We start from the raw sequence: 57671 nt of genomic DNA on the forward strand, positions 1-57671 counted from the left end.
CATCCTTGAAGGGTACGAGCTAGCCAAGTCTCTTGAACTCTAAGATGTGATCAAGAGACAGGCATAACGCTGGCTTTTGATTACTGGTATTTGATAGTACTAGCTGCTTAAGTCGTCAAAAAACTTCTTTACACCATCAAAAAATCCGGTCGCTTTGGGCCGATGGGTTTTGCCGCCCATCGATTCTTCCAGCTCTTCTAATAGCTCTTTTTGCCGCGCATTAAGTTTGACCGGTGTTTCCACCACAACCTTGCACAGTAAGTCGCCCACAGCGCCACCGCGAACTGATTTAACGCCCTTGCCGCGCATCCGGAACATACGACCCGTTTGCGTTTCTTCGGTGATCTTCAGTTTCACGCGACCATCGAGTGTCGGTACTTCGATTTCGCCACCCAGTGCTGCTTGGGTAAAGCTAATGGGTACTTCGCAATACAAGTTGTTGCCATCGCGAACAAAAATAGGATGTTCCGCAACATGGACCTGAACATACAAATCACCAGCTGGCGCACCAGTTTCACCGGCTTCGCCCTCGCCAGCAAGGCGAATACGATCGCCACTATCAACACCGGCAGGGATTGAAACGGACAGCGTTTTGGTGGTTTGCTTGCGACCTTGACCATGACAGTCACCACAAGGGTCTTTGATGATCTTTCCGCTACCTTTACAGGTCGGACAGGTTTGTTGAACCGCAAAGAACCCCTGGCGCATCTGCACTTGACCAGAGCCATGGCAGGTGCCACAGGTTTCGGGCTTCGTGCCTTTCTTAGCACCAGTGCCATCACAGGTATTACAGTGCTCCCAACTTGGGATCTTGATTTCTTTCTTAACGCCTTTGACCGCTTCTTCGAGCGTCAGCTCCATGTTGTAGCGTAGGTCAGCACCACGTTGTGGTCCGCGACGACGGCCACCGCCGCCACCAAAGATATCGCCAAAAACATCGCCAAAGATATCGCCGAAATCGGCACCGCCAGCCCCACCAAAGCCGCCTTGACCTTGCTCAAAAGCAGCGTGACCATATTGGTCATAAGCGCCTTTTTTCTGCGAATCAGACAGTACTTCGTAAGCTTCTTTTAGCTCTTTGAATTTCTCTTCTGCGGCGGCATCACCGGCATTGCGGTCAGGGTGATACTTCATCGCCAGCCGCTTGTAGGCTTTTTTAATGTCACGGTCTGAGGCATCCCGCCCCACACCCAGCACTTCGTAATAATCTCGTTTTGACATGTTTTGCTACAGCCTTCTGTAAAAACACCAACGCGGGCGCTTGCTTCCACAAACGCCCGCGCGAATCAGTTATCGAAAGAGTGGACGCTTATTTCTTATCGTCTTTTACTTCTTCGAATTCTGCATCAACCACATCATCTTGTGGCTGCGCTTGCTCCTGCTGAGGCTCAGCGCCGGCGCCTGCTGCACCTTGTTGCGCTTGCGCTTTAGCTTGAGCGATTTCCATCAGCTTGCTAGAGGCTTCCATCAATGCTTGGGTCTTGGCATCGATGTCGTCCTTACTACCAGATTTGGCTGCGGTCTCAAGTTCAGCAACGGCAGATTCGATCTTTTCTTTGTCTTCTGCAGGTAAATCATCACCGGCTTCTTCGACTTGCTTGCGGGTACCGTGAACCAATGCATCTGCTTGGTTACGAGCTTGCGCTAGCTCTTCAAACTTCTTGTCTTCTTCGGCGTTTGCTTCCGCATCGCGAACCATTTGGTCGATTTCATCATCGCTCAAACCTGAAGATGACTTAATGGTGATCTTCTGCTCTTGACCGGTGTTCTTGTCTTTAGCCGACACATGGAGAATACCGTCCGCATCCAAGTCAAACGTCACTTCGATTTGTGGCATGCCACGTGGTGCAGGCTGAATACCTTCCAAGTTGAACTGGCCTAGCGACTTGTTCAAGCTCGCTTGCTTACGCTCACCTTGCAGCACATGAATGGTCACTGCTGCTTGGTTGTCTTCCGCAGTCGAGAAAGTTTGGCTTTCTTTCGTTGGAATAGTGGTGTTTTTGTTGATGACAGACGTCATCACACCGCCCATGGTCTCAATACCCAAGCTCAATGGCGTAACGTCTAACAGCAGAACGTCTTTAACGTCGCCAGCAAGAACACCACCTTGAACCGATGCACCCATGGCAACAGCTTCATCAGGGTTGACATCTTTACGTGGCTCTTTGCCGAAGAACTCAGTAACCGCAGTTTGAACTGCTGGCATACGGGTTTGACCACCCACCAAGATAACGTCGTTAACTTCGCTAACAGAAAGGTCAGCATCAGCTAGGGCGATCTTCAACGGCTCAAGTGAACGCTTGACCAAATCTTCAACCAAAGATTCCAACTTCGCACGAGTCAACTTGATCGCCATGTGCTTAGGACCTGACGCATCTGCAGTGATGTAAGGCAGGTTGACTTCAGTGTTTTGAGCAGAAGAAAGTTCGATCTTAGCTTTTTCACCAGCTTCTTTTAGACGCTGCATCGCTAATGGATCGTTGCGCAGATCAACACCCTGCTCTTTCTTGAATTCGTCAACCAAGTAGTTGATGACGCGGTTATCGAAGTCTTCACCACCCAAGTGGGTGTCACCGTTGGTAGCCAGTACTTCAAAGGTGTGCTCACCGTCGACTTCATCGATTTCGATGATTGAGATATCGAACGTACCACCACCCAAGTCGTATACTGCGATGATGTTATCGCCTTGCTTCTTGTCCATGCCGTAGGCAAGTGCAGCAGCAGTTGGCTCATTGATGATGCGCTTCACTTCCAAACCAGCGATGCGGCCTGCATCTTTGGTCGCTTGACGCTGAGAATCATTGAAGTATGCAGGCACAGTAATAACCGCACCAGTCACTTCTTCACCGAGGAAGTCTTCAGCAGTCTTTTTCATCTTCTTCAAGACTTCTGCTGAAACCTGTGGTGCTGCCATTTTCTCATCGCGAACTTGAACCCAAGCATCGCCGTTGTCAGCTTTAACAATTTTGTACGGCATGATGTCGATATCACGCTGTACTTCTTTGTCTTCATAACGACGACCGATCAAACGCTTAATCGCGAACAAGGTGTTAGTTGGGTTGGTAACGGCCTGACGTTTTGCAGCCTGACCAACCAATACTTCACCTTCTTCGGTGTAGCCGATAATGGATGGGGTTGTACGGTCGCCTTCAGCGTTCTCAATGACGCGAGGCTTGTCGCCGTCTAATACAGCGACACATGAGTTAGTTGTACCGAGGTCGATGCCAATGATCTTGCCCATAGTGGTCAATCTCCAAAAACTGGTTTACTTCACTTTGTCTGTTGACTGATAAATAGGGGCAAGCAATTTCTTTTCAAGCGGAGTGATAAAAAAAAGTGACATTTTTTTGATGGATTTACCTCAAAGCCTAATCAATTGGGCCTAAATAGCGAAAGCGCTCAATTACTTCACCGTCAATTTCAACGGTTTCAAAAAACATGTCATAAGGCCTCACCCAGAGTTTTTGATCACCATACAACGGCCGATACAGCACCATTGTCTCTTCGGTTTCACTATGAGTTACCAGATCCAGCACATGATACTCGTTGCCCTTGTAGTGCTGATACTTTCCGCGTTTGATATTCAGTTCAGTCATTGTTGTGCTCCTCTGCCGTGCGCAATGCCTGCAGTTATACTCGATTCGAATCAACGTGCAATGGCATTTTTTATCCCCTAAGTATTACTCGATTCGGTAACACTGCGAATAAAACCGGCGGCCACTATGAGCAAATTAAAACTACTGCTATTCTTAATTTCCAAGACCAAGGAGGGGCTATGCATCTGTCCAATAAAATGCTCGACACCATGGATGCTTTCATGTTGCTGAGCGTGGTCAACATGAAGCTTAGAAATGAGTACAGCAATTTAACCACCCTATGCAACGCCTGCGATATTGATTGCAACGCGTTACAACAAAAACTGCACTCAATCGACATGGAATACTACCCGGATAGTAATCAATTCCGCTGAATGAGCGTCTTATCTGGCCTCGGCTCAGGGCTCAAAACCAATCATTTCAAACACAGCGTCTTCTCCGGTAATAAAATCGTCACTGGCTAGCCTGTTTTGCCATTGTTGGCTGATGTAAGACGAGTTTTGTAACCGGCTATCGGTATTATACCAGAATGGATCATTTACCCACATTGGTTGTATTGACCAATCCGCATTGATGTAAGCAAACGCCTTAATCAGATCGGGGTGAGCTTCAATATGAGCAAATAAGTGATCAAAGTAATCGTGCCACACAGCTTCGCCCGATGCCTCAGTAATCTTATGGTCATGCAAACAAGATTCGGCAATCATCACAGGTTTTCCTGTTTGCCGCGCAAAGGTCAAGCCTCCAGCATTGGCTGGTGGCGCAGTAGCAGCGTCAAAAAACGAATAGCCAACCCAGTCAACATAGCCATCACCGGGATAGAAGTTTTGCCACTCAGCTAAGTCAGTAAATACAGATGCAGCTGAAAACACAAAACTGATATTGCTCAAGCCAGCTTCTTTAAACGCAGTAACGATTCGCTGAAAGGCCTGAACATAGCTTTCAGCACTGACACCAGCATCACGATATTGATACTCAAATTCATAGCCAGGCCGAATGAAAAACGGGATCTCAGGATGTTGACCAACAAACGCCACCACTTCGTCAATTAAGTAATCTCGACTGCCACTGGCGATACTGGCAACCATACTTGGGGAGCCATACCAGATTGACAAATGGACGATAGTATTGGACCAGTCTATTGCTGGGCTATCGAGGTAACACTGTAAACATGAAGGGCCAGCGATTTCGTTGTTGATGGCATGGAGCCCGGCGATGGCATAACCATCCGGCACGTTCTGTTGCGGACTATTGCTATCATCTGCAAGGGCGATATAGCTGGTAATGCCTGCCGGTTTTGGTAGCGCCAAATCGAGATAACCATGCCACTGCTGGTGTGGCTCGATATTGTTACGATTGCCTCCGACCGATTCATTGTCCTGGCCAATGAGAAACAAAACATGACCGTCGGCAGGCTCAAACAACGACGATCTGACAACGGGCTCAGGAGCTAACGGAGGTAACGGCGTTGATGAACTATCTGAGCGACTTCCTCCACCGCCACTGCCACAGCTAACCGTCGTTACAATCAGCATCGCCCATAATCCAGTACTTATCACCTGATTACTTTTCATCACACACTCCCTCGCCGCACAAAACAGAAAAATGTTAACGATAACAAATACCGATAAGTTAACATCAAACGAATATAAAGGATGTGAAATCAATCAGATAATGGAGCGCTGTATCCCCATCTTTGACTAGGCATAAAAAAGCCACCCATTGGGTGGCTCAATCAAACTCAGTTCAAAGGTATGGTGAATTACGCGCCTTTGCTCACCATCACCATGGCCGCTCGAATCAAGCGACCATTAAGGCTGTAACCCTTTTGCATCACTGCCATCACGGTGTTTGGTGCAAGTTCAGCATTCTCTTGCATCGACATTGCTTGATGCAGCTCTGGGTTAAACGTTTCGCCCTGCGGATCGATGACCTCAACGCCAAACTTAGAAACACCGTCAACAAAGCTCTTCAGTGTCATTTCAACGCCTTCGATCATCGGTGCCAATGCCTCTTGCGAACGATCCGCCATCAACAGCGCGCGCTCCATATTATCCATCACAGGCAGTAGCTCATTGACGAATTTTTCTAGCGCGAATTTGTGCGCTTTATCGACGTCCATCGCTGCGCGGCGGCGAATATTATCAACTTCCGCTGCGGCTCGAACCACAGAGTCTTGCTGTTGCGCAATCGTTGCTTTAGCTGCTGCCAGCTCTTTCTCAAGGGCTACCAGGCGATCTTCCGCAGTCTCGACTTCGACTTGTTCCGCTTGTTCTGCGGTTTGGGTTTCAGCAGTTTCAGCTTCATTCGCTTGTTCTAGCTCAACTTGCTCTTCTTCAGGCTTGTTGGTTTGCTCTTGATCAGCCATTACAACTCCAGAGGGTAAATCAGGTTAAATCGTCAGTTGGGCTAATTATGGGGATTGCTTTTCGTGTTTCAAGCATTGGATTCAAATCGATCACAACTAGTGGCCTAGCCTTGGCCTTTATTCAGCGCCATTGACAGCATTTTAGCGGTGACATCAACCATCGGAATAACCTTGCTGTAGTCCATCCGCATCGGCCCAATGACTGCCAACGCGCCAACGACCTCACCATCCACTTGATACGGTGAACTAACTACCGAGCATGACGATAAAAAGTCGATACCGCTCTCTTTGCCGATAAACAGCTGGACGCCATCGCTATCAAGACAAGAATCAATCAAAGTGAGTAAATCACCGGCTTGCAGCACGCCATCGAACACACTTCGGATCTGGGTAATATCGCTGGCAATCGCCGGATCTAATAAATGTTCTTCCCCTGCAACGTGCCATCGCTTAGAACTCTGCTGTTGATCGGCTAAGGCTAAAGCTTGTTGACCAACGGCAATGGCAGCCTCTTCAACATCTAACCATTGATTCAAGTGTGACTGGATTTCATTCAACGAATGGTTGGGCAACAACTGATTCAATTGCTGAGTCATCCGACGTAAACACTCGGGTGTTAACTCTTGGTTCAATTGCAAAATGCGATTATGAACCGAACCATCTTCCGAAACCAACACAGCCAAGACACGACCGGCGCCAAGAGCCACTAACTCAATTTGCATCAGCTTGGCGGCCCCAGCTTTGGGTAGAACGACAAAACCGGTTAGTTGTGTCAGCTCCGCTAACATGTCACTGGCGCTGCGACACAATTGCTGAGTCGGCATTGATAAATCCAGTTGATTTTGAATGGGCACCTGCCACTGTTCAGCGTTGCGTACCGACAACATAGTGTCGACAAACAAGCGCAAGCCATCTTCAGTCGGAATTCTTCCGGCTGATGTATGTGGAGACATCAGGTAGCCCATGGTCTCAAGCTTGGACATGACATTGCGAACCGTGGCAGAACTGGCATTAATCGCACCGCACGACGTCAAAGCCTTTGAGCCAACTGGCGTGCCACAACGAATAAACTCTTCGATTAATCGCTGAAGAACTTCCTGCGCTCGATTATTGAGTTGAGTCATAACGCCAACACCATCAAAAACATCTCTGTTTGATATGCGAATAACATGACATAATTTCAAGCCTGTCTTGAACTTGTTCGATCACTATCAGCATTTTATTGTGATCAACGGCAGCAATACGAACACCTAAGTAGCGGAACTGTTATGACAACCTCGGTATTCAACAAAGTTGCGATTATTGGCAAACCTGATCATCAAGGAGCCAATGAAACGGTGCTCGCTCTACTTGAGCTCATGGCGCGTATTGACCAAGCGGTCGTTATTGAGGAGCGGCTTGCTAAATCGATCGGTTGTGAATCGCCAACGGCACCACTGAACGAACTCGGTGAACAAGCTGATTTAGCCATTGTTGTTGGTGGCGACGGCAATATGCTTGGCGCTGCACGGGTTTTATCGCGATATAACGTCGCAGTGATTGGGGTGAATCGCGGCAACTTAGGATTTCTCACCGACTTAAGTCCGGATAGCTTTGAACAACCATTACTTGATGTGCTGCAGGGCAACTATCAAACCGAATATCGTTTTCTGCTGAATACCGAGGTGTATCGTCACGGTCAGCTTAAAAGCGCAAACACAGCGGTCAATGAGGCGGTGCTTCACCCGGGTAAAATTGCCCATATGATTGCCTTTGAAGTGGCGGTTGATGATGACTTTGTATTTCAACAACGCGCCGATGGCCTAATCGTCTCAACCCCAACTGGCTCTACTGCTTACTCGCTCTCTGGCGGCGGCCCGATCCTGACCCAAGATTTAGACGCAATGTGCTTGCTGCCGATGTTTCCCCATACCCTCAGCGCTCGGCCAATCGTGATCAAAGCCGACAGCGAAGTAAAACTCAGAGTACTTGATGAAAACGACGACGATTTGATGATTAGTTGCGATGGTCATGTGACCTTAGCAGTGATGCCAGGTGATGAGATCATCATTCGTAAAGCCAATCATCGGCTGCGCTTGGTGCACCCGCCTTGTTACAACTACTACGAAGTACTGCGCTCGAAACTCGGTTGGGCAAGCAAACTTTTCTAGCACAAATTTCGATCAAAGCACTTGCATAACCAGCAAAACACTGTATAAATAAACACACCCATACAGTATTTATACAGTGTTATTATGTTGCAGCAATTAACCATTCAAAACTTTGCCGTCGTTTCGTCGCTCACGCTTGATTGGAAATCGGGCATGACCACCATTACCGGAGAAACTGGAGCCGGTAAATCAATAGCCCTCGATGCATTAAGCCTCTGTATGGGCAGCAGAGCAGAAGCCAGTATGGTTCGCACTGGTGCCGCCAAGACTGATATTTCTGCCAGTTTTGATCTGACCCAAATGCCCGAAGCCAGTCTTTGGCTGCAACAACAAGATCTCGCTGGTGATGAAACTGGCGAGTGCATTATCCGCCGGACCATCACCAAGGATGGCCGCTCGCGGGGTTATATCAATGGCTACCCAGTGCCAGCTCATCAGTTAAAAAGCCTGGGTTCGATGCTGATTAACATCCATGGTCAGCATGCTCATCTGGACTTACTCAAAACCGAACGGCAGCAAGATTTGCTTGATCGATTCGCCGGTAATGACTCTTTGCTCGCCCAAGTCGCCAGCTCATTTCGCCATTGGCAACAAAGCCAGAAAGCCTACGAACAAGCCAAATCCGCGCAGCAGGCAAGCCATGATCGCTTGCAGTTGTTGCGATATCAGGTTTCCGAACTCGATGAGTTTAACCCCAATGATGGAGAATTCGAGCAACTCGAGTTGGAGTTCAAGAGACTGTCAAATGCTGTTGAATTGATGGCGAGTTGCCACACAGGACAACAAATTCTATCCGAGTCTGAGCAAGACAATGTACTGTCGATGCTACACCAAGTGCAGCAGCAGTTAACTCGGGCAAGCGAGACTGACGCTCACCTGAGTCCAACATTAGCGTTATTGGCAGAAGCCCGAATTCAGCTAGAAGAAGCTGCCAGTGAACTGGAGCACTACGCGGGCACATTAGAAAGTGATCCGCAACGCCTGAATGAAGTAGAGCAGCGGCTTGAGCAATGGCTTAACCTCGCTCGCAAACATCAAATCCAACCAGAGCAATTGGTGCAATGCCATCAGCTGCTTGCGGAAGAGCTAGGACAACTCGATAACCCCGAGCAGCAGCTTGAGCAACTCGAACAAACAATGCAGCAAGCAGAACAAGAGTACTTTGCCGTCGCTCAGCAACTTTCCAATGCCAGAACGGAGGCGGGCCAGCGCCTGAGCCTTGCGATTGTAGCGGAAGTCCAGCAAATGAACATGCCACACACTCAAATCGAGTTTGCCATCGCGCCAGCCAAACCCTCTGCACTTGGTTCTGATGCTATCCAACTGTTGGTCAGCACTAACCCAGGGCAATCACCAGGCGAATTAGCCAAAGTTGCATCAGGCGGTGAATTGTCGCGTATTGGCCTTGCCATTCAGGTAGTTACTCATGCCACCCAATCAACCCCCACGCTGGTATTTGATGAGGTGGATGTTGGTATTAGCGGCCCGACAGCCTCTGTCGTCGGACGAATGCTTCGAAGCCTCGGCAACAAGAGCCAAGTTGTTTGCGTCACTCATTTGCCACAAGTAGCTGCTAATGGTCATCAGCAACTGTTTGTCGACAAACTCATCGAGCAAAGCTCTACCGAAACGCGAGTGACGCTGCTAGATAAGAAATCACGGGTCAAAGAGCTAGCACGATTGCTTGGCGGTGAGCAAATCACCGCGCGTACCCTAGCGAATGCGCAAGAGTTATTGCTCGAAGCTTAACCAATCACTATGCCATTGTTGGCAATGTGATAAGAATGCTAAAGCGGTAGTGTACTAGGCGACATCAACTCGGTATGATGCTCGCCATCTTAAAGTTAATCTAATGTCGTTACTTCGAATGTTAAAAGCCGCCTTTATTGCTCTTAGTTTGCTAACGCTGTCGGGCTGTTCTTATTTCAGCAACCTTGTCTACAAAATCGATATCCCCCAGGGAAACTATATTGATGAACGGCAAGTCGAGAAATTGCGTGTTGGCATGAATAAGGATCAAGTGCTCTTCGTATTGGGCACCCCTATGGCTAATAACGCCTTCGATCCCAACACTTGGAGTTATGTTTACCGTTTCAAAAGTGGTCGTGATGGCTCCGTTATCGAACGACGCCTTGTTGCCAAATTTGACGACACTGATCATTTAACCGAAGTGACTGGCGACTACGAATTACATGAAAACTTCCACATCCCGGTTGAAGAAGATATCCCAGAGTTCCAACAAGGTGTTGAGGCGGCTGCCGAAACAGCGACCACCGAAACTGTTGACGAGCCAGTAAAACACAATGGCCCAGAGGTTTGGGCAATTAAAGTTGGTGAGTTTGGCAATCCTCAGAACGTCAAACGCCTGCAGTTCCAGCTAGAGCAAGCTGGTTATGAGGTGAACTTGCGCCCAGTTGAAGCTGAGCCAGGTGAGGTTGTGTCAGTGTTCGCCGAAATTGCTCACAGCAAAGAGGCGCTAGAAGAAAAGCTGGAAGTCATTGCCGATCTGACTAAGACCAAGCCAATCATCGTTAAGCTGCCACCAGCATAAGCTTAGTCATCGTTATCGCTGGCGCGGCGAGGATTGACTCGTCCGCCAGTGACTTTATCCGCCCGCCCTTCTTCCTTTGCTTTCGCTGCTCGGCGTTTTCTAACTTCTTTTGGATCCGCAATTAAAGCACGATAGATTTCAATCCGATCACCTTCTTTTAGCGGTGCTGAGAGCTTGCAAGCACGGCTCCAGATGCCAACCTTGTTGACCTTGTCGAAATCAATTTCCGGATGCATATCCAATACGCCAGATTGCTCAATCGCTTGCTCAACCGTGGTGTCGGCGGCAACAGCCAAACTCAATAGCGTTTGTTTAAGCGGCAATGCATAAGCAATTTCAATATTGATTTCAGCACTCACCGTAAACCTCCTGAGCACGACTAACAAACGCTTGCACCATGTTGCTGGCGAGTTGGTGGAATATTTTATTGAAGGCCGCACCAAGCAAACCGCTGGAAAACTCAAAGTCGAGCTTCAAACTCACTCGGCAGGCATCTTCAGCCAACTCGGTAAATTCCCAAAGGCCCTGTAACTTTTTGAATGGCCCCTCAACCAACTCCATATGAATAGCCTGTGGTGCCACGAGTGCATTATGGGTAGTAAACCACTTGCTAATTCCACCTTTAGCTACTTTTAGCGAAGCCTTCATGTGCTCAGATGAGCTATCGATTAATTTGCTCTCGGCACAACCAGGCAAAAATTCGGGATACGATGCAACATCATTTACCAAATCAAACATCTGTTGCGCACTGAAACCAACTAGTGCAAATCGATCAACTTTCGCCACGAACTTACTCTCAGATTAAAATTTTTCAGAGTGTACCACAGCCCGTTTCGCAGATTGAACGTTGCGGCCATAGCTTTCATTCTTGCCGTGAGTATAATGGCCCGCCTATGGCTAAGAAAAAATCTAAAGACAAAAGCGGTTCCAACACCATTGCGCTGAATAAACGCGCTCGTCACGATTACTTTATCGAAAAGGAATTCGAGGCCGGGCTGGAACTGCAAGGCTGGGAAGTGAAATCGCTGCGCCAAGGCAAAGCGAACATTGCCGAGTCTTACATTACGGTGAAAAATGGCGAATGCTTTATGTTTGGTTCGTCCATCCTTCCATTAACAGCAGCATCAACGCACGTTATCAGCGAGCCCACTCGGACACGTAGACTATTGTTGAATCGACGTGAAATCGATCATTTGGTTGGTGCCATTGAGCGGGAAGGCAAAACCATTGTGCCTTTGTCGCTTTATTGGAAGGGACCTTGGGTCAAGATCAAAATTGGCACCGCCAAAGGTAAAAAACTTCATGACAAGCGCGACGACGCCAAAGACAAAGATTGGCAGCGGCAAAAAGCGCGTGTGATGAAGAAAGGTTAATTACTGTTCAAACAAACTCTCGGCGCTATCAATAGCCTAATAAGCTCTGATACAATGCGCCGATACCAGAGATTTACAACTCTTTCGGGGCCGATTTTGGATTCGACGGGGATGACAAAGTCTTAGGTGCATGTCGTGGGGCGGTTGGCCACGTAAAAAGCCGCAAACTAATAGTCGCAAACGACGAAAACTACGCTCTAGCAGCTTAATAACCTGCTAGCGCCTATCTGCCCTAGCTTCCGCTTGTAAGACGGGGAGTTCAGATAGTCAAACCCAAACAAGATCGTGTGGACGCCGTGCCTGTCGGCTGAAGCATTAAAACTAATACAGGATAGTCTGTCCGTGGCGTGTCCGTCCGCAGCGTACCGGCGAATGTAATGACTGGACTAAACATGTAGGACCGAGGATGGCGCATTCACGGACGGGGGTTCAACTCCCCCCGGCTCCACCACTTAAAGAAAGGCTAAGTCGCGAAAAAACCAACGATTTAGCCTTTTTTTTGCCCCTACACTACCCACTGAATCCCCCTCAAATTCGCACGCACATCGCACGCAAATTCAAGACGGTTTTTGGGATGATAGTTTTAAGCTTAGATTTGCCGATCATGGGCTGCGACTAATAGCGCCTTGAATTACGATTCAAATATCTCAACTTTTATGGTCAGTGGCCGTGCGCATGAGCTCCTATGTCGAGCAGAGCTACCTGTGCATCTCCCCGGTGCACCGTGACACAAACTTTGCTATGGTGCCTTGCATGCAAACCAAGGAATGGCTTGCCGCCAACAATGACAGGAGTCCTGCCCAATGCGCCTTAAAGGTACCCTCGCCCAATGGGATGAAGACAAAGCCTATGGCTTTATCACCCCAACATCGGGTGACACTCAGATCTTCGTTCACAAATCTGCCTTTACCAACCACCACCGCACACCGAAAGTGCGTGATGTGATCACCTTTACCCTGAGCACCGATAAACAAGGTCGCCCCTGTGCAACCGCCGCCTACTTTGCAGGCGAAGCGAAAGCACCGGCAACTAAACAGAGAGCTGCGTCACCATCCGACCGACGACACTTGCCGATGGTTTTGGCAAGTTGCTGGTTGGTTGGCCTCACGATCGCAGGGGCTCTGGGCAAGCTGCCAATGTCACTCGTTTATGGAGCCGTGGTTTTGAGTGCATTTACCTTTATCGCCTATGCCTGGGATAAGGCCAAAGCAAAGCGCAATGCCTGGCGCACACCGGAAAACACATTACATGCCCTTGCGGTGTTAGGTGGTTGGCCTGGCGCCGCCTTTGCGCAAGAGCTGTTGCGCCACAAGTCGCAAAAGCGATCGTTTCGACTGGTGTTTTGGCTGACCGTGACATGTCACATAGTGGGCATGTGGTGGTTATTGTCCGAGCATGGCGCATCTACCTTGTCACTGCTGCATTAGCGACATTAGGGAGCATTAAGTTGATAGGTATAGCGGCCTTACTCGTTATCCTGCTTTCACCAGTAACATTCGCTGCGCAACAATACACTGAATCGGCTTGTTTATTGCTCAAACAGCAGGTGCAAAGTGACAAGCAACGACACGGCAGTGAATCAACGCGCTATCGAAAAAGCCAGGCCAGTTACGATGCCCACTGCCAGAGTCCGGTGCCAGTGAATACCAACTCGAGCCTTCTGACCGCAGCAAAGCAAACGCAACCAACGTCCTATCGTAAGAGCCTGAGTACTTCGCGTCATCACCCTGCTTCGCTCAACAAAAAGCAGAGCTCGCCGATAACGTTGATGACACCGTCAATGCCAACACAAGCCAATATCGCCCCAACGGAGCCAATCACACTCAGCGCTTTAGCTTTGTATTTTGTTGGCGTCATGGTGTTGCTCATACTGGCGCCAGCAATCCTGCGGCGAAAATTGCCAGCCATCAAAGGATGGCTCGGCGAAGCCCTAGTGAAACGCGCTCTTGCCAAACACCTTCCCCCAGAGCGTTACACCATCCTGCATGATGTCACCCTGCCCCTCGAAGATGGCGGAACCACGCAAATCGATCACATCGTCTTTTCACCCTATGGGATATTCGTGATTGAAACTAAGAACATGGCAGGCAGGATCTATGGCAACCAACACCAAAGCATGTGGACTCAAAGAATTGGTGGCCAATCGTTCCGATTTCAAAACCCTTTACGTCAAAACTATAAGCACACAAAAGCCCTCGCGATGCTACTTAATGTCGCACATGAACAATTTCGATCGGTCATCGTCTTCACAGATGCGGCACAATTGAAAACCAAAATGCCGAGCAACGTTGGTAAACCTGCGGCCATGGCACTTTATATCAAGTCATTTTCTGAAAGAATCATCGACACAGACGAGGTCAAACATATCGCACAACACTTGAATCATGTGCGACTCGAGCGTTCAGCTAAAACCAACAGAGCTCATATTAACTACTTAGAAAAAACGCGAAACTAGGCAAACCTACAACCGATAGTTCACAAAGGGAGTTATGGGAATTCACCAACCGAACTATAACCACCTGTTTAGTGAGTTTATTTTATAATCGCCATTTACAATGATCAGTACAAAGATTCGTATTATCATCTTCGGCGGGTCCAATAGGAGAAATAGCTGGCAGTTCTTTTGCCGCTAAATATGGCAATCGTAAACAAGAACTGGGATTATCCATCAGCACCCAAAGTAGTTTACCCAGTGCATAGACGGACGCTCGTTTCGCCATTAACAAGGAATACTATGAAGAATCGCATTATCATTTGTGGCTATCCGAAAAGCGGAAATACTTGGTTAACGCGTTTGACCGCCGAGATATTGAACTGCCCAGTGGCTGGCTTTTGGTGTGAACCCTTCAACAAGGAAGAATCAATCGAGGGTGAAAACCGCTCTTCGACTTATCAATGCTTTAAAGCGCACCATAACAAAGAACAACTGGAGCACACGCTAGCACTCTACGGCAACGGAACTGAGAAAGTTATCTATATCTACAGAGATCCAAGAGCGGTAGTTGTCTCTGGCACTCATTATTTTAAGTACAAGGTCAAATACCCTCGCCTATACTCGTTCATGTGTAGCCTGCCCTTGGGGCGAAAAGTATACAACCGCATCTGGCATCAGCGGTCATACAAAATGAGGGAAATGACCCGCGGAATCGTCGAAGGCACTAAGCATGGCTCATGGATGAAGTACCCATGGAAAGACCACATCCTCGACTATCAGCAGCGTCCCAATACGCTCGTACTGAGCTATGAGTCGATGCGACAAGATCCACTGTCTGCCGCCCAATCCATTTGCGATTTTTTAGGTGAGCCGAGATCCGACGCGGAACTAAAACAAGCAATCGACAATCAGAGTTTTGACGCCAAAAAGCGTCAATTCGAAAAACAAGGGCGTCATAAAAATGCTCAGTTCATGCGCAAAGGCTCAGCCAATGCATGGACGACAGAGCTCGCTCCAAAGCATCGCAAATACCTCGAGGATAACCTCGGTGATTTTATGGCTGAGCTCGGCTATAAAACCGACTAACACAGTCGTTTGCGACTCCCTCCGTTCATATCACAGGCGACGACTGCCCAGACAGATTAAAATTTAGCCAAATCTTAGATGTTGACTATGCTGATCGATCATGCCGTCAAACATAGTCAACAGCCAGATTAGTTGTTGGCGTTGCATATGGCTCAAACGCCACTCTCGATTCTGAGATTCATGGAGGATTTTAGATGAGCACTGTCGTCTGTACCGAACCATTGAATGTGCGCACCCTACCGGGAATCAACAGTCAAATTTTGGGTGTCTTGGAGCAAGGTCGAGCCCTCACCACCAGCGGCGAGAATAAGGATTGGTATGAGGTCGAGTTTCAAGGCTCTGTTGGTTACATCTACGGTGGCTATCTGGCACCAATCGAGCAGTTTGCCGAGACGTTAGCGGTAGTTTCTGCATCGGCACTCAATGTCCGTGCTCAGCCAAATGCAGTAGGCGCTCGGCTGGGCGTCGTTCGTCGCAATAGCGTGGTAAAAGTCCAAGCCGTTCTCAACGGTTGGTTGGAAATTGAGTTCAATCAGGGGATTGGTTATGTCAGCCAGCGATATGCCACGCTGTATGGAGCCCTCCCCGGTTTCACCGCCTCGGTTGATGCCAATTTGCTCAACTTACGGGCCGCGCCATCTCTTCAATCCGCGATTGTCGGCCAAGTGCCAAGTGGTACCAAACTAAATATCGATTGTGTCATTGGCGCCTGGTGCCAGCTTGTAGTGAATGGTCAAAAGGCCTATACCCCAGTTCGTTACGTGCGAGAAACGCGACAGCCAGATGAACAAGTTGAAACACTAGAAGCCGAGGACGATGACCAACTGACGATTGATAAGCCTACACCTAACGAGCCGCTAAACCTCGTCGTGGCTCCGCTCAATAAACTGCCAGAGACCGGCACTTCCAATCAGCGAAATGTGGCTCGAACTTGGAATAATTTTGGCGCATTACTACAGCGCTTAAGCCAAGAAAAACAAATAGATGTAGCTTGTGCAGTTGCGGTGCTCTGTGTCGAGAGTTCAGGCAAAGGCTTTGAGTATGACAATCAAAATCGCATGATTATCCGTTTTGAGAATCACAAGTTTTACCGCTATTGGGGTAAGCAGCACCAAGCCAAATTTGATCAACATTTTAAATACACCAAAGGCAAAGCTTGGACCGGCCACCAATGGCGAGCAAATCCAGACCATCAATGGCAAAGCTTCCACGGCAATCAGGCCAAAGAATGGCAAACCTTTCTGTTTGCTCTATCCATCGATAAAGAAGCCGCGATGCTTTCCATTAGCATGGGAGCACCACAAATCATGGGCTTCAACTATCGCCAAATCGGCTATGACAATGTCGAACAAATGTTTGATGCTTTCTCTGAAGATATGGAATCTCAGATCAGAGGATTCTTCAATTTCTTCTCTTCGGCCATGCTCAAGCAACTGCAACAACTCGATTTTGTGGCTTTTGCCAAGGGCTACAACGGTGACGGCCAAAAACAAAAATACGGTCAGTGGATCCGCAACCACTACGACGCTTTTAAGCGCCTACATGACCAAACGCTGACAACCAACGCTAACAACAGGAGGCTAGCGTGAGCATACTTTCATTTATCAGCAGTATCTTCGAACCTGCGGTCAAATTGATTGATGATTTGCATACCAGTGACGAAGAAAAGCTGCAGATGCAGCGAGAGATTAAAAAGGTTGAAAACGAGCTGCTCACCAAAGTGATCGATTACGAGCAACAGTTGCTGGCAAGTAAAACCAAAATTATTACCGCCGAGGCAACCGGCCAATCGGCGCTGCAGCGAAACTGGCGCCCGATCACCATGCTGACATTTTTAGCACTGGTGGTGTTTGATAGTTTTGGCTGGCTGCCCAATCCATTAGCAGAAGAAGCTTGGGTGCTGCTGCAAATTGGCTTGGGGGGGTATGTGGCAGGCCGATCAGCGGAAAAAATTACCCAGCAATATATGAAAGGTCGGTCACCAGACAACACTGGCGACAGCTCAGCGAAAGGTTAATTGCTCCTCCTAGAAACAAAAAAGCCACCCGGTAGCGGATGGCTTTTGCGTTTCAATGGGCTGAAACCAAACGATTAGTCGCGGAGCAATGACTGAATCTGGCCCAGTGAACACAGGTGGATGTAGATCAAGCCGAGGAAGCCAGTTTTGTTCAGCTGCAATACTTGCTCATCGGACAGCTGCTTGAACTTCTCTTCATCAACGATGTTGATGCCAGTTACTTCTTGCTTGGTGCCATCTTTGCGTTGAATGTTCAGGTTAGATGCTTGTAGCAGATCGAGCTCTGTCAGTTTGGCAATGAAGGCTTCTGTAGCTGCGTCTTGTTGGATCAGGTTCTCGATAGAACCAATGATGCCTTCGAAGTACTCACTGCGCTCACCGGTTTCAGTGAACAGCGGCAAACCTTCAGTTTCAGAAACGCGAGCATCATCTTGGTTCAAACAGATCACAGGCTTCTCATCATTGCTGATGAAGAACGGACCACGGGCCATGTTGTGCGGTAAGTAGGTAGCATTCCACTTGCCATCAACAACAAATTTGTTCTCATTTGGAGCAATGGAGAACATAGCAACAACTTTGTATTTCTTGGACTCTGGCTCTTGAATGAAAACGATAGGGAAGCAGCAAGCAGCACGAGAAAACTCATGAACGACCAAAGGTGACATGTGGCGCTTGGCGAACACATTAAAATCGGTCAAAGGCTTAATTTTGGTGTTGGCGTGCTGTTGTGCGGTAATCGGTGCGATATTTACTGCCACGACGAAGAATCCTATAAAATGCATTAACTAATGTAGAGGCCGCATGCTAACAAGTTTTACTAGAACTGCCAGCGCTGGCGACCGAAAACTGTGAGCAACACAGCTGAATCTACAATCCTTTTGGCCGGTTATTTTTCAGTAACGAATGAAATAGTGCCGACCCTAGGCGTAATCTGCGCTGAACTAGGGGTCGGTGTCAATCACCGCATAGCAAAGGCAATCACTTTTTGCGATCACCGGATTGGATGTGATCATGAAAAATTTCAGTCCAATACGGTTCATTAGATGATGCTCTCGAACTTCAAACAGCTCATTGGTTCTATTTCGTCCTGCCGAGTCTGTGGCAACGATGCAATTCAAACCGGCGGTCTTCAAATGAGCCATCACAGTCCCGGGCTGCAAACGACCAAAATTGAAATGTTCGACGTCTGGCGGCAAAGTGATATCAGCCTCGTGACAAGGCTGTTCGGCATAAGCTATGTGAGCATCTGCCGTTAAGGTAATCCGGATAGGATCGCTCAATACTTCCATATTCCAATCGTGCGGCGGCTCTTCGAGAACTTGATTGTCACTAGCGAAGCGCTTCAACCCCTCCCATGCTACTCGAGCGGATTGCGGATCGATGGCGCCACCGCATTCAATGGTGACAATTGGCCGATGCTCAGAGGTCAGCTCCATTAAAGCCCCCAGCCGAGTCTCGGTCAGTAGCAAGCGCTCAGTGAACAAAGACGCCAGAGCAATGTGTTTCGGACAAGCTGAAAAGCTCACGGCAAAGCTCGGCCCCGAGCCGGAGGTATTGTGGACATCAAGTACCGCTTCGGGCTCAATTTCGGTCATCAAGGTCAGCAGCTGCTCAGCGATTTTTCCTGGAACATCATCAAATGGCCCGTAAAAGCAACGATTCAAGTCTCTAAGTTCTGCAAAATGGCGCACACTAAAATGCGGGTCATGGCGAGCCGCTTCCACTGCGCCAATGAAAAAGTAGCAATTAACCGCGGGCTGCTGAGCCGATTGTAACCAGCGTTGTATCGCTGTTAACCCTGACGGTTCATTGCCATGCAATAAGGTCACAAATAGCCTGTTTCTGGTGGTGTCGCGGCCTTGCTGCACAATCAAGGTCGGTTGCTGTAATTGCTGTAAAAAGCTATCGACACAAGCCGCGATATCATCTGGCTTGGGGTTATGCCATACCCACATCGGCTTAGTGTTGTTCATAACGAGGTACTCCACTCTGCTACCGGTGTGTTACTGGCACTGAGTTCAATGTAGCGTCGCAGCATCAATTGCAACGCTTGCTGCCGCTCACAATCACGTTCCAATTGCTGGGCCAAGTTTATCTGCCACACTGCGCCGGTCTGTTTGAGCGCTATGCGCTGTTCAATAACGCCTAAGTAGTGATCGGCTTCTGACTCGTTAATACCTCGGAGTAACAACCCTCGCCGAGCAATAGGCAACATCTGCTCAAGCAAATTATCGACAGGCACTTCACCGAGACCTTCACCGGCACGATCTGGCCAGACAAAGTTTGCTGCTAGACCATGCTTGGCAGCGCGATAAAAATTATGTACCACATAGTTGAATGGCAGCTTCATGGTCAGATCTTGTATCGACTCAACTAGGCCTTCGGCCAAACCAATGGTCAACGCAATGTTAGCGAGCATATCTTTTGCAGTGGGGCCTGCGGGCAGTGAGCGCAGCTCTATCCGTAAATGGCCGCCGTCAACCGGATCATAAATGGCTCGGTTCCAACTCCATATCGTGCCATGGTGCAACCTGAGTTCTGCTAGTTGTGGCGCATTGTCCAAATCAAGTAATTGCCCACTTTCGGTCGTCACCAAGGGCAGCAACGGCTTGTGAAGATGAACCGACTCGGCAAACAGTTGATAGGCGCCACCTTGCAGCCATCCCTGCCCCAACGTCACGCGCGAAGGCTGTTGCCAATCATGAAGCCCCGGCGCTCTGGGATCGGTCGATTGCTTAAAGAGCGCAATTCGGGTTTCATGCCACAGTTGGCGTTGCAACAAATAAGCTGAGTTCCCAGCCACGGCCAATGCGAGGGGCGTAACCAACTGTATGGCGTTGTAAACATCGTTAAAACGATCTGGCGCCACGCGATAGTGAAACTGAAATGAGGTATTAGCTCCTTCCAGAGTCAGATCATTACGCGACATCTTTAATTGTTCGGCACCATTAATGTTGATTTGAAATGGCCCACCACGAACTTGACAAATATTCTTGGTCAAGGCGTGATAGCGGGGCCGATCGGACATCGCACACATGCCCAAGTGATGCTCTTCTAAGGTTGGCAAAATACCGATAATGGCCATTGTTGCGTCAATGGAAGCGGCTAATTGTCGCAACTGCTCAGTTTTATCGATAACCTGCTGTTCAATCCGTTGAAAGGGTGAGCCAGTAAATAACACCGGCGGCAAGTTGAATTCGAGATTGAATTGATTCAATTCTTCAGTCAATTCTGCATCATTGGCGACGGCTAAAAGTTGTTCACTGCAGCATTTTGGTTGTAACTTGTCATCGAGCAGGTAAAATTCCAACTCGGCACCGGCGCTACATGGTCCTTGCCCCCAGTTTGGCTGCTCTAACAACGCGCGTAAGTCAACTAACTGAGACTCAAGCATCAACGAGAACGCTTGATAGTCCTTTGATGTAAATGATTGCTGCGCAAAGTGCTGTCCCACAGGGCTTTGTCCAAGCATCCTCAGTTAGGCTAAGTGTATGTGATCCTTGAGAACTTGCTTGGCAATGCCGAACAGAATGCTGCTCAGATCAACAACTCAAACTGCCACAAGAATAAAAATTCACACAAATTGCATAAAAATTGATTTCACAAGACTGCCTTCGCGCTGTTTTTTTGTTAGTCTACCTTCCCTTTATGATGAGACGTTCGAGAAACAGGAGACTACGATGGCGTTGAACCAGGTAGGATTTGTCGGTTGGCGCGGCATGGTCGGTTCAGTTCTGATGCAGCGCATGCGCGAAGAAAATGATTTTGCCGCTATAGAGCCGGTATTTTTCACCACATCACAAGCAGGCCAGCCAGGCCCAGATGTCGGTAAACCGGTCACCCCGCTCAAAGATGCATTCGACATTGATACCTTAAAAACCATGGACGCCATTGTCACCTGTCAGGGCGGCGACTACACCAAGGCTGTGTACTCAAAGTTACGCGAAGCGGGCTGGCAAGGTTATTGGATTGACGCGGCATCATCTCTGCGTATGGACGACGATGCCATCATCGTTTTAGATCCAGTGAACCGCAATGTCATCGATCAAGGCCTAGCCAATGGTGTGAAAACATTTGTTGGTGGCAACTGTACGGTATCTTTGTTGCTGATGGCCGTTGGTGGCCTGTTCGAAAAAGATTTGGTCGAGTGGATCACGCCACACACCTATCAAGCAGCATCTGGTGCTGGTGCCCGCAATATGCGTGAACTCATCAGCCAAATGGGTACTGTTCGTGATTCAGTCGCTGATTTACTGGACGATCCTGCCTCGGCGATTCTGGAAATTGATCAACAAGTTGCGCAAACCATTCGTAGCGACGAATTCCCAACTGAGCAGTTTGGCGCTCCTCTTGGCGGTAGCTTGCTGCCATGGATTGATACCAAGCTCGATAGCGGTCAAAGCCGGGAAGAATGGAAAGCACAGGTCGAAGCCAACAAGATTTTGGGTACTGAAGCCACTCCTACGCCGATTGATGGTTTGTGTGTTCGCGTTGGCGCCATGCGCTGTCACAGCCAAGCATTGACCATGAAACTGAAAAAAGACATTTCAGTGGAAGAAATTGAGTCAATTCTGGCCGCCCACAATGATTGGGTGAAAGTGATTCCGAACGATAAAGAAATCACCATGCAAGAGCTGACGCCAGCAAAAGTCACTGGCACCTTGAGCATTCCGGTTGGCCGTATTCGCAAACTGACCATGGGACCAGAGTACGTATCAGCGTTCACCGTTGGTGACCAACTGTTGTGGGGCGCTGCAGAGCCGCTACGCCGCATGCTAACGATTCTGAACCAAGCTTAGTTTGAGTTTGATATCGATTTGAAAAGGCGCCGATTGGCGCCTTTTTTGTTTTTGGTGATGAGCGTTCCACTAGCAAGGCCCGAAGCATTATTTTGCGAGACGCAGTGCCCCCCTTGTTAGAAAAGCTGCTGATCTTTCTTACTCACCGATTGGATCTATAGCTCTACCCTCTAACTCGACAAAGACTAAAACAGTGCTGACTCATTTTATTGAAGTTATCTTACGTTTTTAAACTAAATAAATTTATATTGAATAATACTTAGGCAATTGGCCGCACCTGTGTTATGGTCCCCTTCGTTAAATTAGTTCTACTCAGCAACGACATTCGCTTTCACGCATTAGTTCTTCGTTAGACACGGACCGTTTCTCTCCTGAATAATCGTAAACAAGCTAATCGCTCAAGATAGTTCCTTTTTAGCAACATACGTTGCTCACGCAGCATTTTTATACATATTATTTTCGGAGTGTTTCATGTCTAAAACAACAGGCACAGTAAAGTGGTTTGATGAAGGCAAAGGTTTTGGTTTTATTTCTCAAGCAAATGGTGGGAAAGATGTTTTCGTCCATTTCCGTTCAATAGCAACGGATGGATACAGAACTTTGACTGAAGGGCAACAGGTAGAGTTCTTTGTTGAACAAGGCCAAAAAGGTCCTCAAGCAGTGAATGTGAGCGTTCTATAAAAACCGACTTTTTGATTTGGCCAGGAGCAGTTAGCGCTTGGCTTTTATTCGTAAAGAGAAAGCCCATTACTAAAGTTTTAGGAACACAATCCAATCGATAAAACCAAAATGACCAATACTTATATTACTAAAAAACATGGGGTATTATTACGCAACCCCCCAATATCAAATGTCGCAGTAAACAAAAAAATAGTTACTTATACTAATAGCGATGGAAAGCATAAAATAGAACTGGACTCTTACTCTCAAAAAAACTCATTTATAAACTGGCTTATTCCTTAATATCACTGATATTTAATTTATTTTGAAGGTGTGGTTAATTTGTATCGACACGTTCAAAAAATCATTTCGTTTTGTCATTTATCTAACCTTAGTGGTAGCTGGCTTTACGCTAATAACCAAAGGTCAATTAATGACAGCTCTTCGCCTGTGCTACCAAACTATAGAGTTTGGAAGAATAGATATACATCTCTGTGGACTGAGAAACAAACAAGAATTTTCAGATCCTAACGGTATAGCTGAAAATCTTGGTATTTGTTCCGCATCTTGGCCTATTTTTGGCGTACAGTGGCCTTCAGGAATTGCACTCGCTCACTTCCTATCTAAGTATGATGTCAAAAATAAAAGGATTTTGGAGGTCGGGTGTGGACTTGCTCTATCTAGCTTGCTACTGAACAAACTCGGTCATGATATTACGGCTACTGACTATCACCCTGAAGCTCATAATTTCCTTAAACGAAATACTAAATTAAATAATGACCGTGAAATTCCATTTGAAAGAGTTGACTGGGCATCTTCACAAGATGATTTGGGCCTATTTGATTTGATAATAGGGAGTGACTTGCTTTATGAAGATGACCACATTGAATTACTTGCTTCGTTCGTAGCATCACATGCACTCGAAAAATGCGAAGTAATATTAGTTGACCCTGGAAGGGGCAGAAAGGCGAAATTGATAAAAAAATTAGAATTGCTTGGTTTCGATTCATCCATTTACAAAGTCGACAGTTCGAACTATTTGCCAGACTCTTACAAGGGCTATATTTTAAAATTTTTTAGGTAGACGCCTCCTTTTACATGGCGACCATAATTTGTAAACCATTTCTGGTATCGATTGTACGTCATTCCTGATTGCCGCCGCACAAATGCGGCGGAAGCCCCATCAGTGGTGACTGGCTACTAACTCGCTGCGCCAACCACCGCTGATTTTTCAACAATTAGTAACCTTCACAATCACTCTGAGCCCTATGATCGCAGCCATCGCGGCCAATGTAGCTCTGAGTTGAGTACTCTTCCATTGGCAACTTCGACAGTGATTCATTGGCGTCGCTCAGCATGTCCATGTAGCTGATAAAGCCCTGCGCATACTCAGTATAAGTATCAACAAAGCGACCCGCGTTATAGACCACACCAAAGGTGTCATAGCCATCACGACCTGAAGCAATAAAGTCATTGGTGACCACAGTGTAAGTGGCCGCCAAATCAATTGCTGCCCAATCACCGGCTACACGCGAATTGACTTCAACATTGCTGATACGGCTACCTTCTGAAGCGCTGGCATCAACGTCGTAGCGCAAACCTGAAGCGTACGGGTAAGAGCCACTAGAGCCGGCGTCATCAATGGTGTTTGATAGCGCATCTTCAAGCACGGTGACAATCTCTTGCCCGGTCATGTCCATGGTGATCAAGGTGTTGGAAAATGGCAGCAAGGTGTAGGCATCAGCAATGGTGTATTCGCCTGCTGCGACATCAACTCGAACGCCACCACCATTTTGAATACCAATGTCAGCAGTAGGCGTGACCATCAAGAATGCTTTGGCGACGATATTCGAAACATCACTACCCATGGCATAAGTCGCCGACGCATCACAAATGGTTGAACGGCCTTGGCCCGGATAGCGCTCCAAACACAAATCATCAGCCACCTGACCAATTACAGTTTGCTCCAGCACCTCGACCTGCTCATCAAAGCTTGCAAGCAATGCTTCGGTATTGGCATTGGGCTCAACAGCCATAATTTCAGGAATGATTTCTAAGGCATCAACAACTAATTGTGCATCAGCATCTGCGAGTACTCGATCTTCGCTATCACTATATTCATAAACAAATTCAGCAGTCACTGGCATCACTGGCGTGCCTTCACACGACTGCACAACGCCCTTCTTATCGAAACTGACCTCAAGCTTACCCATCAGGTGGGCGTACTCCCACGCTTGAACGACACAAACCGCTTCACCATCGGCATTAGTGGTCAACGCTGGGTAGCTATCGATGACATTAAAACCAGCCTCGGCCAACTCGCTTGAACCGAGCAAGGTATGAGAATCACCACCAACAATGACATCAACACCCGACAACCCCTGCGCCAGCGCTAAGTCATTCTGATACTGGTAATGAGTCACCAAAATAATCTTGTTGACGCCATCGTCACGCAGTTCATCAATGTACTGTTGCGCCGTGGCCATTTCATTGAGGAATTCAGTGCCGTCATCAGGCTGTGATGAATTCTTAGTTTTATCAGCAATATCAATACCGATTAAACCAACTTTCTCGCCTTCAAAGCGCATCACCGTGTAAGGCTGAATATACCCTTCGGCAATAGCGGAAGAAGAGGCTGGTACCACATTGGCCGCCAGCACTGGCGTATCGCAGCTATCACTACTGAGAAAATCAAGGAACTTGGCAAGACCAGCATCACCATCATCAAACTCGTGATTACCCAACGCGAATACATCAAAACAAATGTCGTTCATGACGGCAGCGTCTGCTTCGCCTTCGAACAAGCTGTAATAAAGCGTACCTGTGATGGCATCACCGGCGTGAATTTTAATTGGGTTAACACTCGATGCGGTCATCTCATCGAACAGGGTTTTCATCATCGCAAAGCCACCGTATGTGACTTCGACTTCTTCAATTGGTTGGCCTGCTTCATTAGTCGCCGAGAGGTTCAGCGCAGAAACATCGTAATCAAAATCATCAGCCGCGATGTGAGAATGATGGTCGTTCATATGCAACAAGGTGACGTTAATTGCCTTGTCGTCGTTGTCATTACAGCCCGCCAATGCTGCAGTTACCAAACCAGCTATTGCCAGTTGCTTAAAGCCTTTCATGTCACTTCCTTGATTGAGATTGTAGGGAGTATTATCAGCGGTCCATCTCAAGGGAAATTAATGACAGTTCAATGGCAGCGGCGTGACAGAGATATTAAAAATAATTGACAGCCATGTAGCGCTGTTGTCTCGATCTATTAGAACTAAGTATGGGATTTAGTCTGTCGATAGATGCAAGTCGTTGAATTGCATTGCTCACAGCTGTGCTCGCGAAAGCGCACTCTGGGGCCAACGCCAATCAAACCACTGATCGATTTAATCGGCATCATCAAACAACTTTCGCTTAATTCTATGCCGCAGAACTTATCGGGTAGCAGATCGAAAAGCGCCCGTTGCTCCGCAATGTTCCACGAGCAATAGCCCGGACTATAACGGTTAGTGATCTGCAAGCCTTGCTCGGCCAGCTCATCTTTCAAGCGTTGTTGAATGTCATTCATCGCCTGCTCAACAAGGCAAGATCCCATGACATCAACCACATAACCTTCAAGCAATTGGCCTTCAGCCATCAGTTGTTTTGACCGCTCTGCAATATAGCTCCCAGCGGAGCAAGCAAAGACCGCAATCGCTTCAGCATGCTTGTAGCGTTTAAAATTACGTCTACCCGGCGCAAATACAGCCTGTTCTAGGCGAATGGTGTGGTCATCTTCAGCCAACTGGCAAGGTATCAATCGATAGCCCCCAGAAACCTGTTGGCCGGCAGGAAAAACACGCTGTTCCTGTTCGATTAAATCAAGGATCTCGGCTGGCATATGGCCGCGAGGATAGCCCATCAAGCTGGCGATTTCGGCGATGTCTAGGTCAAAATCGGCTAATGAAAATTGATACTGAATCACAGTCATGAGGCATATTTCCGAACAATTTGACGCACTTTTTTACTCGTTAAATTCTCACCAAATGCGATCAGCTCTGCGGCACCGTTGTAATCACTGACCTCATCAATTTGACGATTTTCAAAGACCGAATGAAAACTCAATGTGACGTCCTCTGGCGTTTGCACAAAACCTTTGATGCGAATGCTATCATGTTGCAGCTCTGCCAATAGCGCATTGAGGTTTTGCTCGGTAAAACGCTGATGCACGCGCACCACACAAGCAGTAAGCTGCTGCGGGCGATCAGCCGATTGTTGGCCGAGGTACTGACCAGCTGCGGCATGGCTTGTCTGGGCCAGTTGCGATAGCGAAATTTGTCCGTGTTCAGTGGGGTATATGGCGGCATAAGGGTTCATCGAGCGCAGTAAACAACCCAGCTGCGTCAAGTCGCCTGGGTAGCAATCTTGTTTATTGAGCAGCACCACATCGGCAATCATGATTTGGTGACGGGTACGAGCCAACATCGCCAAACTGCGTTCGATGTTTGGTGCGTCAACTAGGGTAATGATTTGATCGAGTACTAAACGGCCAGTTAACTCGTGCGCTTGAAGCAGCTCAATGATGTTAATGGGATCGGCCAGGCCAGACGCTTCCAACACGATGTAATCGGGCTGATGCTGGTCTAGCAAACGCTCAAGGGTATGAATAAAGTGGCCCAGCAAACAAACACAAAACACCGAACCGTTATTGATTTCAACGAGCTCAAAGCTGCCATTTGCCAGCTTTAACTCTTTGCCATCAACGCCAGAAGAAGCAAATTCATTTTGGATCACAGCAACTCGAGCTGATTCCCCCCAATCACGGAGCATGTGTTTTACCAAGCTGGTTTTTCCGCTGCCGAGAAAGCCCGTCACCAAAATGAATTTACAGGTCATTTACTTCTCCGCCAAGTACGTCTCAATTTTGGCGGTAATTTCACTGACCGGCGGAATTTGCGAGACAAACTCAATATTGCCATCCATGACAATGGTTGGGATATTGCGCACGCCCAATGTCACCATCATTTGGATCCCTTCCGCTTCTTTTACCCGGTGCTCTTTGTAAATCACACGTTCACCGAGTGTTTCAGCGGCACGAGCAACGGCATTGACCATGTATTGGCAAGGCGCACAAGAAGACGAATCCAACGTGATGACATCAACAACAACCTTGTCCGACTGCCAATGCTCGCTTAGATCCAGCGCCTCAACATCAAGTGTTGGTGCGGTTGCAGCACGCAGCTCACTTTGTTGTATTTCATCGTGCACCAACTTGCTGACAGCAACCAGATTCTCTGTTGGCGTTGCCATCGCAAGATCGCATCCTGGCGCCAGAATAAAACCTTGCTTGCCGCCCGTGTCCATGCATGACAATGCATCAAAACAACAGTCTTGTTCGTTGCCCATCAGTAGCGATAGCGTCAGTTTAATATTGCCACCAAAACTGACACCATTGGCCAAGGCTATATCCCGTACAAAATCGAGTGGAATATTTTCATCAATAGAGATGTTATCTGGCTTGGTTTGGCACATGACTTCAATATTCTGCTTTGCATTGCCACAGACGAAAAACGAACTCAAAGCGCCCTGCTCTCGGACATTGTCAAAAATCTCTTTACCATAAGGTGACACAAAAGTTTCAAACGACATCGGATCAATCTGGCTGGTCATCGGATCCACCACGGCGATAACATCAGCACCGGCTTCGATATAGGCATCAGTCATCATATTGGCGACGTCGGTGGCGAAACGCATAATCTTGTGTACCTCATCAGGTTCCATCATCATTTTCATGAAGATATCGGTACCCAATAGGTGAAGAGCTAAGGTAAATGGCCCAGTGATCAAGCCGTAAAGCGCCAGCTCTGGATGTTGATCTCGCAGTCGCCGAGTCGCTTCCATAACCACAGGGATACGACCTTTGCATGGGCAAGGTACTTTCATGTCCTCTAATGCCACACCTTGACTGAGCGGATGGCTAATCACCGCTGGCGGATTGTCATCAGCCCAAGCGAGATCACAGCCGAGCGCTTCAGCCTCGATTTGCAAGTCAAATGCGACCGGAATGCCATCGGGGTTATAGAGTTCAATGGCTTTGTTAACCCCGTCGACAATATGGTCAGCCGACGTTAAAAACTCAGTGGCCGTCATTCCCAATAGGGTGCCGGCGTGAGCACCAACAAAGGGTACCCAAGGAATTCGGTCAACAGGTTGCAACTGCATAGCCTGTTGAATGAGTGCTAAACCTTTCATCTGGTTATCCTAGATTTTCAAGTCGATTAATTGATGGTGCTAGCGGTCGTTGACCGCGCCCCATCGCACCAGCACTCCGTTAGGATGCAAGGCGGTTGAGGTACTCCACGACGCCCTGTGGATCTGGGTTATAGCTATCAGCACCGATCTGGTCACAAAATTCCTGATTCACCGGCGCACCGCCAATACATATCTGCCGATCAGGCTCAACCTGCTTAATCTTGGCAACTATGTTCTTCATGTTTTCCATCGTGGTCGTCAACAAAGCAGACAAACCAACCGCAGCGCCGGGATGTTTTTGCATCTCAGCAATGAACGCATCAGCGCTGACATCTACCCCCATATCAATCACTTCATAGCCATTGCCCTCAACCATCATCGCCACAAGGTTTTTGCCAATATCGTGTAAGTCACCTTCGACAGTGCCAATAATAAATGTGCCTTTGCGAACGCTACCTTCTTCAGCAAATAGCGGTTTCAGATGATTCATCGCCGCTTCCATCGCTTTAGCCGACATCAATACTTGTGGCACAAACACTTGGCCATCGCGGAATTTAACGCCGATTTTTTCCATCCCGATGATCAAGGCTTGGGACAAAATATCACTGGCACTGTGGCCAGCTTCTAGAAGTTGCTGGGTCAACTCATCTGCGCCATCTTGGCCTTTCATATCTGGTGGGTACGGTGCATCTTTGTTGACCTTGCCGAATTCAATGCAGTGGGCCAGTTGTGCTAATAACTCGTTCATTGTTGGTTCAGCCTCTGGTAGTCAGTTTGGTTTTGCGCCATTTCGATGAATTTGAGAATGTTCTCTAAGCTAGTATCACTCTCTACCGAATGCGACGGCGAAAATATGTAGCCGCCGTCTTTGCCCAGCTCGAGCAAGCGTTTCGATTCTTGCTCTACTTCCTCGACGGTGCCGAATGGCAGTACTTTTTGCATCGACAGGCCTCCATGGAATGCCAGCCGACCGCGATATGCAGGTAAGATCTCATCCAAATCCATCACTTCAGGCTGGAAAGGGTTAAAACAATTGAGGCCGCACTCGATCAGGTCAGGGAATAATTCATCGACATCACCGCAGGAATGAATCATCACGTACTTGCCATGCTCACGCGCCAAGCCGTACATTTTCTTCAGCTGTGGATAGACAAATTCTTTCCAAGTGTCATAACCAAAAATCAGCCCTTTCTGTTGCCCCCAATCATCGCCAAAGTAAACAGCGTCAATGTCGTACTCCATGGCTTTGCGCATTTGGGCCATGTTGTATTCCGCGATACGGTCAAACAAGGCATGAACGAAGTCCGGATACATCATGAAATCCATTAATAGATTCTCAATACCGCGCATACTCCAAGCGCGTTCATACAGGCTAAAACCAATCTGAAAGACTCGAAAACGGTCGGGCTTCTTGGCAATTTCTGATTCGATATTGGCGAAGAATCGAGGATCTAAAGGGTCAGGAAATTCAACACCATCCATCGATGGTTGCTGAATGAGCGGCGGCTTAATTGGATCGCCGATGTCTTTATCAACGCTGCGGTCCCAGATGACGCCAAACACATCTTTGTGCATGTCTGGCTCAACTTCTTCAAAAAAACCGATGTCGCTGCCTAAATTGAGAATGTGATTTGCCAATGGCAGGTCTAAATCAGCTTCAGCAAAATGCTGCTGCAGCATTTTCTTGGGCTCTTCGGTGAATTTAAAAGACCAAGGAACATAGGGCGGCTTTTCACCATCCAGTACCATTTTGATCACTTCGCGTTTGGTTACCATGAATCAATCCTTCGCTTAGTGTTAGATTGAAAAATAATTTACCTTCATGACAAACCAAGAAATTAAGGCGAGATCACAATGACAAAACAACAAGAGCAAACTATTGAATTAAATAACATTATTAATTAATTCAATTCAAATGCAGGAATCAAACGAAACATTTAGTGTACTATTTTATCCTCATTCTATTCTTATTTTGCTGTGATTATTTTGCCTAACTAGCACCCGAATGACGTTAACAAAACTTAGCCTCTACTCGCTTCCTCAAATGACATCTCAATTTTTTACTTATGGTTTAACAAATCAGCTCTTTGTCTCAGAATCGACTGGTCTAACCTGCTAGGTTCGAGCGACAAAATATCAACTATGCGTGCGTAATAACGTCAAGGACCTAGTCGTGAGCAACTCTGTCGAACAACAACATCAAGCTGTCACTATTGCCATTGACAACGGCATCGCCCATGTCACCCTCAACCGTCCCGAAAAACACAACGCTTTGGATATGACGATGTTTATTGCCATCGACCAAGCCATCAAAACCATTGCCAAAGACAAATCTGTTCGAGTTGTTGTCGTATCCGGCAATGGGCCAAGCTTTTGCTCGGGTTTAGACGTGAAGTCGGTATTATCGAACTCCAGTAGCGCATTGAAGTTGTTGTGGAAATGGCTGCCGGGCAACGCCAATCTTGCACAGCGAGTGAGCGTCGGCTGGCGCCGCTTAAAGGTACCAGTGATTATGGCTCTGCATGGCAAATGCTGGGGCGGCGGGATGCAAATCGCTTTAGGCGGTGATTACCGTATCGCATCAACAGACTGCTCTTTAGCAATCATGGAGTCGCGTTGGGGACTGATTCCAGACATGGGCGGCACCCTTGCCCTCCGCGAGTGTTTAGGAGCCGACCAAGCCATGCTGTTAGCAATGACAGCGGCGCCACTAAGAGCGAGACAAGCTCGCAAGTTAGGCCTAGTAACTGAAGTGACTGACCAACCCGTTGCCGCAGCCATGGCGCTCGCTGAGCAATTGGCTGCCCGATCACCAGATACCAACCGGGCAATCAAGACCGTTTATCATCGCACTTGGTGTCCCGCTGAACGACGCATTTTAGCGCAAGAAACGCTGAATCAAATCCGTATTATCGCGGGCAAAAACCAACGCATTGCAGTAAGGCGTGAGCAGGGCCAACATGACTTGCAGTTCAAATAGTTAAACTTACTCGACGCTATTGCGCTCAACGATGCCCATCATTTTATAGGTCAGCAGTGCGGCGCTAAATTCGTAGGCGTGAAACCCTTTGATCGGTGCAAACTCCATGACATCAAAACCGATGATTTGACGCTGACGAGCGACCGATTCAAACAAGTTCAGAGTTTGATACCAACTCAAACCACCCGGTACAGGCGTGCCAGTGGATGGGAACACCGATGGGTCCATGCCATCAATGTCTAAGGTGAAGAATACCTTTGGCGGGAAGTCGGCTGGCAACTCGAAACTTTGAATATTGTTTGGCACCAATTCATCAGCATCTAAATAATGCACTCGACAGTCGCTGCGGATCTCGCGTTCTTCATGGCAAAACGCGCGAATCCCCAATTGAAATAGTGGGATGCCCTCGTCCACCACGCGCTTCATCACGGATGCGTGACTATAGGGGTTGCCCTCATAGGCTTCGCGCAGATCAGCATGAGCGTCAATTTGAACGACACCAAAATCGCTCTCGCCTGCCGCCAACAAACCTTTGATCACGCCATAGGTCACGGTATGTTCACCGCCTAAAGCAATCGGGAATTTACCGGCTTCAACGATGGTTTGAGTAGCTTTAGCAATATTGTTGACCACCTGCTCGGCGTTGCCTTCCATCGATACCGGCGGGAGAGTATGGATGCCGTGTTCACTTGGCGTTGATTTGCCGTCCCAAGTTTCAAGCTGCCAACTGGCTTCGAGAATAGCTGCCGGCCCCAAGGCGGTGCCGCCGCCATAGGAAACAGATTCTTCGTAGGGCACGGGCAAAATGTGAAAGCGCGCCTGCTCGGCACTTGGATGCTCAAACTCTGAGCCTAAAAACACCGGATAGCCGGGTGCTGCGAGTTGATCAAATTGTTCCATTACGTTGTCCTACTAGCCGTTCAATGATGTGCTTTTTGCCAACCGGCGGTTTCGTTTTCTTTGGGGTAATTATGGTGTCAAAATCGAACCGAATTATGACAGCCGATGTTTGAAATCATCATAGTCAAACTCTCGCGCCACTCTTAGCTCATCAGTTTGGGAGTTCCACAGGGCAATGGCCGGTAAGCCAATACCATTAAAGGTCGATGTTTTGACCATGGTGTAATGACTCATGTCATCAAACATCAAACGCTGCCCCACTTGCAGTGGCTTATCAAAACTATAATCACCCATGACATCACCGGCTAAGCAGGTTTGACCGCCGAGTCGATAATCGTGGGCCTTCTCTCCCGGTTCGCCTGCTTGCCAGATCTCGGCGCGGTATGGCATTTCTAGGGTATCGGGCATATGGCAAGTCGCCGAGGTATCAAGAATCGCCAAATCCATTTGATTGTGAGTGAGGTCCAGTACTTCTGACACCAGCACACCGGAGCGAATGGCAATGGCCTCACCCGGCTCAAGATAAACCTGCACATCGTATTTGGCAGAGAAGGCTTTAATCCGCGCAATTAAACCATCGACGTCATAATCAGGGTGAGAAATGTGGTGACCACCGCCAAAGTTGACCCACTTCATTTGACCAAGCAAGTGGCCGAATTGACGCTCAACCGCAGCCAAGGTTCGATCCAAGGGGTCAAAGCCTTGTTCGCAAAGTGTGTGAAAATGCAGACCGCTGATGCCAGATAAATCTTGACCGGAAAACTCCGCGAGCGGGATACCCAAACGAGAGCCGGGTGCGCAAGGATCATAAATCGGCGTGGTGCCCTCTGAGTGCATTGGATTGATTCGAAGGCCGAAATCTAACTTGGGATTGTCAACCAACGCTGCCTGAATTTGTCGCTGAAAGCGTTGCCACTGAGCAAAGGAGTTAAACACCACATGATTGGAGATTTGCAGAATTTCTGGCAAGTCTTTGGCGGTAAATGCAGCGCTGAAGGTGTGTACTTCGTGGCTTCCCTGTTGACCACCAAATTCTTCATATCCAAGCTTTGCTTCATGCAAGCCGCTTGCACAGGTACCGGACAGATATTGTTTAACCAGTGGTGCCAGCGCGAACATGGAAAACGCCTTGAGTGCCAACAGCACTTTGGCACCGGACTCTTTTTGCACCCGAGCAAGAATCTTCAGGTTATGCTCAACGGCAACTTCATCGACCACAAAGCAGGGCGATGGGACGCGATTGGGATCGAAGGAGCTGAAAGTTGTGGCGACCACATTGGTCATCTTGAATTACCTTAAGTTTTTGCAAATGGCCATAGCCAGACAAACAACATCATTGATTAGCAACGGGAGTATGCTGTCATTCAGCGGTGCGCCATAGTGAACGATACCGAAGCACGAATTATTCTGAGCCGGAGTAGACACTGATTCAACAAGCTTCTGCTGCAGGGATGCAGCAGCAGAGCCATCACGGATGATTTGACGGCGTCTTGCTGAATCAGTGTCTACTTCGGCTCTATACTCTGACAACGGCTGATCCCTCAGCTCCCTTGGCAGATCTTGGTGTTTTCGTTAGACCAAATCGAAACCTGGTTCTTCAATCACTTGCCATGGCAAACCGTACTGGTTCATGTCGGCCATGAATGGGTCTGGATCTAACTGCTCCATGTTCCACACCCCTGCTTTCAGCCACTTGCCTTCAATCATCATTTTGGCGCCGATCATCGCCGGTACACCTGTGGTGTATGAGATTGCTTGCGACTGCACTTCACCGTAACAGTCTTGGTGATCTTTGATGTTGTAAACGTAGACCGTGCGTTCTTTACCGTCTTTAATGCCTTTGACCACACAACCAATGCAGGTCTTGCCTTTGGTGCGCGGGCCAAGGGTTGATGGGTCAGGGAGCAGCTGTTTTAGGAACTGAATTGGCACGATTTCAGTACCATTGAAGTTCACTGGTTCAATACCGGTCATGCCGACGTTGCCCAGCACTTCCAAGTGCTTGAGGTAACTATCGCCAAAGCTCATCCAGAATTGCGCTTTGTTCAGTGTTGGGTAGTGCTTGGTCAGCGATTCCAGCTCTTCGTGATACATCCGATAGATGTTGTAGGTGCCAACGCCATCGGGGCAAGTGAACTCCTGCTTAAGCGACATGGCAGGCGTTTCAACAAACGCTCCGTCTTGCCAATGGCGACACTCAGCTGTTACTTCGCGAATATTGATTTCTGGATTGAAGTTAGTGGCGAATGGATAGCCGTGATCGCCACCGTTGACGTCAATGATATCCAGCGTATGAATCTCATCGAAGTAGTGTTTCGCCGCGTAAGCAGTAAACATGTTGGTGGCGCCTGGATCAAAGCCAGAGCCCAATAGCGCCATCAATCCTGCTTTTTCGAACTTCTCTTGATAGGCCCACTGCCACTTGTATTCGAACTTAGCGGTATCGAGTGGCTCGTAGTTGGCGGTGTCCATGTAGTGAGTGCCGGTTTCTAAACAGGCATCCATAATGGTCAGATCCTGATAGGGCAAAGCAACATTGATCACCATGAATGGCTTCAACTTGTTAATCAGTGCCACCAGCTCAGGTACATTGTCAGCATCAACTTGAGCGGTTTCGATGTCACGGCCGTAATTGGCTTTAACTTGCTCAGCGATGGTTTTACATTTCGATTCAGTGCGGCTAGCCAGCACGATTTCGCTGAAAACTTCTGGCACTTGCGCACATTTGTGGGTGACAACTTGGCCAACGCCGCCGGCACCAATAATTAATACTTTGGACATGTCGGTATCCTTAATAGTGTTCTTCTTCGTAGTATGTGTAGCCTTGCATACTGGCGTTGAAGGCTTTCATCATTTGTTGCCGCTCACGGACCGTGATCCGCCCTTCCCTGACGGCGCGCTCCGCAGTTTTACGGTAACGCTCCAGCATTTCTTTTGGCTGGTATTCCACATAACTCAGGACATCAGCGATGGTATCGCCTTGAATTTCTTTGACGAAATCATAGCTACCATCGCTATTGAGGCGAACACTCACAACATGAGTATCGCCAAACAAATTGTGTAAGTCGCCCAAGGTTTCTTGATAGGCGCCGACCAAGAAAACCCCAAGGTAATAATCTTCGCCACGCTTTAATTCATGCAGCGGCAAGGTGTTTTTAGCGCCGGTCCAGGGATCGATAAAGCGGTCAATCTTGCCATCGCAATCGCAGGTAATATCCGCCAATACCGCCTGACGGGTTGGCTCCTCATCCAAGCGATGAATCGGCATCACGGGGAATAATTGCTCGATTGCCCAGATATCTGGCAGCGATTGAAATAGGCTGAAGTTGCCGTAATAGATATCTGCAAGAGATTCACGCAAGCCTTCCATGTCCGATGGAATTCGCGGCATCTGGTCAAGAATGTCGGCGATCTTATGGAGAATGTCGAGAAACAGGTTTTCAGCAATTGAACGCGTGCGCAGATCAATCTGGCCACGTTTGAACAGCTCTCTGATTTCCTGACGGTGGAAATGAGCGTCATTAAAGCACTCTTGCACTCGTTGCGGTCGCAAGTAGGTCAAGATATCGCGCATGTGACGCAACTGCTGATGCTCATTTTCAGTCTGCTCTGGCAGGTTGGTCGGCTCAAAGGTATTCACATCAAGAATGTTGAACAGCAGCATTGACGAATAAGCCACTGTTGCCCGGCCTGATTCAGTCACAATAGTTGGATGAGCGATGCCATACTGATCCATCGTCGTTTTAATACTATCGACAATATCTTCGCAATACTCTTCTAGGCTGTAATTGCGGCTCTGACCGTCTGTCGAACGCGCGCCGGTGTAATCGACTGCTAAGCCACCACCGAGATCAATGTAGGAAAGCGCCGCGCCTTCTTTGATCAGGTCGGCATAAAAGCGACATGCTTCGACCACACCGGAGCGAATTTCACGGATATTCGGAATCTGCGAGCCCAAGTGACAATGCAGCAACTCCAAACAATCGAGCATGTCGTTCTGCTTCAGTTCATCAACCACATCAATAAGCTGGGTTGTACTTAAGCCAAACACGCCGCGATCGCCGCTGGTGGTGTTCCAATGACCACTGACCTTAGTCGTCATCTTGACCCGCACACCAATGCGAGGGCGAATACCGAGAGCTTTGCTGCGCTCGATAATAATTGGTAACTCAGAGGGCGTTTCAAGGACAAAGAAACAGTTAAAGCCGACCTTGTTGGCATGCAAACCAAGCTCGACAAACTCTGGATCTTTGTATCCGTTACAAACGATTAAACTGCCGGGTTCTTCCAAGGTCGCCAGTACCGCAATCATCTCTGCCTTACTACCGACTTCAAAACCATGTTGGTAGCGAGCACCAAATGCAGCGATTTCTTCAACCACCTGCGCTTGCTGATTAACTTTGATCGGATAAACGCCACGGTACTTGTTTTGGTAGCCACAAACGTTGATGGCACGAGCAAACGCCTCATTGAGACGAAACAGCTGAGCATCGAGAATGTTTTCGATCCGTAACAGCACCGGCATTGATAAATCGCGCTCAGCAATCCCCTGAACGATGTCCATCAATGGCACTTCGGTGTTCAATGTTTTGGCAGTGACAAAGCCGTCTTGATTATAACCAAAGTAGTCATTGCCCCACCGCTCGACGCTGTATAATTCAGCCGATTGTGCAGTGGTCCATTGGCCAGAAGAATTCAATTTCTCGTTACCTTCCAACGCATGCTCTCCAGTGTTTAGTTTGTGTCCAGCCGCTGTTTGTGGCTCATTTTTTGGGCGAGCAATTTTGCCGTAAAAATCCCATTGAATCCACAATAATTTAACAACCAAATTTCCATATATAATTCAAAAAGTTAAACAGCATTAATAGGTATTAGGAATCATTGACGTCGAGCCATGAATGAGATGAATGGAAGGTGTTTTCTGGTATTGCCCATGCGGTTAGCGCCATGACAAAAAGGAAACAATACATGACAACCAATCAGGCGATTTGGTTAGCTTTGCGGTACGGGCCAACGTAGTCAAAGATGCGATATTCCACTCGCCAGTGTTTGCGCACTTGGCGGGCAATGACAAAGTCTGGTGCCACTCTTTGGTGGATGGTATTGGCAACTTGTTCGACACTGTCCACTGCCTGCTGTTGACCATCGTGAGTCCGACAAAACTCATTGGCAAAGAAACCACGCTGTTTGGCAGATGACCAATCAAATCGCTCCGAAAGCTCCGCGCCATCTTCGTCGTGATAACTCAGTCGCAAGGTATCGCCATCAACTGTTGCAGACATCCCCGCGCAACGGATCACCATGCGGTCTTTGAGGTTCAATGCCTGTCGGAGCTTATCGTCCGGGTCAATTAGCATTTCGCCACATTGGTGACATTGGCGCGCGGCAATATCATTTTCAGCATTGCAATGACCACATTGTTTGAATTGAAAGCGAAACTGGCACTGTTGTAGGCCATCGTCAGTCTCGACTAAACCTTGGCAACGGCGCCCATGATGTTCCACGATGTCACCATCGGCATCGGTAATGCCCCAGAATAAGTTGCCAAAACCACAGCTAGGACACGGCACTTGCACTAGCTCACTATTCGGGTGGGGCTTTGGTGCGCCGATTTCTGGTTGGTGTAAGTCGTAACCGTTACCGGCGTAGTCAACGACTAAACAGTCCTGTTTGCCTTGGGCTAAGCGCAATCCTCTGCCAACAATTTGTTGATACAAACTGACCGACTCGGTGCGGCGCAGAATCGCAATAAAGTCGACATGCGGCGCATCAAAACCGGTTGTCAAAACTGCCACATTGACCAGATATTTCAGCTGTCGAAGTTTGAATTGGGCAATCAGCTCATCGCGTTCTTTGACTGCTGTTGCTCCGGTAATCAACGCCGTCTCGCCATCGGGTAATTGCTCGGCAACCTCATGGGCATGAGCAACTGTGGCAGCAAAAATCATCACCCCTTGGCGCGATTGCGCAAGCTCAACAATATGCTGACACACGGCTTGGGTAATGCGTGGCGACTTCGCTAAATAGGCATCAAGATCGCTTTCGGTATACGCCGCCGGCAAGTCATCCCATTGGTAGCGAGCGGCTGGCGCATCAATCATCAACGGCGGAGTTAAAAACTGGCGTTTGATCAACTGTCGCAATGGCAATTCAAAAATGCAGCGACGAAATGGCGTTTGGTGCTCGGTGCGAACAAAACCATGGTAGTGCTGCTGATAAATCCAACCTTTATCCAACCGATAAGGCGTGGCGGTCAAACCCAGCACTTTCAATTGCGGATTGACCTGCTTTAAATGGTTAATGACTTTGAGGTACTGACTATCTTCGTCATCACTAACGCGATGACATTCATCGATAATAATCAGCGAGTAGAAGCCATTAAACTCATCAAGGTTGCGACTGAGCGATTGAATACTGGCAAACGTCACCGGCAGATCGGATTCCTTACGACCAAGTCCGGCGGCAAAGATCCCCGATTCAAACCCCAAGGCTTGAAACTTCGCCTGATTCTGCTCGACCAGCTCTTTAACATGGGCCAATACCAAGATCGGGTAGCGAGCTAGTCGCGCTAACTCTGCAATAACTAAGCTTTTGCCGGCGCCTGTCGGCAACACAATGACGGCTGCTTCATCAGTTTGACGGAAGTGACGCAGTACGGCATCAACGGCATCTTGTTGGTAATCGCGAAGTTTCATCTTGGGCTCTGTGGACACAAAAACGCCCAACTGAGTTGGGCGTTTAGTCAGCTCGAAGTTTGGTCAACTTTATGCTGGTAACTCTGCATTGTGGTAGACGTTTTGAACATCATCACAATCTTCCAACATGGCAATGAATTTTTCGAACACTTCAACGTCATCACCTTCAACCGCGGTGTAAGTTTGAGGCACGAAGCTAATCTCTTCGACGTCAAACTCAATGCCATCAAAGGCGTCTGTCAGTGCCGTTTTGACGTTGTAGAATTCATTCGCTGGAGCAAACACAGTGACTTTGCCGTCTTCAACTTCGATGTCATTGGCATCGGCATCGGCCATCATTAGCGCTTCCAATACCGTATCTTCATCGTCACCATCAAAGACAAATACTGATAGATGATCGAACATGTGGGCGACGGCGCCTGGCGAACCAATTTTTGAATTGGTTTTCTTAAAGCACAAGCCGACTTCCATGTAAGTGCGATTGCCGTTATCGGTCAAGCAATCGACGATGACCATGCAGTTACCCGGACCAAAGCCTTCATAACGAGCAGTTTCGTAGTTTTCGTCGGCACCGCCTTGGGCTTTTTCTAACGCGCGCTCAATAACATGGGTTGGTACCTGATCTTTTTTCGCACCATCGATTAAGCGACGTAGGGCCAAATTACCATCCGGATCAGCGCCACCGTTTTTAGCACAAACATAAATCTCTTTGCCGTACTTGGAGTACACCTTGGTTTTTGCCGCAGCCGTTTTGGCCATTGATTCCTTGCGGTTTTGATACGCTCTGCCCATGACAATCGCTCTTTAATGAATAGGTGAAAAAATGCTGGCGCGAATTCTAACCCGTTCTTTCACGCAAGTGCCAGCCTAGATAAGGCTGAACAGTGCTTTTATCAAGTGCTTTTGACGAAGCTCATGCTCTGCTCCAACACTACGTTGGATCTGCTGAACGGTTAACCAAGTTTGGCATCGTGTCGTTGCGGAAGTGGCAATGGCATTCTCATGATGAACTCAACACCATCGCCGACGTCACTGTGAACTTCAATAGTGCCGCCAAGCTTCTGGCTAACCACGTTATAAACAATGTGCAGCCCTAGCCCGGTGCCGCCAGAGGTGCGTTGAGTGGTAAAGAAGGGGTCAAATATTCGCGGTAGTGTGACGGCATCAATACCGCGGCCGTCATCTCGGTATTTAAGTAGCAATTGTTGATCATGGACCTCGAAACAAATATTGATATGGTGATGCTTGTCTCGATAGAAGCCATGTTTGAGCGAGTTCATAATCAGATTGGTCAGCACCTGACTGTAGGCCCCCGGATAGCTATCGAGCACAAGCGTTTCGTCACCATCAACATCAATGTCGAGTTGGTAGCCTTTGAGTTCAGGTTGCAGGCTTTTAATCAGGCTATTGACGTATTCGAGCAAACCGAATTTGCGTAAGTGTTCAGAGCTTTGATCGGCGGCAACCTCCTTAAAGTTACGGATCAGATTTGCGGCCCGTTGTAAATTTGAGCGAACCATTTCGCTGGTTTGAAGCGTGCTAGTAACGTATTCCTGCAGACGCCTTTTGGTTAAACTCTCCTCTTCCACATGGTGTTCTAAATCTTCAGTTTGCCGCTCAAGCAACGTTGCCGCTGTTACCGCCACTCCAACTGGGGTATTTATTTCGTGTGCGACACCAGCAACTAGCTGACCAAGCTGGGACATTTTTTCTGCCTCCACTAATTGCGTTTGAGTCGCTTTGAGCTGCTCCATCGTATGACGAAGCTCCTCATTGGTATTCTGCAGCTCAAACGTGCGCTCTTTCACTCGTTGCTCCAACTGATGCTGGTCATCGACAATGCGTTGTGCCATCTGCTCCAGCACATAGGCCATTTGTTGCAACTCTCGGAAAGACAATTTCAGCGACTTGTTGCTGTAGTCTCCAGAGGCATAGCTGGAAACCAGTTGATTAACGACCATGATGGGGTGGACTAAGTAGCGTGACCCGATATACGCGGCACTGCCAAAAATGATGATCAAGCCCACCACAATTGCCCACAATTCGGTGCGCAACGCCTCGACTTGTTGTAGCGCCGAGATTCGCTCAACTCCCAACGTCAGTTCAATGGTTGCATCAGTATGCTCTACTTCCAAAGGCACCTTGAGTTGCAAATGACGATCGAGCATCTCGCGATCTAATGTGGTTTTCAGCACGCTAGCGCCATTCATCGTCACGTCGAGGATTGAAATCCCCATATCTTCGGCATAAGCCAGTCGTTGTTCGGCGGTCTGCAACAAGCTATGCACGGGGATCAGCACCACCAATGCACCCACTAACTCGTGCATTTCTTCTTTGTCAGCGGCGGACATCCAAAGTGGCGACAACACCATGAATAAGTGGTCGCTCGCCAGCTCAATTTGATGTTGTGGGTCACGCGACTGTAACTGATAGATTCGATCGACAAATCGGCCGTGATCGATGTCCAGCACATCGGCATTGATACCAGAGCGGTCGTTAAAGAAGGAATCAAGCTGAGGAGCTATCGGATCCAACTCCAGCAACTCTAATGAGGTTGGTGCCACCTCAACTGGCCACCCAAGCGCATCGACAATTAGCAAACCAAATGCCGAGGGGTGGATTTGTCGGATTTTCTCCAGCTTTTGCTGCGCTTTGGCGCCAAAAGCGCCAGTATAAGCGGCGTAAATAATGTCAGGATCTGAACTGAGTTGCTCAATGGTGGCAAACAACAATTGGTAGTCCCGTTCAACATCATTGGTGAGGAATTGGGCAACTTGCTCCAGCGCTCCAACGGTGGCTGTTTGCGAGACGGTTCTGAAGCGCTCAATCAAATAGCTCGCCGTTAGTAGACAAGGAACAAGGGCTGCGGCCAGAATAATGCCGCTTAGTGTTCCGCGCAGTGTCCGCATCCGTTCAAACATCTAACCGCAACTCCTTAGTCAACCGACTTGAGTGATGCACTTTGCGCTTTTTTCAGTTCATGCTCGGAGAATCGCTGCATCAACTGAGTCGCCTGCTCAACAGTGCCATGGCCGCTCATGTAAAGCTCAAAGCCTTTTCGCATGCCGATCCACGCGGCAGCCATCGCCGGCGTTGGTGGTGCGGCTTTGGCTTGTTTTAATTGTTCGAGCAAGGCTTTCATATTGTCAGTTGCCGATTGCTGAATATGCTCAACAACCGTCGGGTGAACCGGCAAAGCACCGAGCTCATCATAGAAGCGCTGCTGCATGGTCTGAGATTGCAGATATTGAGCAAAATCAGTTAATCGCTTGCCCGTTTCACCATCAAAATCTTGGTTTGGAAAAATCAGCACCATACCAGAGAACATAGGTTTCATTGGTCGGCCGTCTATCGAAGGTAGCAAGGTGACACCGAAGTCTTTAGCGAGGGAATTTGACATGTCCTTGAACGCCCAGTCACCATTGATGACATAAGCAAACTTGCCTGTTTTGAAGTCTTCAAAACTGCAGTCATAGCCGCAGGAGGAATCGACTAAACCGTCATCAGCGATCTGTTTATAGAAGGTCAGCGCTCGCTGAGTTTCTGGCGTGTTGAGCGTTATTTGATTGTCATTGACCGGGAACGCGCCAAAAGCAGGCAAAAAACTGGCGAACCAATACATCTCACCAAACTTCCAACCGATCAGCTTAACTCCTTTGCTCTCAACCATATCGCGCTGAGCAACTAAATCACGCCAAGTTGTGGCCGGTTTATCGATAAATTTTTTATTGTAAAACAACATTAAATGATTACCGCCCAACAACGGCACACCATAACGGCTACCATCATAGGTGGCTAAATTTAACGCAGGTGGCGGCATACCTTCGGCGAAGACGTCATCACCTAACGGTGTTAACCCAAGGCGTCGGTAGTCACCAATAAAGTCAGCCGGAACCAACGCGACATTTGGCGAATTGCCATCAAAGACCGCTCGCATCAAGTTTGTTTTAAGCTCTCCGGTTGGCAAAAATGAGACTTTAACCCGAACGCCAGTGGCAGCTTCATATTGCTGGGCCACCTGTGGAAACCAAGCTCTTGCTTCTTCTTTTTGATGCCAAAACAACAGCTCCGAGGCCGCACTCGATGCCATCCCAAAATAGACCAGCAAAGTAACCAGAGTCTTCATCTACGGTCCTCAATTCAAAACAGTATTGAATAGAGTATAGGCACAAGAAACCGGTCCCAAAAATTTTACAAGTGATTTATCTATTGTTTTAACTAGCTATTATTTTCAGCAAAAGCGAACGACCAAGCACCAACACGATTTACCGTGATAAAATCGGCGAACCGAATACCATTGCCCCTAATCACCCATGTCGAATCCCCCTATGGAACCCCAAAGCGCTCAACAATTGCTGGTCATTGGCTATGTTTGGCCTGAGCCAAATTCATCGGCTGCCGGTAGCAGAATGATGCAGTTGCTGATGAGTTTCTTGGCACGGGGCTATCAAATTAATTTCGCCAGCCCAGCCGATTTCTCCGATCATGCCGTCAACCTTCAAGCCCTTGGCATCGACATCACCGCAATCGAATTGAATAGCTCCAGTTTCGATGTGTTTGTTGCTGACCTGCAACCTTCTGTTGTGTTGTTCGATCGCTTCATGATGGAGGAACAGTTTGGCTGGCGAGTGAGTAACAGCTGGCCACAGGCGATACGAGTGCTCAACATGGAAGATCTGCACAGCCTACGCCATGCCCGCCATCAGGCAGTCAAGGCAGGGGCAAATAGCGAATGTGCCGAACTTAACAACCCCATGGCTCATCGCGAGTTGGCGGCAATATATCGCAGTGACTTAACCTTGGTGATTTCACCATTTGAATACCAACTGATTCACCAACACTACCAAGTACCCAAATCTCAATTGCTAATGCTGCCCTTTATGGTCGAATCAACCACCCACTCGCCGGTTGTGCCATTTGACCAGCGCCAGCACTTTGTCAGCATCGGTAACTTCCGCCATGCGCCAAACTGGGATGCTGTACTAGAGCTTCGCCAGTTATGGCCACAAATACGGCGCCAGTGCCCCGATGCTGAATTGCATATCTACGGCGCCTATCCTCCGAAAAAAGCGACCCAATTGCACCAACCAGCGATCGGTTTCCTAGTCAAAGGCTGGGCCCAAGATGTCTCGGAGGTAATGAGCCAAGCTCGCGTGCTTCTTGCCCCTTTGCGCTTTGGCGCTGGGCTCAAGGGTAAACTGCTTGATGCCATGCTTTATGGCTTACCTAGCGTGACCACAACCATTGGCGCAGAGGGAATGACGACCGAGACGAGCTGGCCCGGAGCGATTGCCGCCGATGAATCATCTTTTATCGATGCAGCGGTGACGCTCCATCACGATCAACAGGTTTGGCAACAAGCTGTATCGCAAATCCCTGATCACCTCGAGTTGTATCACCGCCCGACTCTTGAACGTGCGTTACACCGAGTGGTGGACGAGATCGCAGCAGACGTTGACCGCCTCCGTCAACAGCACTTCGTTGGTGCCATGTTGCAACACCATACGTTGAAAAGCACACAGTACATGTCGCAATGGATTGAAGCCAAAAACAGAATAAAAATCTAACAGCAACAATATGTTACAACGTAACACGTTTCATTTTTAATTCACCAAACCACCGCAAAACCGAAACCAATTCGTCACATTTTCACCTTAGCTTTGCTGCTGATTATCGCTTTCGAGCACTTCCGATCACCGTTGCGCAGCAGTTGCCAACCAAATCTCTGCTGTCGACTTAAAACAAAACCAGGAAAGGTGAAACCATGTTGAAACAAAGCACTGCATTGTGCAGCTTGCTTGTGGCCGGTTTATGCACCTCAGCGACAGCTGGGGTATTGCCGGAATCTCAAACCACTAGCAGCTGGTATCAAGACGCCCAAACTAAAATTGCGGCCAAATTAGCCCGCTCTCAATCGACCAAAGCGAAGAACGTGATTCTGTTCGTCGGCGACGGTATGGGTGTCTCGACGCTAACTGCGGCTCGGATTTTAGAAGGTCAGATGGGCGGTAATATGGGTGAAGAAGGCTACCTAAGCTTCGAAACATTCCCCTACTCTGCACTGGTAAAAACCTATAACGTCGACGCTCAAACGCCAGACTCAGCCGGCACCATGACTGCCATGATGTCAGGTGCTAAAACCGATGTAGGTGTCATCGGCGTTGATGAAGATATTGTCCGTGGCGATTGCAGCACAGTGGCTGGCAACGAGATGATCACTGCCTTGGAGTTGGCTGAACTCAAAGGCCTTTCAACCGGCATCATCTCAACCGCGCGTATCACTCATGCAACGCCAGCAGCAACCTACGCAAAATCAGCAGACCGCAATTGGGAAGACGTTTCTGATATGCCAGAAGCGGCAGTCAATGGTGGCTGTACCGATATTGCCAGCCAGTTGGTGAATTTCGAAAACTTGATGGAGCAACGTTTTGCCGGTGCCGACGTCGATGGTATCGAAGTTGCGTTTGGTGGTGGTCGTCGCCACTTCTTGCCGAAAGACGCAGCCTATAACAGTGCCGATGCCGTGAGCTCTGTCGAAGGTGACCGTACCGACGGTCGTGATTTGACCGCCGAGTGGTTGGCAGCGTATCCAAATGGTGCGTATGTCATGGATCAAACAGGTTTCGATGCCATTGACACCGAAAACGTTGAGCGCGTATTGGGTCTTTTCAATGAGTCACACATGCAATATGAGGCCGACCGCGACAACGATGTTGCCGGCGAGCCTTCGTTAAGTGAAATGACAGCCACCGCAATTGACGTATTGGATAACAACGACAACGGCTTCTTCCTAATGGTTGAGTCGGGTCGTATTGACCACGGCCACCATGCAGGCAGCGCCTACAATGCGCTGACCGATACCATTGAATTTGCCAAAGCAGTTCAGGCTGCTGTCGATGCCACCAATGCCGAAGACACGCTCATCCTTGTGACGGCTGACCACAGCCATGTATTTACCATTGCTGGCTACCCCAAACGTGGTAACCCAATCCTTGGCAAAGTAGTTGGTGTTGGCTCAGATACACCCGCCCAAGCAGCCGATGGCATGCCATACACCACTTTGGGATACACCAATGGTCGTGGTTTTCGCGATTTAGGCGACGAAACCAATGCTGACGCCACTTACGGTTTAGACAACGCTAATGGCCGTCAGGATTTAACCAATGTCGATACAACAACCTCAGGCTATCACCAAGAAGCGGTGATCCCACTAAGCTCAGAAACTCATGCTGGTGAAGATATCACCCTCCATGCCATGGGGCCGGGTGCTCACCTAGCGCAAGGCACGATTGAGCAAAACATCGTATTCCACCTCATCGAGAACGCTCTTGACTTGGTTGCAGAGTAAGGAAGGATCCCAATGAATAAGTTAATTTTAAGTATCGCGGTTGCCTCTGCTCTGGCTTTAACAGGTTGTGATGGCGACGATGGTAAAGATGGCATTAACGGCACCAATGGTGCTGATGGTACACCGGGTATGGACGGCGCTCCTGGGCAAGATGGCTCAGACGGCGCGCCAGGCTCTGATGGCCTTGATTCACTGATCAATTCGATTGAACTCGCCGCTGGCCATGACATCTGTCTTGGTGGTGGTGTGCAATTCGACTCAGGCTTGGATGACAATGACAACGGCACCTTGGAAGCCGAAGAAATCGATGACACCAGCTATGCCTGTTTGCCATACGATCCGGTTTCTGAAGCTGTTGTCACCGTCGAAACCTTGAATAACCCTTGGTTTAAAGACGGTCAAGATTACATCGAGCAAGCATTGATGACGCCTTATGATGTTGCGCCAACGGCTACCACTCGAGCTTCGAGCACCACTTACGTTGCACCAACGACCACTCGCAAAGCGAAAAACGTGATTCTGTTTGTTGGTGATGGCATGGGCATTTCAACCGTTACCGCTGCTCGTATTCTCGAAGGCCAAATGAATGGTGGCATGGGTGAAGAGAACGTCTTGAGTTTCGGCAGCATGCCATTTGCTGGGCTTGCTAAAACTTACAATGTCGATGCCCAAACCCCAGACTCGGCAGGTACCATGACAGCCATGATGTCCGGTGTAAAAACTGACGTTGGGGTCATTGGCGTTGATGAGGACATTGTTCGCGGTGACTGTTCAACGGTCGCTGGCAACGAGTTGGTTACAGCATTAGAGCTGGCAGAAATTGCTGGTAAATCAACTGGGGTGATCTCGACTGCACGAATTACCCACGCGACCCCTGCGGCGACTTACGCTAAGTCGGCTGATCGTAACTGGGAAGATGTCTCTGATATGCCAACCGAAGCGGTTGATGCTGGCTGTGAAGACATTGCCTCGCAATTGGTTAACTTTGAAGCCAACCTCGAAGCGCGTTTCTCTGACCTTGATGTTGATGGTATCGAAGTTGTCATGGGCGGCGGTCGTCGTCACTTCTTGCCGAAAGATGCCAGCTTCAATAGCCCTGATGCTGTGAGCTCAACCGAAGGTGACCGCACCGATGGTCGCGATCTGACAGCGGAATGGCAGGCGACTTACCCACAAGGCACTTATGTTTACGACAAAATGGGCTTTGAATCAGTCAATACTGCAACTACCAGCAAGTTGTTCGGCCTGTTCAACGAATCGCACATGCAATATGAAGCTGACCGCAAAAACGACGTCGCTGGCGAGCCGTCTTTGCGTGATATGACAGCCAAAGCAATTGAAGTATTGGATAACAATGAAGAAGGTTTCTTCTTGATGGTTGAATCGGGTCGTATTGACCACGGTCACCACGCTGGCAATGCTTATACCGCATTAACTGACACCATTGAGTTTGCCGAAGCGGTCAAAGCGGCGATGGAGATGACCAACGATCAGGAAACTCTGATCATCGTCACCGCAGACCACAGCCATGTGTTTACCATTGCCGGTTATCCCAAACGCGGTAACCCAATCCTAGGTAAAGTCGTAGGTGTTGGCTCTGATACCCCTGCCGAAGCAGCTGATGGTATGCCATACACCACGTTGGGTTACACCAATGGTCGAGGCTTCATGAACTTAGGTAGTGATACCAATGCAGACGCAGGTTATGGCGTTGATATTAATGCTGGTCGTATGGATCTCAGCGATGTTGACACCACAACACCGGGCTATCACCAAGAAGCACTGGTGCCAATGAGCTCAGAAACTCACGCCGGTGAAGACGTGGGTATCTACGCCAGTGGTCCTGGAGCATCACTGGTTACCGGCACTAACGAGCAAAGCATCATTTTCCACGTCATGGATTATGCCGCAGAGCTGACGACCAACGCGGATCAGGTTGTCGAGTAACACAAGTAACTCTGGCTGCAAAAGCCGGTTCTAACGGTCAAGCGCATCGAGCCAGGGCTCGATGCGCTTTGTTAGTCTTTGGGAGACACAATGAACATTCGCAACATTCCTACCTCATTTTTCAGCGCTGCGTGTGGCACCAGCACCCTCTTGATTGGCGCCATCGCACTACTTTTTTGCGCCGCAGCAAATGCGACGCCAACGGCGGCAAAGCAGAGTTGTTCAATGAATCAACAACGTTTAAGTGCCGAATACACCCTGACTCGAAAATGGGATATTCGCAGCGCTCAGACCAAAAACCTGACGCTGTGGCGCAACGTTAGTGCTCATGCCAGCGAAGTCGCTTTGCAATATCCACAAGAAGCGATCACCGAAGTATGGTCTCGAGGAAACGATGGCCGCAGTCGTCCTGTTCGTTACTTCGATGATTACCAACGGGGCATTGAATACTTTCCGGACGAAGTGAAAGGCAGCGCCAGCGATCAAGTTTGGCAAAGCAAGTATCAATTGATCGATGATGCATTTCGCAAGCAAATGACATTAGTCAGTGAGGCTGGCGAAGGTTGCCTGCGCACCGAAACCTACGAACTTAAAAAACAGGGCAAGTTGTATCGTCTGGTATGGCAACCGGCATCACAACTGGTGGTGCTATATCAGGAAAAGGCCATGAGTCAGTTGTTCACTATTGAACTGCAGCAGACATCCGAAGATAGTGAGCAAATCGACCAATTCTTTGCGTCACGTCAGGCCTATCAAACCACGGATTATGCTGATGTTGGTGACAATGAAAGCGATCCCTTCTTGTTAAAAATGATGAAGTTGGGCTTTGTCCAGCACGGCTCTTCCGGCTTTTACAATGCCGATGGTAGCAAGCTTGGTGGCGGTAGCCACATTCATTAGCAAACCGGTCGAGCGAGCAATGCTCAATCTTTAGATTGTAGTTGTGCGACAAAATCGACCACTTTGCGCACCACCCAATCAGGTTGGTCAAGTGGTAAATCGTGACCAGCCTGAGGGTGGGTGACCTGGCGACAATGCCAAGCTCGAGCTATGGCCAGCGAACACTGCGGTGAAACCAACTGATCAGCAGCGCCAGACAGGATGACGATGTTGTCACAAGGAGGCCGAACCGGCCCCCGATAACTGGCAGCTGCTCGCAACTGGCGCAGGCTATTGAGCAAGGTTGGCTTTGCCGCCGAGGCATAGTTGCTCCAAAGCTGCGCTAACGCCTTGTCCTCGCTGTGCCTCAAGCTAGTCCAGCGCAACACCCAACGCTCTCGTTGCACTGGCGTTGCGGCAATCGCAACTCGCAGCGCGCTGCAATAAGCAGCGGGCCGCAAACGATGATAGAACCCGCTGAATCGACGCAAACTTGAATTCATCATGACAATCCCAGTCACTTCGTCTGGGTAGCTCTGCGCCCATTGGCAAGCGATCATTGCGCCCATGGATATAGTGACCAACACCAGTTGGTCGCCACATTGTAGCGGACTAATTTGAGACTTTAAGTCATCAACCATTGCTCTCATATTGGTGCCCGAAGCAGCATTGTTGCGAGCACCATTACCCGCTAGATCTGGGGTTTCAACAACGCTACGGGGGATCGCCTGTTGTAGTTTCTGCGGCCAGTCATTCCAATGTCGATGATCGCGCAGAATTCCGCGCAACAATACAATTCGTAACGTCATGTTCTTGCCTCGCCGTCATACCACAATTTTATTGCCGCTCGGGTGTCTTTATCGACCTGTTCGGGTTTGGTTTTCATCCAGTTTCGATGGCTCCTTGTGGCCATCATTAAAAAGTCCAACAGCGGGTAATGACGACGAAGTATTCGCGAGCGGCGGTGAGGCAACTCTGGGTGGAACAAGCCACGGTAACGCAACAGTTGCCGTGGATTCTTTTTCACCCACAACCAGGATCCCATTTCCAAAGTTAATGGCAAAAATGTTGCTTCGGGCTGCTGAATCAAACTGTTGTCGTACAACAAGTCCCAAACGTCACCATGGGTGGTGTAAGAATGGGCCTGAGGCTCAACTTGATACAAGGTGTGATTGGGAAACGTTTTAACGAATAAGCGATTGATTCGGTACATCACGTTCAAATCGCGGATCGGTTCAAATGCCCCAGCATACGGAAACCAAAGGCGATCTTTAAAACCGAAGCCACTGTGAACATCAAGGGTCAGATTAAACGGTCGGCCATTGATTTGCTCCTCCATGTAGCCGTGTAAAGCTTGTAGCTCCGGCTCCATTGGCGCATCTTTGGGCCCTCGATACCAAGGCAACATCCGGCTAATGCGATGCCCCCCGAGCAACATTGGTACTTTGCCCTTGGCTGCAATTGGCGCATTGCGCATGAGGTCAACACCATTGGGATTGCAACGGCTGTTATGATACATCCCCCCGGGATTTGCAATGGGGACAAATACCAGCTTCAGCCCCGCTAACTGGCAATCAATGGAATCATCCCAGCGCATCCGTTCAAGCAAACTGTGTAAATATGCAAGCAGCACTTGCGAGCCAATCCGCTCGACCCCATGAACGCCGCCAATCAAGCCAAGCATTGGCGCACCAGGAGCGTCGGAGCCTAACTCCAAAGCGTGAATAGGTAACTGAGTATCGGCGACGGATACTTGGGTAAGAACTTTCGAACGGACTCTAGCCCCAGCTCGAACCAGCAAATGCTCTAATTCAAACAGCTCAGGTAAATGGCGTTTCAGATTAAATAAGCGAGTTGAAGCCATGCGGCCCTCAACAAACCGAGTGATACCAAAAACTATAGCCAAGACAACGGCCTAACAGTGGCTGTCATAAATGTTTAATGAAGCATGCAATACAACTAGCTGTTCACAAGCTGCTGTCGTTTTGTACAGAAAAAAGCCAGCTTGCGCTGGCTTTGGAAGTCACTCGTCCATGATGTTACTCAGGCGCATGAACTATGGGTTATAGCCGGTGTGGGTGTTATCCAGCGCGTAGAAGGTGGCTTGCACATAATCGTTGCCATCACCAGTATTGTTCTGATTGTACACGCCCGCTTTGAAGTACATGTATTGGCTTGAATCATCATAGCCCGACGCTGACATATCAACCTGTTGCACGACATCCGCCTTGCCATCGCGCATGATGGTCACGGTCAGGGTATTGCCAACCACTCGGATTGAATAGCTAAACTGCTCATCAAGGGCAATACCGTCAACTGGGTTGCTGGCGCTGCTCGACCTGCTGCCAATCATCTCATAATACTGCTCGCTGCCAGTGCGTGGCTCGTGGGCAATGTAAATCGAACCCTTGGCGTTGTTCTTCAGTTTGCGATAGTAAATCCGCACTGGCTCATCATCATTAGCATGGATCTGGCCGATAATGACCCGCCCCTGCTGACTGCTATCACCCGTGGTAGTGACATGATTGACAGCCAGTGTCGCGGTCAACAAGCCATCAACACCACCAGCGGCATTTTGTGCTGATGAAGGCGCACTGCTAAAGACCCAGTTGTTGCCACCGACACCTTTGGTACTGTAGCTGGTGTCGCCACGGCGCAGCATTTCACGCAATTCTGAGCGCGTGTAGCTGGTATTGGTTGAGGTCTTCGGGGCATCAACCGGTGCTTTGAACACCATGCCACCATCGCTATCGGTATAGAACCAACTGCTGTGCTCATAACCACTGGATAATTCGATTTCCTTGATGGTATCTGATTTGCCATCGCCATCATTATCAACCGGCACGCCGAGGGTCCAATCGAGTAAGTCGAAATTGCCTGAAGGAGGTAGGTTTGGATCGAGATTGCCAGTAACCGGTGGGTCAACCGGCTCTTCGCCACCGCCTTGTTGCCAGTTACAACCATTGACTTGCACTTCGGTCAAACTGTTCCAAGTATTGGCCGAGTTGCCATAACCGGTATAACGAACATATCGAGCATTGGTGTCAGCTATAGCAAAGCTTTCCAGCGCCAACGAACTACCACCAGAATTGGCACTAGTCAGCAACGGCGTCCAGTTGCTGGCATCGCTCGATATTTCGAGGTCGAATGAAGCGCTGCGTTGATCGCCTTTGTAAAACGCCAATGACATTGCCGAGATATCGGCTGTACCGCCCAGATCCCAAACGATTTGCTTACCAACACCATTGTATGACCAGCGCGTGTTGAGATTATTATCGATAGTATTGGCAGGACCATTGCCATCATTACCGCCATCATCCGATGCGTTGGCAATACTTAGCACATCATTACATTTGCCTGCAGGCGGCTCGGTCGGGGTGCCTCCTTGGTCGATTAAAGCAAAGCTATCAAAGCGACCTTCTGCGCCATCATATTCGCCGTAAACCACGACCGATGAAGCGCTGCCAGATTGAAAATCGACGGTTACCAACTCAAAGTCAGAACCACCGCCTGTTGCCGAGTAATTGCTACCATCGACGATCACACCGATACGGCCAAAGCCTTTGATATAGGCTTGCAGCTGATAGCTAGTGCTGTCATTCACCGCTACGACTTGCTCAACGCTGCCGCCACTGCCGCTGATCTTGGCGGATTTCGAGCCGCTATGGGCAACACTCGACAGCGACGAAGGGTCGGAATCCACCCAACCGTCCCAACTGCTCTCAAATCCCGGATTAGTAATCGTTGCTGCCATCGCTTGTTGGGCAGCAAAGGCAAGCGCGAAGCTCGCAGCAATGGTAAGTTTTTTTGGAGCTGCTTGAATTCGTTGTTTCATTTAAGGGCCTTTTCAAACGGATTGTCGAATACGGTTTCCGCTGAGGGCTAAACATCCAAGTAAAAGCGCCCCACTGCTGTTGCGACCAACTGTCGCATTAACGCTTCACAACAAGCGCTATCTAAACCGTGCAGGCTATAAAAACACAGTAAAATCAAGCGTCAACCAAGCAACCTGTCTGACCAAAAAAGACTTATATTAATAATCTTATCAAATTAAATAGTGCGCTAAATTGCCTGACTAGGCTCTGGCACCAGCTGTTCCAGTTATGACCAATAACTAAAAATCGTAAACAGGGGTGATCTCTCCGAAGACGAAAAAAATTTGTTATGACCAAACAAATTTACCACCATCACAGAATCGCCAGACCAATCAATACCAATATCAAGCAATTGACTCAGTGGCGGTGTTTTTAATGATGTCATGCATCCAAGGTGGAGAATTTAGCGCGCGTCATCTAGTATCGAGTCGGCTGTATTGCCTCTTCGTTATTTGCCTCTTACTGACAAGGAAGAATTCGTGAAAACAAAGTTCGTTGCCATCATTATGGCGCTAATCATCATGCCATCCGCTTGGGCCATGCCGACACTTGACCAGCCGACATTGCAAGCTGTCCTCAATTTGATGGTCGATATGAATAAACTTTCCGAGCAGCACCCGGAGTGGGAAAGTGAAGAAAGCGAAGCCGACTTCTTTGCCGATGACGGCTCTGGCTTTATGACTCACCTGAAAAAAGTGGGTGCCTATGACACCGTCAACAAAGTCGCCATCAAGCACGGTTTTGACAATATTGAACAGGGGTTTGATACATTCCGGCGTGCAGCATTAGCCGGAATGAGCCTGCAATTCGAGGCCGTCGGGATGGACTTTGCTGAATTCCAGCAGTCGATCAAGCAACGGATCGAAATGATGCGACAAAATGGTGCTAGCGAAGATATGTTGGCAGAACAAGAGGCTCAGTTGGCCGAGTTTGGTTCCATTGCCAAAGCTCTCGAACAAGTGTCAGAAGCCGACCGAGCGGCAATGCTCAAACAGGCACAATGGTTTTTTAGTGAACTCGAACGAGCCGGTTTAGACGGTGGTATGAGCCAATAAATCTTTCTAACCATGGTCCGGGGGATCGCCATCCAGGCCATGGTTGTATCGCTATTTAGCTTTAAATTTAGCCAGCTGCGCATCCAACTCAACCACCACATCGTGCATCAAATGGCTAATATCCTCTACTTTACCTGCCATTGAGGCGATTTCCCTGCCGGAGTCGCCAATAGCCGAGACGTTGCGATTAATATCTTCGGTGACATGACTTTGCTGTTCGGCCGCGGTAGCAACTTGCGCGGCATTGTCATTGATGCCGGTGATCATACCGGTCATTTGCTCCATCCCCTGATAACTGCGTTCTGTCTCTTCCACAGTGACGATGACTCGCTCCTTACCCCGATTTATTTGCTCTACGGTTTTGGTGACTTCCTGCTGTAATCCTTGAATCAGGTTGTTGATCTCTTCGGTTGAATCTTGAGTTCGACCGGCTAGATTCCTCACTTCGTCGGCAACCACAGCAAAACCGCGTCCCTGCTCGCCCGCCCTCGCCGCCTCAATTGCAGCATTGAGAGCCAGTAAGTTGGTCTGCTCGGCAATGCCTCTAATCGTATCGAGAATGCCGGAAATCTCGTTGCTTCGTTCAGCGACTTGTGAAATGCGCACACCCGCTTCATCCATGTCGTCTGACACTGCCTTAATTTCACTGACCGTTTGGCCAAATGATGAATGGGTTTGCTCAAGTACCGCGCCGGCACTATTCGATTCGTCCGATGTACTTTGAGCTAAAGCAGAGACCTCCTGCGCAGTAGTGGACATCTCATGAACTGCCGCAGCAACCGTTTCGGTATCGGAAAACTGCTGCTGCGCTGCGGTACTTGACGATTTTGCTGAGCTGGCAAGTTCCGCTGATTGCTGGCGCAGATTTTCTGCATGGCTTTGCATCGCGACGATCATATCGCGCAGCTTGCCAGTAAACGCATTGAATCCCGCAGCCATATCAATCAGTTCTTTGTGCTGTTCAATTTCCAGCGTTAATGTCAGATCGCCTTCGGCACCAGACAAATAGCTAAAGCGACGGCTCATTGCCGATAGCGGACGAATAAAGCTGTTGATTATGAATGCCACTAAAGCCACCGCTAACACAGTGCTGATTACGGTAAAAATCACCATCTTCCACATAGTGTTATTAAACGCATCAGTGAGATCTTGCTGAAATACCAATGACTCTTGCAGGGCAATATCTTTTGCTAGTCTGAACACCAGTAACCATTGTGAATTGACACTATCCACTTGGATCGGCGCGGTCGTAATGTAGAACTCGTCGGTTTCGATCAGGCCAATGCCGCCGGAGTTGAGAGCCTCTGCAAGCCCAGCATCGGTAGCTGCCAATGGTTTGCCGAGCGCTTCTGGGTAGCGACTAGAAGCAGCGATCAACTTGAGACCGCTCACCAACATCATGTCGCCTTTGCCGTTCATCAACTCACTCGCAACTTGAGAAATTTGCTGTTGTATCACCGGCAGGTTAATGTCAACGCCAACGAGGCCACGAAAACTACCACCAGCATTGACCGGCCATGACAACGACGTCATCAGCTCTTCCAAACCCGGCGATATTTCGTATAGGTAAGGCTCAAGTAAGCAGGGTTTAAGCGAATCTCGGCTACATAAATACCATTCTGATTCTCGTATACCGAACTCATCTCGCTCCGACAGGTACTTTTCATCGGGATCATCAACCGCTTCATAAACAAGCTGAGTACCATCCCGATACCAGTACACTTCCAACGCACCATCACGGCTGCTGTGGCTCGGTTGATTGACGTTGGCAAAATCTCGATTGTCGTAGCCATTGGGCTCGAATTGAGCATAGATTGAACTGACCTCTGGATGGGCGGATAACACATGCTCAGCCAATGATTTAACTTGTTGTCTTGCGAGCGGATCACCACCAGCATGACTCGATGTATTGCTCAGCACGGTGGCAACGGTTTTGGGGATATCAAAGGAGCGATTGATGTAGCCGGCCACCTCTTCTGCAGCCCCCTGCGTTGCGAACCGCATTGTGCTAACGACTTGTCTCTCCATGGTTTCAGCGGCAGCAGCACTGGAAGCCTCACCGGTCGCCTGCAGTGACTGATTGACCATTAACCCCAAGATACCTTGGGTCACCAGAAGAATCAGCGAAATCATTAACAATAATTTGCGACGTAACGACCAAGCAGCCATAGCGCTCTCCAAGCTAATATCAGGCAAACGTTGAAGTCCGACATTGCTCTCGCCCGCTAGCGCTCACTCGAGTTTCAATCGGCATCAATCATTGAGCTTAGTCAGAAGCACAAAGTGACGCTTAGTTTTGTTAGAAATTAAGCGTTAGTGTGGTGGTTGTCACAGCATTCTGAGCCACCAAATAGCCAAATTAAATCCATCGCCATTTCAACAAGATGGTGAGAGTGTTGAAATTTTGTGCAATAAATTCGCTGCTTTGCGGCTCTTTATTGGTAGCAGGTCCGTGCATCACTGCCATTGTCTTTGTCACCCAATCGGAGAAAGAAATGAAAACCAATGAATTGATTCAAGCGGGCCTTGTCAGCCTTAGTACACTTGCCTTGTGTTCTGTCAGTCTCAGCGCCAATGCGGTGCCCGACCAGCCCAAACAATGGGAGAAATGTGCCGGTATCGCCAAAGCTGGTATGAACGACTGTGGCGCCTTAGACGGCTCCCACAAATGTGCAGGCCAAGCCAAAACCGACAACATGGATACCGAGTGGGTCTATGTCCCTCTTG

Annotated in this window: 49 protein-coding genes and 1 other RNA gene (1 of these 50 running past the window's edge); 21 read left to right on the forward strand and 29 right to left on the reverse strand. The window is 48.7% G+C overall.

Annotated elements, in window-relative coordinates; translation table 11 throughout:
* Nucleotides 1-99: 99 nt before the first annotated feature.
* The 3 genes from dnaJ to CBE68_RS11935 all read right to left on the reverse strand — a co-directional run bounded on the left by dnaJ (nt 100) and on the right by CBE68_RS11935 (nt 3596).
* Nucleotides 100-1221 carry a molecular chaperone DnaJ gene (gene dnaJ / locus CBE68_RS11925; RefSeq protein ID WP_087506322.1) on the reverse strand — a complete coding sequence of 374 codons (1122 nt, stop codon included), beginning with the start codon at nt 1219-1221 and terminating at the stop codon, nt 100-102.
* A gap of 88 nt (nt 1222-1309) precedes the next feature.
* Nucleotides 1310-3241 (reverse strand): molecular chaperone DnaK, encoded by a 1932-nt coding sequence (dnaK, locus tag CBE68_RS11930; RefSeq protein ID WP_087506323.1) that lies wholly within the window; start codon nt 3239-3241, stop codon nt 1310-1312.
* Between the two features lie 127 nt (nt 3242-3368).
* Nucleotides 3369-3596 carry a DUF1653 domain-containing protein gene (locus CBE68_RS11935; protein WP_188708294.1) on the reverse strand — a complete coding sequence of 76 codons (228 nt, stop codon included), beginning with the start codon at nt 3594-3596 and terminating at the stop codon, nt 3369-3371.
* Nucleotides 3597-3775: 179 nt separating this feature from the next.
* On the opposite strand from CBE68_RS11935, the gene CBE68_RS11940 reads away from it, so the two are divergent.
* Nucleotides 3776-3970: a DUF4250 domain-containing protein gene (locus CBE68_RS11940; protein WP_087506399.1), complete on the forward strand. Its 195-nt coding sequence runs from the start codon at nt 3776-3778 to the stop codon at nt 3968-3970.
* Between the two features lie 24 nt (nt 3971-3994).
* Here the strand turns inward: CBE68_RS11940 and CBE68_RS11945 are convergent, their stop codons facing one another.
* The 3 genes from CBE68_RS11945 to hrcA form a co-directional block, all read right to left on the reverse strand.
* On the reverse strand, nt 3995-5170 hold the full coding sequence (locus CBE68_RS11945; RefSeq protein ID WP_087506324.1) for a glycosyl hydrolase: 1176 nt from the start codon (nt 5168-5170) through the stop codon (nt 3995-3997).
* A gap of 188 nt (nt 5171-5358) precedes the next feature.
* A complete protein-coding gene (gene grpE / locus CBE68_RS11950; protein ID WP_087506325.1) occupies nt 5359-5964 on the reverse strand; it encodes a nucleotide exchange factor GrpE in 606 nt (201 codons plus the stop codon).
* Between the two features lie 104 nt (nt 5965-6068).
* Nucleotides 6069-7088, reverse strand: a complete 1020-nt coding sequence (gene hrcA, locus CBE68_RS11955) for a heat-inducible transcriptional repressor HrcA (protein ID WP_087506326.1) — start codon at nt 7086-7088, stop codon at nt 6069-6071.
* A gap of 144 nt (nt 7089-7232) precedes the next feature.
* On the opposite strand from hrcA, the gene nadK reads away from it, so the two are divergent.
* From nadK to bamE, 3 genes are all read left to right on the forward strand, one after another.
* A complete protein-coding gene (nadK, locus tag CBE68_RS11960; protein WP_087506327.1) occupies nt 7233-8114 on the forward strand; it encodes an NAD(+) kinase in 882 nt (293 codons plus the stop codon).
* 84 nt (nt 8115-8198) lie between these two features.
* Entirely contained in the window at nt 8199-9863 is a 1665-nt protein-coding gene (gene recN / locus CBE68_RS11965; protein WP_087506328.1) for a DNA repair protein RecN, read from the forward strand.
* Between the two features lie 103 nt (nt 9864-9966).
* Complete coding sequence (bamE, locus tag CBE68_RS11970) at nt 9967-10665, forward strand: outer membrane protein assembly factor BamE domain-containing protein (protein WP_087506329.1); 699 nt, start codon at nt 9967-9969, stop codon at nt 10663-10665.
* A gap of 2 nt (nt 10666-10667) precedes the next feature.
* Here the strand turns inward: bamE and CBE68_RS11975 are convergent, their stop codons facing one another.
* Together CBE68_RS11975 and CBE68_RS11980 are read right to left on the reverse strand one after the other, a co-directional pair.
* Nucleotides 10668-11024: an RnfH family protein gene (locus CBE68_RS11975; RefSeq protein WP_087506330.1), complete on the reverse strand. Its 357-nt coding sequence runs from the start codon at nt 11022-11024 to the stop codon at nt 10668-10670.
* Nucleotides 11014-11451, reverse strand: coding sequence for a type II toxin-antitoxin system RatA family toxin (locus CBE68_RS11980; protein ID WP_087506331.1), 438 nt, complete (start codon nt 11449-11451; stop codon nt 11014-11016). The genes CBE68_RS11975 and CBE68_RS11980 overlap by 11 nt, the downstream gene beginning before the upstream one ends.
* Nucleotides 11452-11558: 107 nt before the next feature.
* On the opposite strand from CBE68_RS11980, the gene smpB reads away from it, so the two are divergent.
* From smpB to CBE68_RS12015, 7 genes are all read left to right on the forward strand, one after another.
* The gene (gene smpB / locus CBE68_RS11985; RefSeq protein WP_087506332.1) at nt 11559-12038 is read left to right on the forward strand and encodes an SsrA-binding protein SmpB; all 480 of its coding nucleotides are present in this window, start codon (nt 11559-11561) and stop codon (nt 12036-12038) included.
* Nucleotides 12039-12124: 86 nt separating this feature from the next.
* Nucleotides 12125-12489: a transfer-messenger RNA gene (ssrA, locus tag CBE68_RS11990) on the forward strand.
* Nucleotides 12490-12841: 352 nt separating this feature from the next.
* Nucleotides 12842-13465, forward strand: a complete 624-nt coding sequence (locus tag CBE68_RS11995) for a DUF1294 domain-containing protein (RefSeq protein WP_087506333.1) — start codon at nt 12842-12844, stop codon at nt 13463-13465.
* A gap of 353 nt (nt 13466-13818) precedes the next feature.
* A complete protein-coding gene (locus CBE68_RS18750) occupies nt 13819-14493 on the forward strand; it encodes a nuclease-related domain-containing protein (protein ID WP_158100591.1) in 675 nt (224 codons plus the stop codon).
* A gap of 279 nt (nt 14494-14772) precedes the next feature.
* Nucleotides 14773-15558: a sulfotransferase domain-containing protein gene (locus CBE68_RS12005; RefSeq protein ID WP_158100592.1), complete on the forward strand. Its 786-nt coding sequence runs from the start codon at nt 14773-14775 to the stop codon at nt 15556-15558.
* A 194-nt stretch (nt 15559-15752) separates the two neighbouring features.
* Nucleotides 15753-17147 (forward strand): N-acetylmuramidase domain-containing protein, encoded by a 1395-nt coding sequence (locus CBE68_RS12010; protein WP_087506336.1) that lies wholly within the window; start codon nt 15753-15755, stop codon nt 17145-17147.
* Nucleotides 17144-17575, forward strand: a complete 432-nt coding sequence (locus CBE68_RS12015) for a 3TM-type holin (protein WP_087506337.1) — start codon at nt 17144-17146, stop codon at nt 17573-17575. Before CBE68_RS12010 ends, CBE68_RS12015 begins: the two co-directional genes overlap by 4 nt.
* 74 nt (nt 17576-17649) lie before the next feature.
* Here CBE68_RS12015 and CBE68_RS12020 read toward each other — a convergent pair whose 3' ends face one another.
* From CBE68_RS12020 to CBE68_RS12030, 3 genes are all read right to left on the reverse strand, one after another.
* Entirely contained in the window at nt 17650-18333 is a 684-nt protein-coding gene (locus CBE68_RS12020) for a SapC family protein (RefSeq protein ID WP_158100593.1), read from the reverse strand.
* Nucleotides 18334-18516: 183 nt separating this feature from the next.
* Nucleotides 18517-19548 carry a M14 family metallopeptidase gene (locus CBE68_RS12025; RefSeq protein WP_143824551.1) on the reverse strand — a complete coding sequence of 344 codons (1032 nt, stop codon included), beginning with the start codon at nt 19546-19548 and terminating at the stop codon, nt 18517-18519.
* Nucleotides 19545-21029 (reverse strand): glutamate--cysteine ligase, encoded by a 1485-nt coding sequence (locus CBE68_RS12030; RefSeq protein ID WP_143824552.1) that lies wholly within the window; start codon nt 21027-21029, stop codon nt 19545-19547. Before CBE68_RS12030 ends, CBE68_RS12025 begins: the two co-directional genes overlap by 4 nt.
* A 226-nt stretch (nt 21030-21255) precedes the next feature.
* On the opposite strand from CBE68_RS12030, the gene asd reads away from it, so the two are divergent.
* The 3 genes from asd to CBE68_RS12045 all read left to right on the forward strand — a co-directional run bounded on the left by asd (nt 21256) and on the right by CBE68_RS12045 (nt 24118).
* Nucleotides 21256-22374, forward strand: a complete 1119-nt coding sequence (gene asd / locus CBE68_RS12035) for an aspartate-semialdehyde dehydrogenase (RefSeq protein ID WP_229744785.1) — start codon at nt 21256-21258, stop codon at nt 22372-22374.
* Between the two features lie 471 nt (nt 22375-22845).
* Nucleotides 22846-23055, forward strand: coding sequence for a transcription antiterminator/RNA stability regulator CspE (gene cspE, locus CBE68_RS12040; RefSeq protein ID WP_087506341.1), 210 nt, complete (start codon nt 22846-22848; stop codon nt 23053-23055).
* 412 nt (nt 23056-23467) lie between these two features.
* Nucleotides 23468-24118 (forward strand): class I SAM-dependent methyltransferase, encoded by a 651-nt coding sequence (locus CBE68_RS12045; protein WP_087506401.1) that lies wholly within the window; start codon nt 23468-23470, stop codon nt 24116-24118.
* Nucleotides 24119-24272: 154 nt separating this feature from the next.
* On the opposite strand, the gene nadN is transcribed toward CBE68_RS12045, so the two are convergent.
* From nadN to CBE68_RS12075, 6 genes are all read right to left on the reverse strand, one after another.
* Nucleotides 24273-26165, reverse strand: coding sequence for an NAD nucleotidase (nadN, locus tag CBE68_RS12050; RefSeq protein ID WP_087506342.1), 1893 nt, complete (start codon nt 26163-26165; stop codon nt 24273-24275).
* A 143-nt stretch (nt 26166-26308) separates the two neighbouring features.
* On the reverse strand, nt 26309-27004 hold the full coding sequence (locus tag CBE68_RS12055; RefSeq protein ID WP_087506343.1) for a vitamin B12 dependent-methionine synthase activation domain-containing protein: 696 nt from the start codon (nt 27002-27004) through the stop codon (nt 26309-26311).
* Nucleotides 27001-27909 carry a CobW family GTP-binding protein gene (locus CBE68_RS12060; RefSeq protein ID WP_087506344.1) on the reverse strand — a complete coding sequence of 303 codons (909 nt, stop codon included), beginning with the start codon at nt 27907-27909 and terminating at the stop codon, nt 27001-27003. Before CBE68_RS12060 ends, CBE68_RS12055 begins: the two co-directional genes overlap by 4 nt.
* Entirely contained in the window at nt 27910-29265 is a 1356-nt protein-coding gene (locus CBE68_RS12065) for a uroporphyrinogen decarboxylase family protein (RefSeq protein WP_087506345.1), read from the reverse strand.
* 79 nt (nt 29266-29344) lie between these two features.
* Complete coding sequence (locus CBE68_RS12070) at nt 29345-30013, reverse strand: cobalamin B12-binding domain-containing protein (RefSeq protein WP_087506346.1); 669 nt, start codon at nt 30011-30013, stop codon at nt 29345-29347.
* Nucleotides 30010-31041, reverse strand: coding sequence for a uroporphyrinogen decarboxylase family protein (locus CBE68_RS12075; protein ID WP_087506347.1), 1032 nt, complete (start codon nt 31039-31041; stop codon nt 30010-30012). The genes CBE68_RS12070 and CBE68_RS12075 overlap by 4 nt, the downstream gene beginning before the upstream one ends.
* Before the next feature lie 397 nt (nt 31042-31438).
* Here CBE68_RS12075 and CBE68_RS12080 point away from each other — a divergent pair, with 397 nt between their 5' ends.
* Nucleotides 31439-32245 (forward strand): crotonase/enoyl-CoA hydratase family protein, encoded by an 807-nt coding sequence (locus tag CBE68_RS12080; RefSeq protein ID WP_087506348.1) that lies wholly within the window; start codon nt 31439-31441, stop codon nt 32243-32245.
* Nucleotides 32246-32251: 6 nt separating this feature from the next.
* On the opposite strand, the gene speB is transcribed toward CBE68_RS12080, so the two are convergent.
* From speB to CBE68_RS12120, 8 genes are all read right to left on the reverse strand, one after another.
* A complete protein-coding gene (gene speB, locus CBE68_RS12085) occupies nt 32252-33145 on the reverse strand; it encodes an agmatinase (protein ID WP_087506349.1) in 894 nt (297 codons plus the stop codon).
* 93 nt (nt 33146-33238) lie between these two features.
* Nucleotides 33239-34429, reverse strand: a complete 1191-nt coding sequence (gene nspC / locus CBE68_RS12090; RefSeq protein ID WP_087506350.1) for a carboxynorspermidine decarboxylase — start codon at nt 34427-34429, stop codon at nt 33239-33241.
* Nucleotides 34430-34717: 288 nt separating this feature from the next.
* Entirely contained in the window at nt 34718-35926 is a 1209-nt protein-coding gene (locus CBE68_RS12095; protein ID WP_087506351.1) for a saccharopine dehydrogenase family protein, read from the reverse strand.
* Nucleotides 35927-35936: 10 nt separating this feature from the next.
* Nucleotides 35937-37862, reverse strand: a complete 1926-nt coding sequence (gene speA, locus CBE68_RS12100) for a biosynthetic arginine decarboxylase (protein WP_087506402.1) — start codon at nt 37860-37862, stop codon at nt 35937-35939.
* Between the two features lie 262 nt (nt 37863-38124).
* Nucleotides 38125-39840, reverse strand: coding sequence for a DEAD/DEAH box helicase (locus tag CBE68_RS12105; RefSeq protein WP_087506352.1), 1716 nt, complete (start codon nt 39838-39840; stop codon nt 38125-38127).
* A gap of 69 nt (nt 39841-39909) precedes the next feature.
* The gene (locus CBE68_RS12110; RefSeq protein ID WP_087506353.1) at nt 39910-40632 is read right to left on the reverse strand and encodes a YebC/PmpR family DNA-binding transcriptional regulator; all 723 of its coding nucleotides are present in this window, start codon (nt 40630-40632) and stop codon (nt 39910-39912) included.
* 161 nt (nt 40633-40793) lie between these two features.
* The gene (locus tag CBE68_RS12115; RefSeq protein WP_087506354.1) at nt 40794-42761 is read right to left on the reverse strand and encodes a sensor histidine kinase; all 1968 of its coding nucleotides are present in this window, start codon (nt 42759-42761) and stop codon (nt 40794-40796) included.
* Nucleotides 42762-42775: 14 nt separating this feature from the next.
* A complete protein-coding gene (locus CBE68_RS12120) occupies nt 42776-43966 on the reverse strand; it encodes a sugar ABC transporter substrate-binding protein (protein ID WP_087506355.1) in 1191 nt (396 codons plus the stop codon).
* Nucleotides 43967-44168: 202 nt separating this feature from the next.
* Here CBE68_RS12120 and CBE68_RS12125 point away from each other — a divergent pair, with 202 nt between their 5' ends.
* The 4 genes from CBE68_RS12125 to CBE68_RS12140 all read left to right on the forward strand — a co-directional run bounded on the left by CBE68_RS12125 (nt 44169) and on the right by CBE68_RS12140 (nt 50035).
* Nucleotides 44169-45407, forward strand: coding sequence for a glycosyltransferase (locus tag CBE68_RS12125; protein ID WP_087506356.1), 1239 nt, complete (start codon nt 44169-44171; stop codon nt 45405-45407).
* Nucleotides 45408-45604: 197 nt separating this feature from the next.
* On the forward strand, nt 45605-47188 hold the full coding sequence (locus tag CBE68_RS12130; protein WP_087506357.1) for an alkaline phosphatase: 1584 nt from the start codon (nt 45605-45607) through the stop codon (nt 47186-47188).
* Between the two features lie 12 nt (nt 47189-47200).
* Nucleotides 47201-49135 (forward strand): alkaline phosphatase, encoded by a 1935-nt coding sequence (locus CBE68_RS12135; protein ID WP_087506358.1) that lies wholly within the window; start codon nt 47201-47203, stop codon nt 49133-49135.
* Between the two features lie 90 nt (nt 49136-49225).
* Entirely contained in the window at nt 49226-50035 is an 810-nt protein-coding gene (locus CBE68_RS12140; protein ID WP_087506359.1) for a hypothetical protein, read from the forward strand.
* A gap of 23 nt (nt 50036-50058) precedes the next feature.
* On the opposite strand, the gene CBE68_RS12145 is transcribed toward CBE68_RS12140, so the two are convergent.
* The 3 genes from CBE68_RS12145 to CBE68_RS12155 form a co-directional block, all read right to left on the reverse strand.
* Nucleotides 50059-50823, reverse strand: coding sequence for an alpha/beta fold hydrolase (locus CBE68_RS12145; protein ID WP_087506360.1), 765 nt, complete (start codon nt 50821-50823; stop codon nt 50059-50061).
* Nucleotides 50820-51878: a DUF2817 domain-containing protein gene (locus CBE68_RS12150; RefSeq protein ID WP_087506361.1), complete on the reverse strand. Its 1059-nt coding sequence runs from the start codon at nt 51876-51878 to the stop codon at nt 50820-50822. Before CBE68_RS12150 ends, CBE68_RS12145 begins: the two co-directional genes overlap by 4 nt.
* A 192-nt stretch (nt 51879-52070) precedes the next feature.
* Nucleotides 52071-53849: a polysaccharide lyase family 7 protein gene (locus tag CBE68_RS12155; RefSeq protein ID WP_188708292.1), complete on the reverse strand. Its 1779-nt coding sequence runs from the start codon at nt 53847-53849 to the stop codon at nt 52071-52073.
* A gap of 519 nt (nt 53850-54368) precedes the next feature.
* Here CBE68_RS12155 and CBE68_RS12160 point away from each other — a divergent pair.
* Nucleotides 54369-54944, forward strand: a complete 576-nt coding sequence (locus tag CBE68_RS12160) for a hypothetical protein (RefSeq protein WP_087506362.1) — start codon at nt 54369-54371, stop codon at nt 54942-54944.
* A 51-nt stretch (nt 54945-54995) separates the two neighbouring features.
* Here the strand turns inward: CBE68_RS12160 and CBE68_RS12165 are convergent, their stop codons facing one another.
* Nucleotides 54996-57113: a methyl-accepting chemotaxis protein gene (locus tag CBE68_RS12165; protein ID WP_087506363.1), complete on the reverse strand. Its 2118-nt coding sequence runs from the start codon at nt 57111-57113 to the stop codon at nt 54996-54998.
* 326 nt (nt 57114-57439) lie between these two features.
* On the opposite strand from CBE68_RS12165, the gene CBE68_RS12170 reads away from it, so the two are divergent.
* Nucleotides 57440-57671, forward strand: the 5' portion of a protein-coding gene (locus CBE68_RS12170) for a BufA1 family periplasmic bufferin-type metallophore (protein ID WP_087506364.1). The gene runs 59 nt beyond the window's last position; 232 of the gene's 291 nt are visible here — the first part of the coding sequence; the start codon lies at nt 57440-57442; its stop codon lies off the right edge, out of view.

This window comes from Neiella marina, assembly GCF_002165625.1.
GTDB classification, from domain to species: Bacteria; Pseudomonadota; Gammaproteobacteria; order Enterobacterales; family Neiellaceae; genus Neiella; species Neiella marina.

What these genes read in the sequence shown, in the direction of transcription:
- dnaJ (WP_087506322.1), bottom strand. Translation starts at nt 1,221, where the DNA reads ATGTCAAAACGAGATTATTACGAAGTGCTGGGTGTGGGGCGGGATGCC.
- dnaK (WP_087506323.1), bottom strand. Translation starts at nt 3,241, where the DNA reads ATGGGCAAGATCATTGGCATCGACCTCGGTACAACTAACTCATGTGTC.
- CBE68_RS11935 (WP_188708294.1), bottom strand. Translation starts at nt 3,596, where the DNA reads ATGACTGAACTGAATATCAAACGCGGAAAGTATCAGCACTACAAGGGC.
- CBE68_RS11940 (WP_087506399.1), top strand. Translation starts at nt 3,776, where the DNA reads ATGCATCTGTCCAATAAAATGCTCGACACCATGGATGCTTTCATGTTG.
- CBE68_RS11945 (WP_087506324.1), bottom strand. Translation starts at nt 5,170, where the DNA reads ATGAAAAGTAATCAGGTGATAAGTACTGGATTATGGGCGATGCTGATT.
- grpE (WP_087506325.1), bottom strand. Translation starts at nt 5,964, where the DNA reads ATGGCTGATCAAGAGCAAACCAACAAGCCTGAAGAAGAGCAAGTTGAG.
- hrcA (WP_087506326.1), bottom strand. Translation starts at nt 7,088, where the DNA reads ATGACTCAACTCAATAATCGAGCGCAGGAAGTTCTTCAGCGATTAATC.
- nadK (WP_087506327.1), top strand. Translation starts at nt 7,233, where the DNA reads ATGACAACCTCGGTATTCAACAAAGTTGCGATTATTGGCAAACCTGAT.
- recN (WP_087506328.1), top strand. Translation starts at nt 8,199, where the DNA reads ATGTTGCAGCAATTAACCATTCAAAACTTTGCCGTCGTTTCGTCGCTC.
- bamE (WP_087506329.1), top strand. Translation starts at nt 9,967, where the DNA reads ATGTCGTTACTTCGAATGTTAAAAGCCGCCTTTATTGCTCTTAGTTTG.
- smpB (WP_087506332.1), top strand. Translation starts at nt 11,559, where the DNA reads ATGGCTAAGAAAAAATCTAAAGACAAAAGCGGTTCCAACACCATTGCG.
- CBE68_RS11995 (WP_087506333.1), top strand. Translation starts at nt 12,842, where the DNA reads ATGCGCCTTAAAGGTACCCTCGCCCAATGGGATGAAGACAAAGCCTAT.
- CBE68_RS18750 (WP_158100591.1), top strand. Translation starts at nt 13,819, where the DNA reads ATGCCAACACAAGCCAATATCGCCCCAACGGAGCCAATCACACTCAGC.
- CBE68_RS12005 (WP_158100592.1), top strand. Translation starts at nt 14,773, where the DNA reads ATGAAGAATCGCATTATCATTTGTGGCTATCCGAAAAGCGGAAATACT.
- CBE68_RS12010 (WP_087506336.1), top strand. Translation starts at nt 15,753, where the DNA reads ATGAGCACTGTCGTCTGTACCGAACCATTGAATGTGCGCACCCTACCG.
- CBE68_RS12025 (WP_143824551.1), bottom strand. Translation starts at nt 19,548, where the DNA reads ATGAACAACACTAAGCCGATGTGGGTATGGCATAACCCCAAGCCAGAT.
- asd (WP_229744785.1), top strand. Translation starts at nt 21,256, where the DNA reads ATGGCGTTGAACCAGGTAGGATTTGTCGGTTGGCGCGGCATGGTCGGT.
- cspE (WP_087506341.1), top strand. Translation starts at nt 22,846, where the DNA reads ATGTCTAAAACAACAGGCACAGTAAAGTGGTTTGATGAAGGCAAAGGT.
- CBE68_RS12045 (WP_087506401.1), top strand. Translation starts at nt 23,468, where the DNA reads ATGACAGCTCTTCGCCTGTGCTACCAAACTATAGAGTTTGGAAGAATA.
- nadN (WP_087506342.1), bottom strand. Translation starts at nt 26,165, where the DNA reads ATGAAAGGCTTTAAGCAACTGGCAATAGCTGGTTTGGTAACTGCAGCA.
- CBE68_RS12055 (WP_087506343.1), bottom strand. Translation starts at nt 27,004, where the DNA reads ATGACTGTGATTCAGTATCAATTTTCATTAGCCGATTTTGACCTAGAC.
- CBE68_RS12060 (WP_087506344.1), bottom strand. Translation starts at nt 27,909, where the DNA reads ATGACCTGTAAATTCATTTTGGTGACGGGCTTTCTCGGCAGCGGAAAA.
- CBE68_RS12065 (WP_087506345.1), bottom strand. Translation starts at nt 29,265, where the DNA reads ATGAAAGGTTTAGCACTCATTCAACAGGCTATGCAGTTGCAACCTGTT.
- CBE68_RS12070 (WP_087506346.1), bottom strand. Translation starts at nt 30,013, where the DNA reads ATGAACGAGTTATTAGCACAACTGGCCCACTGCATTGAATTCGGCAAG.
- CBE68_RS12075 (WP_087506347.1), bottom strand. Translation starts at nt 31,041, where the DNA reads ATGGTAACCAAACGCGAAGTGATCAAAATGGTACTGGATGGTGAAAAG.
- speB (WP_087506349.1), bottom strand. Translation starts at nt 33,145, where the DNA reads ATGGAACAATTTGATCAACTCGCAGCACCCGGCTATCCGGTGTTTTTA.
- nspC (WP_087506350.1), bottom strand. Translation starts at nt 34,429, where the DNA reads ATGACCAATGTGGTCGCCACAACTTTCAGCTCCTTCGATCCCAATCGC.
- CBE68_RS12095 (WP_087506351.1), bottom strand. Translation starts at nt 35,926, where the DNA reads ATGTCCAAAGTATTAATTATTGGTGCCGGCGGCGTTGGCCAAGTTGTC.
- CBE68_RS12105 (WP_087506352.1), bottom strand. Translation starts at nt 39,840, where the DNA reads ATGAAACTTCGCGATTACCAACAAGATGCCGTTGATGCCGTACTGCGT.
- CBE68_RS12110 (WP_087506353.1), bottom strand. Translation starts at nt 40,632, where the DNA reads ATGGGCAGAGCGTATCAAAACCGCAAGGAATCAATGGCCAAAACGGCT.
- CBE68_RS12115 (WP_087506354.1), bottom strand. Translation starts at nt 42,761, where the DNA reads ATGTTTGAACGGATGCGGACACTGCGCGGAACACTAAGCGGCATTATT.
- CBE68_RS12120 (WP_087506355.1), bottom strand. Translation starts at nt 43,966, where the DNA reads ATGAAGACTCTGGTTACTTTGCTGGTCTATTTTGGGATGGCATCGAGT.
- CBE68_RS12125 (WP_087506356.1), top strand. Translation starts at nt 44,169, where the DNA reads ATGGAACCCCAAAGCGCTCAACAATTGCTGGTCATTGGCTATGTTTGG.
- CBE68_RS12130 (WP_087506357.1), top strand. Translation starts at nt 45,605, where the DNA reads ATGTTGAAACAAAGCACTGCATTGTGCAGCTTGCTTGTGGCCGGTTTA.
- CBE68_RS12135 (WP_087506358.1), top strand. Translation starts at nt 47,201, where the DNA reads ATGAATAAGTTAATTTTAAGTATCGCGGTTGCCTCTGCTCTGGCTTTA.
- CBE68_RS12140 (WP_087506359.1), top strand. Translation starts at nt 49,226, where the DNA reads ATGAACATTCGCAACATTCCTACCTCATTTTTCAGCGCTGCGTGTGGC.
- CBE68_RS12145 (WP_087506360.1), bottom strand. Translation starts at nt 50,823, where the DNA reads ATGACGTTACGAATTGTATTGTTGCGCGGAATTCTGCGCGATCATCGA.
- CBE68_RS12150 (WP_087506361.1), bottom strand. Translation starts at nt 51,878, where the DNA reads ATGGCTTCAACTCGCTTATTTAATCTGAAACGCCATTTACCTGAGCTG.
- CBE68_RS12155 (WP_188708292.1), bottom strand. Translation starts at nt 53,849, where the DNA reads ATGAAACAACGAATTCAAGCAGCTCCAAAAAAACTTACCATTGCTGCG.
- CBE68_RS12165 (WP_087506363.1), bottom strand. Translation starts at nt 57,113, where the DNA reads ATGGCTGCTTGGTCGTTACGTCGCAAATTATTGTTAATGATTTCGCTG.